The organism is Erysipelothrix sp. strain 2 (EsS2-6-Brazil) (genome assembly GCF_016617625.1).
Taxonomy (GTDB): Bacteria; Bacillota_I; Bacilli_A; order Erysipelotrichales; family Erysipelotrichaceae; genus Erysipelothrix; species Erysipelothrix piscisicarius.
Window position 1 is genome coordinate 57,672 of sequence record NZ_SBAR01000005.1, and the last position, 56,870, is coordinate 114,541.

52 protein-coding genes, 1 pseudogene and 3 riboswitches (1 of these 56 only partly in view) are annotated in these 56,870 nt (G+C 36.5%); of the genes and pseudogenes, 28 read left to right on the forward strand and 25 right to left on the reverse strand.

What is annotated here, in order from left to right; translation table 11 throughout:
* A protein-coding gene (locus EPJ89_RS04595; protein ID WP_200549100.1) for a hypothetical protein crosses the window boundary here: on the forward strand, positions 1–1,243 show its 3' portion. Its footprint begins 902 nt before the window's first position; 1,243 of the gene's 2,145 nt are visible here — the last part of the coding sequence; its start codon lies beyond the left edge, outside the window; it ends in the stop codon at positions 1,241–1,243.
* A 24-nt stretch (positions 1,244–1,267) separates the two neighbouring features.
* Here the strand turns inward: EPJ89_RS04595 and brnQ are convergent, their stop codons facing one another.
* The 3 genes from brnQ to EPJ89_RS04610 all read right to left on the reverse strand — a co-directional run bounded on the left by brnQ (position 1,268) and on the right by EPJ89_RS04610 (position 4,708).
* Positions 1,268–2,560 carry a branched-chain amino acid transport system II carrier protein gene (gene brnQ, locus EPJ89_RS04600; protein ID WP_161636466.1) on the reverse strand — a complete coding sequence of 431 codons (1,293 nt, stop codon included), beginning with the start codon at positions 2,558–2,560 and terminating at the stop codon, positions 1,268–1,270.
* A gap of 63 nt (positions 2,561–2,623) precedes the next feature.
* Positions 2,624–3,136 (reverse strand): hypothetical protein, encoded by a 513-nt coding sequence (locus tag EPJ89_RS04605; RefSeq protein WP_200549102.1) that lies wholly within the window; start codon positions 3,134–3,136, stop codon positions 2,624–2,626.
* 324 nt (positions 3,137–3,460) lie between these two features.
* Complete coding sequence (locus EPJ89_RS04610) at positions 3,461–4,708, reverse strand: competence/damage-inducible protein A (protein ID WP_200549104.1); 1,248 nt, start codon at positions 4,706–4,708, stop codon at positions 3,461–3,463.
* A 173-nt stretch (positions 4,709–4,881) separates the two neighbouring features.
* Here EPJ89_RS04610 and EPJ89_RS04615 point away from each other — a divergent pair, with 173 nt between their 5' ends.
* The 3 genes from EPJ89_RS04615 (at position 4,882) to EPJ89_RS04625 (ending at position 8,347) form a co-directional block, all read left to right on the forward strand.
* A complete protein-coding gene (locus EPJ89_RS04615) occupies positions 4,882–5,427 on the forward strand; it encodes a carbonic anhydrase (RefSeq protein ID WP_125164515.1) in 546 nt (181 codons plus the stop codon).
* 158 nt (positions 5,428–5,585) lie between these two features.
* A complete protein-coding gene (locus tag EPJ89_RS04620) occupies positions 5,586–7,169 on the forward strand; it encodes an ATP-binding cassette domain-containing protein (RefSeq protein WP_200549106.1) in 1,584 nt (527 codons plus the stop codon).
* Between the two features lie 17 nt (positions 7,170–7,186).
* Positions 7,187–8,347 (forward strand): VanZ family protein, encoded by a 1,161-nt coding sequence (locus EPJ89_RS04625; protein WP_237558257.1) that lies wholly within the window; start codon positions 7,187–7,189, stop codon positions 8,345–8,347.
* A gap of 68 nt (positions 8,348–8,415) precedes the next feature.
* Here EPJ89_RS04625 and EPJ89_RS04630 read toward each other — a convergent pair whose 3' ends face one another.
* Positions 8,416–8,646 (reverse strand): hypothetical protein, encoded by a 231-nt coding sequence (locus EPJ89_RS04630; protein WP_125164513.1) that lies wholly within the window; start codon positions 8,644–8,646, stop codon positions 8,416–8,418.
* A 171-nt stretch (positions 8,647–8,817) separates the two neighbouring features.
* On the opposite strand from EPJ89_RS04630, the gene EPJ89_RS04635 reads away from it, so the two are divergent.
* The 22 genes from EPJ89_RS04635 (at position 8,818) to EPJ89_RS04740 (ending at position 33,605) form a co-directional block, all read left to right on the forward strand.
* Complete coding sequence (locus tag EPJ89_RS04635) at positions 8,818–10,119, forward strand: PTS sugar transporter subunit IIC (RefSeq protein ID WP_125164512.1); 1,302 nt, start codon at positions 8,818–8,820, stop codon at positions 10,117–10,119.
* A gap of 3 nt (positions 10,120–10,122) precedes the next feature.
* A complete protein-coding gene (locus tag EPJ89_RS04640; RefSeq protein WP_200549107.1) occupies positions 10,123–11,160 on the forward strand; it encodes a MupG family TIM beta-alpha barrel fold protein in 1,038 nt (345 codons plus the stop codon).
* A 67-nt stretch (positions 11,161–11,227) separates the two neighbouring features.
* Positions 11,228–12,400, forward strand: a complete 1,173-nt coding sequence (locus tag EPJ89_RS04645) for a PTS transporter subunit EIIC (protein ID WP_161636462.1) — start codon at positions 11,228–11,230, stop codon at positions 12,398–12,400.
* 21 nt (positions 12,401–12,421) lie between these two features.
* Entirely contained in the window at positions 12,422–13,150 is a 729-nt protein-coding gene (locus tag EPJ89_RS04650; protein WP_244660805.1) for a MurR/RpiR family transcriptional regulator, read from the forward strand.
* A gap of 198 nt (positions 13,151–13,348) precedes the next feature.
* Positions 13,349–14,251, forward strand: coding sequence for an N-acetylmuramic acid 6-phosphate etherase (gene murQ / locus EPJ89_RS04655; RefSeq protein WP_161636460.1), 903 nt, complete (start codon positions 13,349–13,351; stop codon positions 14,249–14,251).
* Positions 14,252–14,261: 10 nt separating this feature from the next.
* The gene (gene anmK / locus EPJ89_RS04660) at positions 14,262–15,428 is read left to right on the forward strand and encodes an anhydro-N-acetylmuramic acid kinase AnmK (RefSeq protein WP_161636459.1); all 1,167 of its coding nucleotides are present in this window, start codon (positions 14,262–14,264) and stop codon (positions 15,426–15,428) included.
* Positions 15,429–15,702: 274 nt separating this feature from the next.
* Entirely contained in the window at positions 15,703–17,031 is a 1,329-nt protein-coding gene (locus EPJ89_RS04665) for an exopolysaccharide biosynthesis polyprenyl glycosylphosphotransferase (protein ID WP_125164506.1), read from the forward strand.
* Positions 17,032–17,099: 68 nt separating this feature from the next.
* Entirely contained in the window at positions 17,100–18,872 is a 1,773-nt protein-coding gene (locus EPJ89_RS04670; RefSeq protein ID WP_161636458.1) for an EpsG family protein, read from the forward strand.
* Between the two features lie 9 nt (positions 18,873–18,881).
* Entirely contained in the window at positions 18,882–20,087 is a 1,206-nt protein-coding gene (locus EPJ89_RS04675) for a glycosyltransferase family 4 protein (protein ID WP_125164504.1), read from the forward strand.
* 5 nt (positions 20,088–20,092) lie between these two features.
* Positions 20,093–21,106: a polysaccharide biosynthesis protein gene (locus EPJ89_RS04680; protein WP_161636457.1), complete on the forward strand. Its 1,014-nt coding sequence runs from the start codon at positions 20,093–20,095 to the stop codon at positions 21,104–21,106.
* The gene (locus EPJ89_RS04685) at positions 21,107–22,216 is read left to right on the forward strand and encodes a capsular polysaccharide biosynthesis protein CapF (RefSeq protein ID WP_161636456.1); all 1,110 of its coding nucleotides are present in this window, start codon (positions 21,107–21,109) and stop codon (positions 22,214–22,216) included.
* Entirely contained in the window at positions 22,217–23,341 is a 1,125-nt protein-coding gene (gene wecB, locus EPJ89_RS04690; protein WP_200549108.1) for a non-hydrolyzing UDP-N-acetylglucosamine 2-epimerase, read from the forward strand.
* Entirely contained in the window at positions 23,341–24,513 is a 1,173-nt protein-coding gene (locus EPJ89_RS04695; RefSeq protein ID WP_161636454.1) for a glycosyltransferase, read from the forward strand. Before wecB ends, EPJ89_RS04695 begins: the two co-directional genes overlap by 1 nt.
* 58 nt (positions 24,514–24,571) lie before the next feature.
* Entirely contained in the window at positions 24,572–26,317 is a 1,746-nt protein-coding gene (locus tag EPJ89_RS04700; RefSeq protein WP_200549109.1) for an NTP transferase domain-containing protein, read from the forward strand.
* Complete coding sequence (locus EPJ89_RS04705; protein WP_200549110.1) at positions 26,318–27,154, forward strand: LicD family protein; 837 nt, start codon at positions 26,318–26,320, stop codon at positions 27,152–27,154.
* On the forward strand, positions 27,144–28,082 hold the full coding sequence (locus EPJ89_RS04710) for a DMT family transporter (RefSeq protein ID WP_200549111.1): 939 nt from the start codon (positions 27,144–27,146) through the stop codon (positions 28,080–28,082). The genes EPJ89_RS04705 and EPJ89_RS04710 overlap by 11 nt, the downstream gene beginning before the upstream one ends.
* A gap of 112 nt (positions 28,083–28,194) precedes the next feature.
* The gene (locus tag EPJ89_RS04715) at positions 28,195–29,952 is read left to right on the forward strand and encodes a phosphotransferase (RefSeq protein ID WP_200549112.1); all 1,758 of its coding nucleotides are present in this window, start codon (positions 28,195–28,197) and stop codon (positions 29,950–29,952) included.
* Positions 29,939–31,126, forward strand: coding sequence for an ethanolamine utilization protein EutH (locus EPJ89_RS04720; protein ID WP_200549113.1), 1,188 nt, complete (start codon positions 29,939–29,941; stop codon positions 31,124–31,126). The genes EPJ89_RS04715 and EPJ89_RS04720 overlap by 14 nt, the downstream gene beginning before the upstream one ends.
* Before the next feature lie 136 nt (positions 31,127–31,262).
* Positions 31,263–31,532 carry an ACT domain-containing protein gene (locus EPJ89_RS04725; protein ID WP_161636448.1) on the forward strand — a complete coding sequence of 90 codons (270 nt, stop codon included), beginning with the start codon at positions 31,263–31,265 and terminating at the stop codon, positions 31,530–31,532.
* Positions 31,533–31,540: 8 nt separating this feature from the next.
* Positions 31,541–32,899, forward strand: a complete 1,359-nt coding sequence (locus tag EPJ89_RS04730; protein WP_161636447.1) for a PFL family protein — start codon at positions 31,541–31,543, stop codon at positions 32,897–32,899.
* Between the two features lie 12 nt (positions 32,900–32,911).
* Complete coding sequence (locus EPJ89_RS04735; protein ID WP_200542420.1) at positions 32,912–33,277, forward strand: PaaI family thioesterase; 366 nt, start codon at positions 32,912–32,914, stop codon at positions 33,275–33,277.
* Between the two features lie 10 nt (positions 33,278–33,287).
* Positions 33,288–33,605, forward strand: coding sequence for a DsrE family protein (locus EPJ89_RS04740; RefSeq protein ID WP_161636445.1), 318 nt, complete (start codon positions 33,288–33,290; stop codon positions 33,603–33,605).
* A 74-nt stretch (positions 33,606–33,679) separates the two neighbouring features.
* On the opposite strand, the gene EPJ89_RS04745 is transcribed toward EPJ89_RS04740, so the two are convergent.
* From EPJ89_RS04745 to truB, 20 genes are all read right to left on the reverse strand, one after another.
* Positions 33,680–35,371 carry an adenine deaminase C-terminal domain-containing protein gene (locus tag EPJ89_RS04745; RefSeq protein ID WP_200549115.1) on the reverse strand — a complete coding sequence of 564 codons (1,692 nt, stop codon included), beginning with the start codon at positions 35,369–35,371 and terminating at the stop codon, positions 33,680–33,682.
* Positions 35,371–36,399, reverse strand: coding sequence for an ABC transporter substrate-binding protein (locus EPJ89_RS04750; RefSeq protein ID WP_161636443.1), 1,029 nt, complete (start codon positions 36,397–36,399; stop codon positions 35,371–35,373). The genes EPJ89_RS04745 and EPJ89_RS04750 overlap by 1 nt, the downstream gene beginning before the upstream one ends.
* Positions 36,400–36,408: 9 nt before the next feature.
* Positions 36,409–37,413, reverse strand: coding sequence for an ABC transporter ATP-binding protein (locus EPJ89_RS04755; RefSeq protein WP_161636442.1), 1,005 nt, complete (start codon positions 37,411–37,413; stop codon positions 36,409–36,411).
* Positions 37,413–38,195: an ABC transporter permease gene (locus EPJ89_RS04760; RefSeq protein WP_200549117.1), complete on the reverse strand. Its 783-nt coding sequence runs from the start codon at positions 38,193–38,195 to the stop codon at positions 37,413–37,415. Before EPJ89_RS04760 ends, EPJ89_RS04755 begins: the two co-directional genes overlap by 1 nt.
* Entirely contained in the window at positions 38,188–39,021 is an 834-nt protein-coding gene (locus EPJ89_RS04765; protein WP_200549119.1) for an ABC transporter permease, read from the reverse strand. The genes EPJ89_RS04760 and EPJ89_RS04765 overlap by 8 nt, the downstream gene beginning before the upstream one ends.
* Before the next feature lie 50 nt (positions 39,022–39,071).
* Positions 39,072–39,169, reverse strand: a riboswitch (purine riboswitch).
* Between the two features lie 25 nt (positions 39,170–39,194).
* A riboswitch (purine riboswitch) is annotated at positions 39,195–39,297 on the reverse strand.
* A gap of 67 nt (positions 39,298–39,364) precedes the next feature.
* Entirely contained in the window at positions 39,365–40,276 is a 912-nt protein-coding gene (locus EPJ89_RS04770) for a tetratricopeptide repeat protein (RefSeq protein ID WP_200549121.1), read from the reverse strand.
* 42 nt (positions 40,277–40,318) lie between these two features.
* On the reverse strand, positions 40,319–41,506 hold the full coding sequence (locus tag EPJ89_RS04775) for a phosphopentomutase (protein ID WP_161636438.1): 1,188 nt from the start codon (positions 41,504–41,506) through the stop codon (positions 40,319–40,321).
* On the reverse strand, positions 41,493–42,407 hold the full coding sequence (locus EPJ89_RS04780; RefSeq protein WP_161636437.1) for a tyrosine-type recombinase/integrase: 915 nt from the start codon (positions 42,405–42,407) through the stop codon (positions 41,493–41,495). The genes EPJ89_RS04775 and EPJ89_RS04780 overlap by 14 nt, the downstream gene beginning before the upstream one ends.
* Complete coding sequence (gene dinB, locus EPJ89_RS04785) at positions 42,388–43,569, reverse strand: DNA polymerase IV (protein ID WP_161636436.1); 1,182 nt, start codon at positions 43,567–43,569, stop codon at positions 42,388–42,390. Before dinB ends, EPJ89_RS04780 begins: the two co-directional genes overlap by 20 nt.
* The gene (gene recN, locus EPJ89_RS04790; RefSeq protein WP_200549123.1) at positions 43,557–45,212 is read right to left on the reverse strand and encodes a DNA repair protein RecN; all 1,656 of its coding nucleotides are present in this window, start codon (positions 45,210–45,212) and stop codon (positions 43,557–43,559) included. Before recN ends, dinB begins: the two co-directional genes overlap by 13 nt.
* Before the next feature lie 15 nt (positions 45,213–45,227).
* A complete protein-coding gene (locus tag EPJ89_RS04795; protein ID WP_200549124.1) occupies positions 45,228–47,006 on the reverse strand; it encodes a 1-deoxy-D-xylulose-5-phosphate synthase N-terminal domain-containing protein in 1,779 nt (592 codons plus the stop codon).
* 12 nt (positions 47,007–47,018) lie between these two features.
* Positions 47,019–47,858, reverse strand: coding sequence for a polyprenyl synthetase family protein (locus EPJ89_RS04800; RefSeq protein ID WP_200549125.1), 840 nt, complete (start codon positions 47,856–47,858; stop codon positions 47,019–47,021).
* Complete coding sequence (gene xseB, locus EPJ89_RS04805) at positions 47,851–48,060, reverse strand: exodeoxyribonuclease VII small subunit (RefSeq protein WP_123171450.1); 210 nt, start codon at positions 48,058–48,060, stop codon at positions 47,851–47,853. The genes EPJ89_RS04800 and xseB overlap by 8 nt, the downstream gene beginning before the upstream one ends.
* Positions 48,053–49,543, reverse strand: a complete 1,491-nt coding sequence (gene xseA, locus EPJ89_RS04810; protein WP_200549126.1) for an exodeoxyribonuclease VII large subunit — start codon at positions 49,541–49,543, stop codon at positions 48,053–48,055. Before xseA ends, xseB begins: the two co-directional genes overlap by 8 nt.
* Positions 49,540–49,938, reverse strand: coding sequence for a transcription antitermination protein NusB (locus EPJ89_RS04815; RefSeq protein ID WP_228410241.1), 399 nt, complete (start codon positions 49,936–49,938; stop codon positions 49,540–49,542). The genes xseA and EPJ89_RS04815 overlap by 4 nt, the downstream gene beginning before the upstream one ends.
* 44 nt (positions 49,939–49,982) lie before the next feature.
* Complete coding sequence (locus EPJ89_RS04820) at positions 49,983–50,312, reverse strand: Asp23/Gls24 family envelope stress response protein (RefSeq protein WP_003773701.1); 330 nt, start codon at positions 50,310–50,312, stop codon at positions 49,983–49,985.
* A gap of 90 nt (positions 50,313–50,402) precedes the next feature.
* Positions 50,403–50,921 carry a DUF4303 domain-containing protein gene (locus EPJ89_RS04825; protein ID WP_125164484.1) on the reverse strand — a complete coding sequence of 173 codons (519 nt, stop codon included), beginning with the start codon at positions 50,919–50,921 and terminating at the stop codon, positions 50,403–50,405.
* Positions 50,922–50,936: 15 nt separating this feature from the next.
* Positions 50,937–52,232, reverse strand: coding sequence for an RsmF rRNA methyltransferase first C-terminal domain-containing protein (locus tag EPJ89_RS04830; protein ID WP_200549127.1), 1,296 nt, complete (start codon positions 52,230–52,232; stop codon positions 50,937–50,939).
* Positions 52,216–53,154, reverse strand: a complete 939-nt coding sequence (locus EPJ89_RS04835) for a bifunctional riboflavin kinase/FAD synthetase (protein WP_161636429.1) — start codon at positions 53,152–53,154, stop codon at positions 52,216–52,218. The genes EPJ89_RS04830 and EPJ89_RS04835 overlap by 17 nt, the downstream gene beginning before the upstream one ends.
* Complete coding sequence (gene truB, locus EPJ89_RS04840; RefSeq protein WP_200549128.1) at positions 53,154–53,987, reverse strand: tRNA pseudouridine(55) synthase TruB; 834 nt, start codon at positions 53,985–53,987, stop codon at positions 53,154–53,156. Before truB ends, EPJ89_RS04835 begins: the two co-directional genes overlap by 1 nt.
* Positions 53,988–54,087: 100 nt before the next feature.
* Positions 54,088–54,254: riboswitch (Lysine riboswitch) on the forward strand.
* Positions 54,255–54,315: 61 nt separating this feature from the next.
* Between truB and EPJ89_RS08880 the strand changes: the two genes are divergently transcribed.
* Together EPJ89_RS08880 and EPJ89_RS04850 are read left to right on the forward strand one after the other, a co-directional pair.
* The gene (locus tag EPJ89_RS08880) at positions 54,316–55,929 is read left to right on the forward strand and encodes an ABC transporter permease subunit (RefSeq protein ID WP_200549129.1); all 1,614 of its coding nucleotides are present in this window, start codon (positions 54,316–54,318) and stop codon (positions 55,927–55,929) included.
* 2 nt (positions 55,930–55,931) lie between these two features.
* Complete coding sequence (locus EPJ89_RS04850; protein WP_125164479.1) at positions 55,932–56,666, forward strand: amino acid ABC transporter ATP-binding protein; 735 nt, start codon at positions 55,932–55,934, stop codon at positions 56,664–56,666.
* Between the two features lie 89 nt (positions 56,667–56,755).
* Here the strand turns inward: EPJ89_RS04850 and EPJ89_RS04855 are convergent.
* Positions 56,756–56,870, reverse strand: a pseudogene (locus EPJ89_RS04855) (IS30 family transposase); the annotation flags it as partial.

The window sequence follows — 56,870 nt, forward strand, 5'->3', positions numbered from 1 at the left end:
TGGATCGCATGAACTTTCATCTGGAGCAGGTGTTTTCTTCGATGGAATCTATCGCAGTTCAGTTGGTGCACAATCCCTTGCTGACAATACCTCGCTGTTTGGTGAAAAAGCTGCACAGTTAAGTCATGGGTACATGGCTTTAAGTGAAGGTGTGACACAGTATGCGTCAAAAGCAACACAGTTAAGTGATGGTTTTGTTAAGGCTTCTGAAGCATTGAAACCAGTTAAAGGTTCAGTTTCAAAACTCAATTCAGGTATGGCCCAAATTGATGCAGGAACACAACAACTTACCGAAGGCACTGATCAAGTTGTCACCGGTGTAACGGGAGTTCAAGGTGCTAATACAATGGGATTAAATCAAATTAATCAATCTACACAAACCATTGCATCATTGAAAGATCAAATGTCTGTACTTGAAAAGGCAATTGCACTCATTCCAGAAGAAAAAGACCGTACAGAAATTCAACAAGAATACGAAGCACTCGTTAAAACGGTTCATGCCCTTGAACAATCGAATGCAGCTGTAAATTCAATTTATGGCCAAATCGACTCACAACTTCCAAAACTTGTAGAGGGTAGTGAAGCCGTGAAACAAGGACTTGAAACTGTGAATACAAATCAAAAAGCTGTTTTAACGGGTCTTGGCCAACTGGACAACGGTTTGGAACAATTTGAGAATGTTTCGATGTTACTGAATGAAAACGCAAAAAAACTTAACGAAGGCGCTATGGTTCTTGATGCTAAATCAAAAGAGGCGTTTGAAGGAAGTAAGCTTTTATTGGAAGGATCATCAAAACTTGCTTCAGGTGCTACGGAATTATCCAATGGAATGAACCAACTTAATGATGGATCAAGTTCTGTCAAAGAAGGTCTCGATGCACTTGCAAGTGGAACCACTCAGGCATATGTAGCCGGCTCTCAACTTGAATCAGGATCCTCAAAACTGGCTGAAGGTTCAATGGAATTAAACAACAAGGTTTCTGAAGGCCTCGCTGAAGCTAAGTCACATGATGAAATAAGTCTTGATGATTTAACTCGCGTGCTGGATGTGAAAGATGGGCTTATTGAAATTGCTGAAAGCAACACAACAATAAGTGGTCTTGGCTCCGATATGGAAGGAAGTTCGAAAATGATTATGAGAACTGAAGCCATAAAAAAAGAGAAAGAAACAAAAGTAATTGAAGAAACAGTCAAAGAACATAAAGGATTCTTTGCATGGATCAAAGAAAAGATCGGCAAATAAAAAAAACGACTTCGGTCGTTTTTTTTACGCCTCAATTTGAGTGAGGTTTGCATAAAGCGTCGTGACAATTGCAATGATAATTCCAGGAATTACCCATGATAATTTAAGTTGATGTAAAGGAAGTTCACTTACAATTTTAAAGAATGTATTCTGAGCATGGTTAATGCTTGACATAACGCTTATACTTCCGACAACAAGGGTTGTAATTTTAAAGGTTATATCCGGGATGTTCCCAATCAATGTAAGGAGTATCAATGTAATCGCAATTGGATAGATTGCACTCAGTATTGGTGAACTGATGGCTAATATTTGATTGAGTCCGAAGTTTCCAATTACTAAACTTATACTCGAAAGCAAAACGACAAATTTTTCATAATTGAGAATTTTGAGTAGCTCTGAGAAATATTTACTGCATGAGGTAATGAGACCGACACAGGTTGTTAAGCATGCAAGGGTAAAGATAATCCCAAGTACAATGGGTCCATAAGTGCCATAGGCGGCATATGACACCGCAATGAGTACTTCCGCACCGTTTGTGGCATTGGGTAAACTTGGTGCGATATGAGAGCCTAAAAGCGCTAAAAGGATGTATACAAGAAATAATAAAACTGCGGCAATTGCTCCAACACGATATGTAGTTTTGCGAATAACTTTTTTGTCTGTAACCCCGAAATCACGAATAATCATCGAAAGGACAAGCCCAACGGTAAGCGATCCAATCGCATCCATCGTCATATATCCGTCGACAAAGGCCGCGGTTGCAGGATGGAGACGATAAGGATCTTGCGGTGGGAGGATAATTTGCGTATGATTTGAAAAAATTAAAATCGAAGTAAGCACTAAAAGACTCAAAAGAATCGGTGTTAGAACTTTTCCCATGCGATCCACCAATTTACTTGGTTTCATTGACAACCAACCGGCTAGACCAAAGAATACAAGCGTATAAACAAACATACCAATTCCTAAATGCGACTCAGCCAACATCGGTTTTATTGCGATTTCAAAAGGCATTGTACCCGCACGCGGGATCGCTAAGCCGGGGCCTATTGATATATAGATGACAACTGTAAAAGCTGTAGCGAAGTAAGGATGAACCTTTGATCCGATTGGATAAAATCCTTCTGCTTTCGCAACTGCACAGATTCCTAAAAAGGTTAAAAATACTGCGGACAAAGAAAAGAAAAAAATCGATATCGGAAGGTTGTATCCCGATTGGTAACCGATCATGGATGGGAAAATAAGGTTTCCCGCTCCAAAAAACATGGAAAAAACAGTAATACCGAGAGAGAGAATCTCAAGGCGTGATAATTTATTCATAACAGACCCCAATTTCTAGAATTTTAGTTTATAGCGTGAAGATGGATTTTAAGTGAAATTAACTTAATTACCGAGAATATGGTCGAAGTTTTTTTCAAATAAAGTTATTTGGTAGTCTATCGTATTATAGGTAATTAAAGGACTGGTATTATTCGTCTTATTCTTAATAATGTCACTCAATTCAATCAAGTGATTGTGATGATCCCGAATTAATTGTGCCATACGGTCAGTGCTTTTGAGTTCATCATTGAGGTAGTTCTGTTGACAGACCATATCTCCATGACTTCGCGATTTAAATCGAATGGATTTATTTAAAGAGGCAATCCGTACATCTTTATGGTCTGTTAAACGAAACGATCTTAAAAATGTGCGATGATAATTATCTTTATAAAAGGTTCCATCTTGATTGAGAATAACGTAAGATCCAGTATGCGTTAAAATGAGTTGAGATTCCAATTCATTACCGCATTTATAAAAACGTGTGTGTTTCATAAATGGATTTAAAGATGAATACATAAACAAACCAATACACACCGATATTAATAGAAAGTAGGTTATGAGATTCTTTTTATTCATAATATTGATCCCCCGCTCATGCACTATAATAAGGATTATACACTGTTTTATTGATTAATGGATATCTTTCGCTTTGATTTGAATTTTTCTGTTGAATGAAGGTGTTGTTTATGAATTTTGAATTGTGGTCTCGGAACCTTAAATCGATTTAAGTTTTAGTTAAGGTGATATTAAGAATTAGATCTTATTATTATCTTTGTCGAACGGTCTGGGGGGAAATGTATGCCCGATACATTGGACCGAAAAATATATTCGCACTTCTCCTTGAATATATTTCGACATGAAAACGATGTAGCCTTTTGTCGTTTAGCTACATCGTTTTTTTTATTTGTTTTTAACTTCGTCTAAAATCAATTTCAAAGCATGGTTCGTTGCCATTTCTTGAATATGAATGCGCTCATTCGCATGATTTCGTCCTAATTGTAATCTTTTAACAGATACACGTTCCGCAGTGGCTATAGCCACATAAACCAAACCAACAGGTTTTTCATCAGAACCGCCTGTTGGTCCAGCGATGCCGGTTATCCCAACTCCAAGATCCGATTCAGCCAATAATCGAACGTTTGTGGCCATTTGCGCTGCCACTTCAGGTGAAACAGCACCCACGGTTTCAAAATACGCTTGAGGTATGTTTAAAATTTTATGTTTTTGTTCATTTGAGTATGTTGTCACACCTAAATTAAATACTTGGGAGCTCCCGGATACACGCGTTATTCGAGAACTGATTAACCCACCGGTACAACTTTCTGCAGTTGCAACCGTCATATTTTTACTTGCAAGTAAGGGAACGATCACCGATTCCAAAGCGGGAATATCAGTACTGTAATAAAAATCGTAGAATAAGTCTTTTATTTCTTCAAGAACTGGTTTAATGAGTGCATCTGCTTCTTGGTAGGTTTTGCCACTGGCTGTAACACGCAACATCACACTACCATCCGCTACATAGGGGGCGATGGTAGGGTTTTGATAATCGATCATTTTATCTTTTAAAATCGATTCAACTTTTGATTCCCCAATTCCAAATAAATAGAGTTTATGAGATACAAGTACTAAGTTAGTCTTTTGGCTTAGATAATCGTTCACAGATGTTTCAAACATCATCGTCATTTCACGGGGTGGACCGGGCAACATTATCACGGTATGATTTTTAGTTTCAATGCAAACTCCAGGAGCTGTACCGCATAAATTTTCAAAAACATGGGCACCTTGTGGCATCATTGCTTGCTTGATATTATTTTCGGTCATTGATCTGCCAGTGGTTTTAAAATATGCTTCAAGTTTGTTCATTGAAGGTTGATGAAGGGTAAGGGGGCGTTCTAAGACCTCTGCAATCACTTCTTTGGTTAAGTCATCATAAGTCGGACCCAATCCTCCAGTGAAAATAATGAGTTCGCTTCGTTTCAACGCCTCTTTAAACGTCTCTTCCAGACGGTTTGGATTATCACCAACAACACTTTGGTGATAACAAAAGATTCCATTGCTTGCAAGTTGTTGCGCGATGTATGTCGCATTTGTATTCACAACATCCCCTAACAACAATTCCGTTCCTACACAAATAATTTCTGCTTTCATAATTCAGCTCCATTCTTTTAATATCATAGCACTCTTACCTTAAATACACGAGAAGAATTCTTAATGACATTTTGTGAAGGTTTCATGACAGTCGTTTGTTTCGATGTGGATTCACTTTATAATAAAACACAGAAAATCGTTTAATTTAAAAGATTGCAAGAGGAGAATCGTTTATGAAGCATCAATGGGAAAATTCACTTCATTTATTAAAGGATGGTAATGTTCGGTTTACCCACCAAACCGTTAAAAATTCACATCATTCACAACATGACATGCAAGACTTAGGGGAGGGACAAAATCCTTATGCAATTATCCTAAGTTGTTCGGATTCACGGGTATCCCCTGATATTATTTTTGATTGTAAGTTGGGAGATTTGTTTTTAATTCAAAATGCTGGGAATGTTACGGATGCTTCGGTGTTAGGAAGCATTGAGTATGCGGTTGAAAATCTTAAAACACCTTTGGTTGTTGTTTTAGGGCACAGTCAATGTGGCGCAATTAATGCTGCTTATCATCAACTGTCCTTAAAAGGGAATTTGAAAACGATTGTTGATCAGATTCAGGCGCATGTAGTGCAAGAAGGGATTGACATTTCTTCAGCAAATCACGCACGAAAAACAGCTCTTAAAATTGCGGAAAATTCATCGATTCAACGCCATGATGTAAAAGTTATCAGTGCATTTTATGACATCACTACCGGCAATGTGTCATGGCTATAATGGCTTTAATATCATTTGAGTACTAAATTCACAAAAATTTGCTATACTAGTATGCAGATAAGTAACGTAAAAACCAAGACAAATCTGTCTTGTTTTTATTGTTTATTTATAAATTTACTCTATAATAGGAGTTTGAATGAATTTAAAGGAGAATATCAGTGATTAGTACAAATAATTTATCGTTAATGTTTGATGGCAAGGCATTATTCGAAGAGGTATCAATAACATTTACTGAAGGGAATTGTTATGGTGTAATCGGAGCCAATGGTGCAGGGAAATCAACCTTCCTTAAACTCTTATCGGGAGAACTTGAACCCACAAGCGGTCACATCTCCATTCCAAGTGGCAAACGTCTTTCATTTCTAAAGCAAGATCACTTTGAATTTGATGATTATACGGTTTTAGAGACAGTTATCATGGGGAATGAAAAACTTTATGAAATTATGAAAGAAAAAGAGGTTATTTACGCAAAGGAAGATTTCTCGGAAGCGGATGGTATTCGCGCAGGAGAATTGGAAGAACAATTTGCGGATATGGATGGTTGGAATGCGGAAGCAGAGGTCTTTACACTTTTAAATGGTTTAGGTGTTGATCGTCAATACCATGAAGCCAAGATGGAACAACTCCCAGGTTCGGACAAAGTTAAGGTCTTATTAGCTCAAGCAATTTTTGGTAATCCCGATATTCTTTTACTTGATGAGCCTACCAACCACCTTGACCTTGAAGCAATTCAATGGCTTGAAGAATTTTTAATTAATTTTGAAAGCACCGTTATTCTTGTATCACATGACCGTCACTTTTTAAATAAAACGTGTACACATATTGCTGATATTGATTTTGGTAAAATTCAATTATTTGTTGGGAATTATGACTTCTGGTATGAATCCAGTCAATTAATGCTTCGTCAAATGAAAGACGCAAATAAGAAAAAAGAAGAAAAAATTAAAGAACTTCAAGATTTTATTGACCGCTTCAGTGCCAATGCTTCGAAATCAAAACAAGCAACATCACGTAAACAAGCACTCTCAAAAATTAAACTCGATGAAATGGTACCTTCAAAACGTCGCTATCCATTTATTGAATTTAAACCAAAACGTAATCTTGGTAGTTCCGTATTGGAAGTAAGTGATCTAAGTGCGAGCCTTGAAGGAAAACAACTTTTCACAAATTTAAGTTTCACCATTGGAAATGGTGAAAAGGTAGCCTTTGTGGGTGATCAAGAAATCACAAAATCACGCTTTTTTGATATTATTACGGAACGTGTTCAACCGGATGCAGGATCAGTTCATTGGGGTTCAAGCGTTGATTATGGTTATTTTAATAAAAACTTTGATGAAGATTTTGAAAATGACGCACGAATTGTTGATTGGTTGATGGAATTTTCTGACGAAAAAGACGAGACCTATGTTCGCGGCTTTTTAGGTCGAATGATTTTTGCGGGGGATGACGCATTAAAAAAACTTAATGTTTTATCCGGTGGTGAAAAAGTACGTTGTATGATGTCTAAAATGATGATCATGGGTAAAAATGTGTTGATTCTTGATGAACCAACAAACCACCTTGATATGGAGTCAATCACCGCACTTAATAATGCACTTATTAAATTTCCAGGAACAATTCTTCTTGCCTCACATGATCATCAAATTATTGAAACAACGGCAACACGCATTATGGAATTTAAAGAAGATGGTACTCTCGTTGATTATCTTGGAACCTACGAAGAATATTTAGAACGCAAATAAATTTGAAAGGTTAAATGATGATGCAAACCTATCTCTATCCAATACGAACTGCTTTAATCAGTTTTCCATTCATTGCATTCGCAATTCTAGTTCCATATTTAATGTATGACTATCATAAACATGGGTCGGTATCGAAGTGGCGTGCGTTTGTAGTTTACAGTTTTATATTCTATTTGCTCTGTGCATTTTACCTTGTGATTTTACCGTTACCTGAGCGTGAACATGTTCATACACATTGGCGTGAGATGATTCAACTCATTCCATTTACGTTTGTTTCAGACTTTATCCGTGAAACATCCATGCGTTTCTCAGATCCAAGATCACTTGTTGTCGGATTGCGCGAAGGGGTGTTCACACAACCTGTATTTAATATTGTGATGACACTACCCTTTGGGATTTACCTTCGTTATTACTTTAAGTGTGACTTGAAAAAAACATTGATTTTAAGTTTTAGCTTGTCGCTGTTTTTTGAACTTACACAAATTACTGGTCTCTATGGGATTTATCCAGGACCTTATCGATTGTTTGATGTTGATGATTTGATTTTAAACAGTATGGGTGGATTAATAGGTTATGCAATTGCACCCGCAATGACCTATTTCTTTCCTACACGCGAGGCTTTAGATCTCGAATCTGCGGAAAAATCTGTAACGGTAACGTATGTGAGACGTCTTATTGCATATCTAATAGATAGCGTCATCATGACGCTTGCGATTTCAATCTTTACACTTGGAATGCGTGCGGTAATGCCGGGGGTTCCTCAATATCCAGCATTTGAGTCCGTGACTCATTTTATGGGATTTATGTTTTTCTTTTTTGTATGGCCTCTTTCACATCAAGGGTCAACCTTAGGAATGTCTATCGTGCAAATTCGAATTGAAGTAGATGAATCACAATCCAGAGTTAAAGGTATTTTGATGCGTTGCCTTCTTGTATATGTTTTTATGATACGATTTGGCGATCTAAGTGGTTTACTCGTTAAAGGGCTCTCGACATCAAATCCATACATCGATACGCTCACTTCAGTGCTCTATCTTTTAATTATTATGGGTTATTGGATTTTTATGATGATACATGTTCTATCAACGATGTTTCATAGGAATTATCGAATGTTTTATGAACGCATTTCTAAGACACAAATGGTCAGTACATACCCCGATCACAACATAGACGGGTAATATTAAAACATGATATCTTGTATAAAAAAACGTTCACTGCATCCGTGAACGTTTTCTTTTCTTTTTATTTAAATGTATTCATCTGCTTTAACAGTGAACATAATTGCACCCGCCATTGGATCCTTTTTAATTTCAGCTTTAATGCGTTTGCAAGCTTCATCTTTGTCTTCCATATCCGTTTCAAAGTAGAGCTTGATTCCATCTTTCTTAATAAATGTACATTTAGGATCTGTCATTCCTTCAACAATTTTTTGAATTTGCTTTTGCATAATAGGACTATTAATAATAATTGTATTCATAATTTATACCTCTTTCTACAAAATCATATTAGCAAAATATGGAACCGATTACAATAAAAAACGAATATATTGAAATAATATTCCAATATTTACAAAGAAAGGTTGAAATATATTTTGAAATCGGTTACTATTCATATGTAAGCACTAACAAGTGCAAGAAAGGGAGTTAATATGGAGAAGTTAACACAATTTATAGAAGAGAAGATTGCCCCACCATTAATTAAATTTTCTCAATTGAAATACGTTCAAGTAATGCAACGTACTGGACTTGGAATCATGTCTTTATTAGTTATTGGTTCTGTATTTTTACTTGTTGCATCATTCCCAGTTAAAGCATGGACTGATTTTTTAGGAGATAATCGCTGGGTTATAGCGGCAGCTTCTGGAGTTGGTACTGGATTTATTGCTTTATATACTGTTATCACGACATCTTATGGTTTAGTAGAGTACTACAACAAACAACGCGGAGAAAATCATGATATTGTTCAACCAATGATTCTTGCGGTTGCATCATTCTTACTTTTAAATCCTGCACAAACTGTTACAACAATGGTTGATGGTGTTGAAGGTAAGTTTACAGGGGTTCCATCAACGTATATGGGAGCTCTTGGAGTATTTGCGGCACTGATTGTGGCAATTATTACTGTTGAAATCTATCGTTTCGTTGTTAATAAAAAACTTGTTATTAAAATGCCTGAAGGGGTTCCACCAATGGTATCTCAATCATTTATCGCTCTAATTCCAAGTTTCTTTGTCATTTTATTCTGGTGGTTACTCGGTCATGTTTTCCAATTAAACATTCCAGAATTAATTGCTGGTGTGTTCAAACCATTAGTAGCTGTTGGTGATTCACCAATCGTTGTGATGATCGCAACACTTTTAAACCGAATCTTATGGGCTGTTGGTATTCATGGTTCAAACATTGTAAACTCAGTTGGTGGAACATTCTGGGGTCAAATGTCACAATTAAACCTTGCTGCATTTGAAGCTACCGGAAGTCTTGCAAATTTACCACATACTTATACATCCGTATTTATGGATAACTATATTTGGACAGGATTGTTCCCATTATCACTTTGCTTAATTATGTCTAAATCGCCACGTTTAAGCGGTCTGGGTAAACTTGCATTAGCAGCATCGTTATTCAATATCGGGGAACCACTTATCTTTGGATTACCAATTATGTTGAATCCACTGATGATGATTCCATTTATCTTAAGCTACTTAGTACTTGCACTTGCTGCAATTATTCTAACAACGCTTGGTGTGATTCCTGTACCGGCATTAATGATTTCTTGGATTACACCTGCACCAATTAAAACTTATTTAGCGACAGCTGGAAGTATTCCTGCAACCGTATTCGTCCTTGTTGGATGGGTATTTATGTTCCTCTGCTTCTATCCATTTGTTAAAGCAATGGAGAAAAATGACCTTGCTGAAATGGCTGCTGTAGAAGAAGCGAAAGAAAATTAAATTATGTTAGGTATTTCGAGTTATTTTAAAGATTTAGATTATGGGTATTTGGAAGCTGCTGCTGCCATTGGAGTGAAGTATTTATTTACTTCACTCCATATCCCAGAAGAAGATTTGTCGAAACTGGATCAAGAAATGCCAAAATTCTTAGCAGAAGTAAAACGATTGGGTCTTGAATTGGTACCTGATATCTCACCCGCAACGTTTGAGAAATTAGGCATTAAGCCCAATGACTATCAAGCATTAAAAGAACTTGGATTTACGTCATTGCGTTTGGATTACGGATTTGATGATTTTGAAATCGTTAAAGCACTTCAAAAAGATTTTGACTTAATGTTAAATGCAAGTGTTGTAAATGAACCGTATATTCTCGATGCTTTGGAAGCGGGTGTCGATTTTAATAACATTTCTGTTTTACATAACTTTTATCCTAAAACAGAGACGGGACTTTCATTAGACTATTTTAAAAAAATTAATGAAGTGTTTATTCGACATAAAATTAAAATTATGGCATTTGTTCCAGGGGATGCGCTAAAACGATTCCCACTTTACGAAGGCTTACCAACGGTTGAGAAACACCGTCAATGTAATCCATATCTTGCAGCTGTAGAGCTCATGCATGATTGTGGTATCACAGATATTTTAATTGGTGATAGTAAAGCACACCTTGAAACATTATTTTATATTGAATCGTATATGAAAGACTCAATTATGCATATACCTGCATTTTTTAGTAAGCATGCACCTTCAATGTATGATAAAACGTTTGAAGTTCGTAAGGATTTATCGGAACATGTTATTCGTATGTTAACACCACGGATTCCGGGAATTCCTGTAATGGATAATGGCGCACGGGTTCGTGGAGCCATTACCATCGAAAACGAATTATCTGGACGTTACAGTGGTGAAATGCAAATTTGTAAGAAAGCATTTCCAATGGATGCTCGAACAAATGTAATCGGATTTATACATCCAGACTATGTTGATCTTGTATGTTCCATTGATCGTTATACTAAAATTAAATTTGTACGCATTGACTAAGAAGGATTCAATCCTTCTTTTTTAAAATATTATTGGTATTATGAGTAATTAGAAGAGGAAGTTGATTATGTTTTTAGAAAAGTTCGTTACATTGGTACAGGGAAGTCGTTCCTTAAATGCAGTTAAAAATGCAATTAATAAAATGGCTTATATCAATATAATTTTAGGTGTTTGTATATTTATCTTTTATCAGTTTGATCAGATTGGGGGGATTACTGATTCAATTCGTACCCAGGCGGTCTTGTTCTACCAATTGTATTGCATTATGCTCGCTGTTTCATTGGCTTATCTTATTGCGAGTGAAACCCTCAATGCAGACATTGATGTAAGTTTTCGAATGAGTGCTGTATTTCTATCTCTGTTACCTGGGATTGTTTTGGTTCCAAAGGGCTACGTAACAGCTTTTCCAATCGTTACGATGATTGTTGTGGTAGTGATATCATATTTTATTAATCGACTGGATCAATTTAAGGTTAAAGGGAAACATGTTCCCCAAGCAGTTACCGATTACTATAATCGATTATGGCCAACGTTCGTCCTCATGCTATGTCTTTTTATTTTTATATTTGTTTTTAACCATTTCTTTCTAGGCCTAGCTAATGTTATTATAAGTATAACCAATGTTTTGAGTGGATTTATTGTAATGCTTTCACTCATCATGATTATTTGTATGTTTTGGATTTTAGGGATTCATGGTGTCGGTGTTATTGGAACATTAATGCGACCTTTTTGGTTCCATATGATGCTTGTGAATGGCTTTATGATTGTTTCAGGGGATTTACCGGTGTATATCGGAACTGAAGCGTTCTTAGGATGGTGTGTTTGGATCGGTGGTTCGGGTTGTACTTTAGGTTTAACCGTTAACCTAATCTTTGCGAAAAGTCGTCATCTTAAGCAACTTGGAAGCGACAGCGTTGTTTCAAATATATTCAATATTAACGAAAATATTATTTTTGGAACACCGATCGTTGAAAATCAATACTTCAGAATACCGTTTTTCGTGGCACCCATAATCACCGGTTCTGTTGCGTATTGGTCAATGAAGTTGGGTTTTGTAACAATCCCAAGTATTGTTGCGCCATGGGTGATACCAATGCCATTAGGTTTGTTTATTTCAACCCTTGGTGATGTACGATCACTTGTCTTATCATTACTCTTAATTGTGATTACGACAGCAGTTTATTTCCCGTTTTTTAGAAAGTATGATCAATCGTTGGTTAAACAAGAACAGGATAATTAAAATATCATAGGAGGATTTTAGATGAGTTGTATTTATAGGATAAAAGAGAATATGCACACTTATACTGATACAGAAAAGCGCATCGCTGAGTATATACTCGAAAATAAAAATGAGGTCGTTAATTTTTCGTCTCAGCATTTTGCGAAAGAAATTAATTCGTCAGCGGCTGCCATCGTTCGTTTTTCCAAAAAAATAGGGTATAACGGATTTACTCACCTAAAAGTAGAGCTTGCTCGAGATCATAGTGAAGAAGAACAATCATTCGATAAACTCATTAAAGAAGAAGATACGATTGAAACAATGGTACGAAAATCACACTATAGCAATCACCGAACATTTGATAATACTTACAAACTCTTAAATTTAGAAGTGTTGGATGAAGCGATTGCGGCAATTAGCAATGCACGTCGTATCTATTTATTGGGTATTGGTGGTTCAGGGATTGTATGTCAAGACCTTTATCACAAATTTGTGCGGATTGATGCGGATGTTGTGTATTTTGATGATTTCCATTTAGAAATGTCGTCATTAACTCATATAACTGAAAATGATGTCACGATTGCATTATCGTATTCAGGTCAAACCCGTGAAATTATTATGGCTCAAAAACTTGCACAAGAAAAAGGTGCGACAACGATTGCAATTACTCAAGTCGGTCGTAATGAGCTTGCAAAGAATTCCGATTTCGTCATTAATATACCGAAAGAGGAGTCAGAAGTGCGTTTGGGATCAATAGCTTCACGTTTTTAGATGCTCGCAATTTCCGATTTACTTTACTTAGGCGTCGCCAAAAATAATATTGAAGAAACACGTCGTAAGATCGTAAATACACGGGATACGATCAAGTCAATCCGGAATATTTAAATTTATTTCAAGCATTAGTGAAATAAATTGAAATATCATTTCAAAGCAGGTATAATAGATATACAATGAAATGAGGACAGATATATGAAAATCGATTTATCAAAAATTGGAACTGAACTTCAAAATCCAAATACTAAAAATATCGATCGACTCGATACCGTTGAGATGGTAGCTTTGATTAACAATGAAGATCAACGTGTCATTGATGCAGTGGGTGAACAGACTCACGAAATTGCAGCTGCAATAGATGCAACCTATGAGGCTATTGCTCAAGGTGGACGCCTTGTCTATATGGGTGCAGGTACATCCGGTCGTCTTGGTGTTCTTGATGCATCAGAATGTCTTCCAACTTTTGGTGTTGGTGAGGAATCTGTGGTTGGTATTATTGCTGGTGGAGATACTGCATTAAGGCATCCAGTTGAAGCGGCTGAAGATGATGAAATGCGTGGTGTTGAAGATCTAAAAGCCCTTAATTTTTCTAAAAATGATATCTTATGTGCAATCGGTGCGTCAGGACGTACGCCCTATTGTATCGGCGGACTTAAATACGCTAAAGAACTTGGGGCACAAACCATTTCTGTTGCATGCGTTTCAGAAAGTAAACTCGCTGCATATGCAGATCATCCCATTGAAGTGGTAGTTGGTCAAGAAGTCATTACGGGTTCTACACGCATGAAATCTGGTTCTGCAACTAAAATGGTATTAAACATGATTTCAACCGGAGCGATGATTAAACTGGGCAAGGTCTACGGTAATCTTATGGTCGATGTAAAAGCAACCAATGCAAAACTTATTGAGCGTGCGCGTAGTATTATTATGAATGCGACCGGTTGTACTTATGACCGTGCAACAGACTTGTTAGATTTAAGCGACCAGAGTGTTAAAGTCGCAATTGTTATGGAACTTTGTAACCTTGAGGTTGAAGATGCTGTGCAACTTTTAAATCAAAATCAAGGTCATATTGCACGTGCTCTAGAAAATAAGTAGCGTGAAAAATATGGAAACTAAATATGCGGTTGGTCTGATGTCGGGGACATCACTTGATGGCATTGATGCAGCTTTAGTTAAAATTCAAGGTTCTGGTATTGATACTACATGCAAATTAATCCATTTTGTAACCCTTGAAATACCGGAACAATTACGTCAACGTATTTTAGATGCCAGTGTTCCTGAGACATCACGAATTGATGAAATTTGTTCACTTAATTTTGAATTGGGAGTGCTCTATAACGAAGCTACAACGAAGGTGTTAAGTGAGAGTAACTTTAAAGGTTCATTAGACTTTGTAGCGTCTCATGGCCAAACACTTTACCACCTTCCAATCCCACAGAATCATTTTTTGAAATCAACGCTACAAATTGGGGATCCATCAATGATTGCTTTTCATCATAAAGTGCCAGTTGTTTTTAATTTTAGAGTCATGGATATTGTGGCTGGAGGGGATGGAGCCCCACTGGTTCCATATCCTGAGTTTTTAATTTATCGTGAAAAAACACAGACCGTCTTGCTTCAAAATATTGGTGGAATTGGAAACGTTACCGTAATTCCAGCAAATGCACATCTCGATGATGTCTTTGCCTTTGATACAGGTCCGGGTAATATGATGATGAATGCGGCTACGGCTCATTATTATCAAGAACTCTACGATAAAAATGGCACCCATGCCCGCAAAGGTTTGTTAATCGACGAACTCTATCAATCACTGATAAATCATCCCTACCTTAAGATCGAACCGCCCAAATCCACAGGGCGTGAAATGTTTGGTGAACGAATGGTCTCTGAATTCTATAAAGAAGGTTATGATCCAGATGATGTAATTTACACCTTGACGAAATTTACTGCCTACTCGATTACAAATGCATATAAACAATATATTATGCCTAAACACACGATACATAAAGTAATTATTGGGGGTGGGGGCGCTTATAATCCAGTATTACTTGAAGAAATTCGTTTAATGTTACCAAAAGAGATTCAAGTTTGTACTCAAGAAGATTTAGGGTTTTCAAGCGATGCGAAAGAAGCCATTGCGTTTGCCATATTGGGGAATGAAACATTAGCAGGAAAACCAAGTAATGTTCCTTCGGCAACAGCCTCAAACGAACGCATGATCCTTGGGCAAATTTGTCCGAATCCCTGGCCAACTGAAACAGAATCAATTTGATTCTGTTTTTTTGAATTCTTTCTTAACAATTAATGAAGACAGCCCTACAATATTGAATCTAACACGTCAAAATGGTATAATTGACAAGGATAAATAGGTTATCTACTGTGTTTTATACAAAATCATTCCATTGAAACTTGATTCAACCCATTCAATGGAATTTATTGTGAAAACACTTTACCTATAACGTATTTGATTACTAAAAATATAAAAATGTTTCTATATGAAAACGAATTTGTGTTTTACGGGTAGTAGTTAATAATTAGGAGAAAATATGAGTAAAAATCTAAAGTCATTAGTAATTGTGGCTCTAAAGGGATTTATCTTTGTGTTTTTAGCAGCGGTATTCTTTTATCTCTTTGGAAAAGAAAATATTGCGCTACAAAATTGGTCAAGAACAGCGGTCATTACCGGATCAACCTTTATCTTGATTGGAATTTTAATGCTTAAGGTTTACGGACCTTTTGAAATTGGTATTAAGAAAAGCAAACCAATTATCTATAATTCTACGATTGCGATTATCTTGACAGATTTAGCAACGTTTTTTCAATTAATGGTTATGAATACAAATCCAAACAACAATCAATCTTTTAAAATTGAACAATTGGATTTACTTTTTTATACCATGATTATTCAAATTGTAGGCATTGTGGTCTTCGCTTATTTAGGTAACTACATCTATTTTAAAATGTATAAGCCATCACGAACGATTATAGTCTATGATAAAAACGATCAGGAAAGTTTACCGAAGGTTAATCACTATTTGGAACGTTTTAAGCTTCAGTATGATATTTTGGGGTGTATTACTGTTGATGATCCAAATTTAGAAGCGATGCTTTTCAATGTTGATTACGTTGTGATCTTAGAAACACCTGTAAGTGAGCGGAAACGTCTCGTTGATCTATGCTATAAACATCAATTGAATTTTATGTTTGCGCCATCAATTTCAGATATTGTGGAGCTTTCAGGATTTTCGATGGTTGTAGATGATAAGGCGATGGTTGAAGTTAACATACAAGGCTTATCCTTTGAACAACGGGTATTGAAACGTATTTTAGATATTTTTGTTGCGGTAATCGGAGCGATAGTCTCGTCACCAATCTGGATTATTGCGGCAATTGCAATCAAACTTAATGACGGGGGTACCATTCTTTTCAAACAAAAAAGAGCAACAATCGATGGCCGTATTTTTGATGTTTATAAATTCCGTACGATGAAAGAAAACGTTGAAAATTATTCAGCTACAGAACACGACGATCGGATTACGTCTGTTGGGAAAGTACTTCGAAAAATTCGAATGGATGAACTTCCACAACTTATTAATATATTAAAAGGGGAAATGAGCATTGTCGGACCGCGTCCTGAAATGCTTGAAAATGTCGATTCGTATCAAAAAGTTTTACCGGAATTTGCTTACCGTCTCAAGGTGAAAGCGGGCTTAACAGGTCTTGCTCAAATCGAAGGTAAGTACAATACATCTCCAAAAGATAAACTTCTTATGGATCTTATGTATATTGAAAACTATTCAATTTGGACTGATTTTAAATTAATTCTACGCACCGTCGTCGTGATATTTAAAAAAGACAGTACTGAAGGATTTTAAGCTCGAATAAGTCTTAGAGAATGTATCTTTAAGACTTATTATTTTATATTATTTTATTGGAGGTAATTATGTACTATTTCGCACTGATTTTTCCTTTTATTGTCAGTTTTTTACCTAGATTGACAAACAAGCAAAAATTTTATTTGGCAACAGTTCCGCTTTTCATTATTGTTATTTTTAGAGTAGGGGTAGGAACGGATTATTTTTCCTATGAATATCTCTATAATCTTCAAAATGTTTCAACATTTGGAAAAATGTTAGACCACCAAAGCAACATTGAACTCGGGTTCCGAATTTTTATTTTTATCTTTAAATCTATCGGACTTCCATTCCAATTTTTTATTGGATTCTTTGGTGCAGTTACACTTGGTTTTTTTGTAAAATGGATCGATGATACAACAGATGCGTCACTTGTGTCCTTAATACTCTTTATTGGGATGTTTTTCTTTGTTTGGAATTTGAGTGCAATACGACAAGGACTTGTTATGGCCGTCGCATCGTATTACTTTTTTAATCCACAGAAGCATTTGTCGAAGAAGCAATCGCTGTTATTAATCGCTGTGCTTGCATTATTCCATATATCCGTATTGTTCTATATTCCAGTAATTTATTTAGCGCGTAATGTTCAATGGAATAAGAAAAACCTTCTTATTCTTTTAGGTGTTTCGTTCCTCTTTGCATTTATTCCATGGCAACGTGTTTTAGCGCATCTTCCATTTATTCCCGGTTCGAAGAAAATAATGGGATACATTGATGCGAAAACACAGGTATTAAATTTCGCTGGGATCGTCCGCATTGGTTTTTCCGCAATAATTCTTTATCACTACGATAAAATCACAGATACCGTATTTAAAAAATATCTTGTAGATGCGACATTGCTGGGCTTCGGTGTCTATTTCTGCCTCAAATTTTCCGAATTAATTGCTGGTCGTACGACGATTTATACCTTTATCCTCTGCATTGTTGTGTTTAAATACATTCTCGATTACTATTTCTTGAAAGACTCCCGGATTTTGAATGGCTTCATTTATACAGGACTTGCATGCTTCACGGGGTTATTTCTTTACAAAGATATCAATGCTTATATGCATCAATCTAATTATCGAGGAACAAACAAACTCTTACGTTTTAATACCATTTTCAATCGTCCAAATTATGATGATTATGATAATCGCTTTGCTTATCTCACTATTCGACGTGATTGTAATGACGAACGTGATGAACTTTTAGATGCACAGGCTTCATTACCGATTTCATCGAATTATCGTGAGGATTTATCTTATTATGCAATGTGGGATCATGAGTCAGAGCTCTATGGAATCTTAGGGACTGATCGCACATGGATTGTTGAACCAAGCTTTAAACGAAAACCCACAGTCTATGGATCACTTGTTGCATATACACCTAATGATGACTTAAAACAAGCTTTTAAATCGACTGAATATCTCGATTTAACCGGCGCTGAGGTGACTGAAGAACGGATTCAGTCAGCATTAACAAATGACGCTTCCGAACGTCAAGAAATTACTACACAACCACTTGAAGTAAAATCTTATGATGTTGAGAATTTACCGGAAAGCATTCTTAATATGTTCCCTTATAGAGATGAAATTATCAGCGTTAAATATGTGGAATTTGATAAACCTTATACCTATAAAATTCTTGATTTGGAGTACATCGATTATCATTTCTTTCTTTATGTTAATGAGTCGTTTGAGCCAATTGTCCCCGTTTTAAGTAACGATTTTTATCGAATTGCACCCGATGGTGTGATCACTGTAGATACGTATTGTCGTCAACGCCTTTACAATAAAGATGGTTCTTTATTGTGGCAATATTAAGGAGGTCCTATGAAAGTACTTTATTTGAGTTCTACCAATTCAGGGATGCATCGTCACAGTATTTACTTTGATTTGCTTTCTGAGTTCCAAAAAAAAGGTCATGATGTTACCATTGCTTATGCCCGTGAAAAACGTTTAGACCAAGAAACCGAGTATTATGAACAATTTGGCATGCACTATCTTGGTATTAAAACAGGAAATTTAACGAAAAATAGTAACCTAATCGATAAAGGTATCGCAACGCTTAGAATTGATTCACAATTTAGAAGCGCACTTAAGAAGCATTTAGGTCATGAATCGTTTGACTTAATTCTCTATTCGACGCCACCCATTACATTACTCAAAACAGTTAACTATCTTAAATCAAAAAATCCCAATGCATTATGCTATCTCATGCTTAAGGATATATTTCCACAAAATGCAGTTGACCTTGGTTTTATGAAAGCGAACGGACTTATTCATCGTTTCTTCGCTCATAAAGAAAAGGCGCTCTATAGAATGTTTGATGTAATTGGTACCATGTCACCCGCAAACCTAAAATACATGGAAATTCACCATCCTTCTACAATTGGGCGGCTTGAAATTTTACCAAATGCTTTGGATATTAATGAAAACAATACGGCACATGACAGCATTTCTATCCGTGAAGCCTATGCGATTCGAGATGATCAAACAATTCTTTTGTATGGAGGTAATTTAGGAGCTCCGCAAGCAATCCCATTTGTCATTGAGTGTATTGATCGTATTAAAAATGATGAACGTATTGTTTTCTTAATTGCAGGATCGGGTGCTAAAGAAGATCTTATTACCTCATTTATTAAAGAAAAAAATATATCCAATACACTTTTCCTAGGGCAACTTGAAAGTAGGGTATATAATAGTCTTGTAAGTCAATGTGATGTTGGTTTAATTTTCTTAGATCATCGTTTTACAATTCCTAATTACCCACAACGCCTTTTAACCTATCTTGAGGCTTCAAAGCCCGTTGTTTGTGCAACAGACACTGCTACAGATATTGGAACCATTGCAATGTCAAATGAGTATGGATTCGGAATTGAAAGTACTGATGTTGATGCATGGTATCAAGCAATTGACACGCTTGTATCAAATCAAGATTTAAGAAAAAAAATGGGTGCAAACGGACATGATTATTTAATGAATCATTATACTGTTGCACATGCATACGAGATAATTATAAAACACATGGGAGCGTAAAAATTATGTTTGAAAATAAAGTATTACTCATTACAGGCGGTACCGGTTCATTTGGAAATGCCGTAGTACGTCGACTCTTAAAAGAAGAAATTAAGGAAATCCGCATTTTATCGCGCGATGAGAAAAAACAAGATGATATGCGTAAGTTTTTCAATGATGATCGCTTAAAGTTCTATATTGGAGATGTTCGGCAGAAAGAATCCTTGATTCATGCAGTTCGTGGTGTTGACTACATCTTCCATGCAGCTGCGCTTAAGCAAGTTCCTTCATGCGAGTTTTTCCCAATTGAAGCCGTTAAAACAAACGTTATTGGAACCGATAATGTATTAGAAACTGCTATTGACTGTGGCGTAGAACGTGTTGTATGTCTTTCAACAGATAAAGCAGCATATCCAATTAATGCTATGGGAATTTCAAAAGCGATGATGGAAAAAACATTTGTTGCGAAGGCTCGGATTGCGAAAGAAACCAATACCGTTATCTGTGGAACGCGATATGGAAATGTCATGGCTTCACGCGGATCTGTAATTCCATTATTCTTAGAACAAATTCGTATGGGTAAAGAATTAACCATCACAAATCCCCACATGACCCGTTTCTTGATGAGTCTTGACGAAGCGGTCGAATTGGTATTATTTGCCTTTGAACATGGCGAACCGGGCGATCTCTTTGTACAAAAATCACCTGCAAGTACAATCGAAGATTTAACCCAAGCGATTGTCGAACTCACAGGATATCAAAAAGGAACACGTATCATTGGTACACGTCATGGAGAAAAACTCTATGAAACCCTTCTAACAAAAGAAGAGTTTGAAAAAGCTGAAGACCTTACAGATTATTATCGTGTACCGATGGATCAACGCGATCTCAACTACGATAAATATTTCATGGAAGGTGAGGAAATTCATGAAGAACAAGAATATAACTCTCATAATACATATCGCCTAAATGTAGAAGAAATTAAGGCTAAGTTAGTCGATCTTTATGAAATTAAAGATGAGCTAAAGGGTATGATGTAGATGAAAATTCTGGTTACCGGTGCATCAGGTTTTGTTGGAAAAAATCTGATTGCGACATTAGATCATCTTGGACACAAAGTCCTTGCTTATGATCGCAATAATACCCTTTCTGAACTTGACGATTACTGTGCTCAAGCAGATGTTGTCGTTCACCTTGCAGGCATTAATCGTCCGACAGACCCCGAAGAATTTCAGAAGGGAAATGTAGGTTTTACAGAACACCTTTGTAATGCTCTTGAAAAAAATAAAAATAAAGCGCCCATTCTTGTTTCTTCAAGCATTCAAGCAGTATTGGATAATGAATATGGGCGAAGCAAACGTGAAGGGGAGTCCGTTTTGATAAACCATATGGAACAAACCGGAGCACCTGTTTGGATCTATCGTTTTTCAAATTTATTTGGAAAATGGTCGCGACCACATTACAATACGGTCATTGCAACATGGTGTCATGCGATATCACGAAATGAACCCATACAGATTAATGATCCCAATGTTTCATTAAATCTTATGTATATTGATGATGTTGTCTTAGAGCTTATACGTGCAATAAATGGAACGCCTACCATTGTGGAGGAAATCTATTGTACTGTCCCAACATCTTATGATGTGACTTTAGGTGAAATTGCTGACTTATTATATGCTTTTAAAGCGTCACGTGATTCCCTTTTTGTACCGAATCTTAAGGATGGATTCGAGAAAAAACTATACAGTACTTATTTAGCCTTTCTACCCAAAGATAAATTTAATTATTTCCTCGATATGAAATGTGATGATCGTGGATCCTTCACAGAATTTTTAAAATCTCCTGATCGTGGTCAGGTAAGTATTAATATATCGAAACCCGGAATTACAAAGGGGAATCATTGGCATCACAGTAAAAACGAAAAATTTCTTGTTGTTTCGGGTCAAGGGTGTATCCAATTTAGAGATATCTTTGAAACAGAAATTATAGAATATCATGTATCTGGGGATAAACTCGAAGTTATCGATATACCTACTGGATATACGCACAATATCATTAACACGGGTACTACGGATTTAATTACGGTGATGTGGGTGAATGAACCGTTCAATCCCGAAACACCCGATACACACTATTTGGAGGTTTAGATGAAAAAACTAAAAGTTATGACTGTCGTGGGAACACGCCCCGAAATAATTCGATTATCCGCTGTGATAAATCGTCTAGAATCAAGTGATGCAATTGACCACGTGCTGGTTCATACAGGTCAAAACTACGATTATGAATTAAATGAAGTCTTTTTTAACGATTTTAAGCTTCGAAAACCAGATTATTTTTTAGAAACCGCAACGGGAAAACCAGTGGGGACCATTGGTAATATTCTTATCAATATTGAACCTGTTTTAGAAGAAGTGAATCCCGATGCATTTTTAGTGCTTGGCGATACAAACAGTTGTCTTTGCGCAATTGCTGCAAAGCGAAAACAGATTCCAATATTTCACATGGAAGCTGGAAATCGTTGTTTTGATCAACGCGTTCCTGAAGAAACAAACCGTAAAATTGTTGATCATATTTCTGATATCAACCTTACATACAGCGATATTGCACGTGAGTATTTATTGCGTGAAGGTTTATCCGCAGATCGCGTCATTAAAACTGGAAGCCCAATGTTTGAGGTAATCCAATCGCGTCATGATGATATTGCTGCAAGTAACATTATAGAAACACTTAATCTCACGAAAGGTGAATATTTTGTCGTTTCCGCTCATCGTGATGAGAATATTAACTCAGAGAAGAATTTCTTAAATCTTGTTGATAGTCTCAATGCGATTGCTGAAAAATATCAGATGCCAATCATTGTGAGCACACATCCTCGAACAAAAAATATGATTGATGCGAAGGGTGTATCCTTCCATCCGCTTGTAAAAATCATGAAACCAATGGGATTTAACGATTATGTTAAACTTCAAATGGAATCGAAAGCGACACTCAGTGATAGTGGTACAATTAGTGAAGAGTCTTCAATTCTGAGATTTAAAGCGCTTAATCTACGTGAAGCACACGAACGTCCAGAAGCAATGGAAGAAGCATCGGTCATGATGGTAGGTCTTGAAAAAGAACGTATTCTACAAGGGTTAGCGGTATTAGAAACGCAAGAACCCAATACGTTGCGCCATGTTGCGGATTACAGTATGCCAAATGTATCCGAAAAGGTATTACGCATAATCATTTCATATGTTGACTACATCAATCGTACTGTTTGGAGCAAATAATGAAGGTTCTATTTATTAATTCGGTATGTGATTATGGCAGTACTGGTAAAATTGTACGCGATCTCGCAAATGGATTAAAAAAAGAAGGCCATGAGGTTTTAATCAGTTATGGACGTCATGATGCCAAGGACAAAACAGACACTTTTTATATTGGCGATAAACGCTCTACATATAACCATGTTCTTATGACTCGACTCTTTAACCGTCACGGTCTTCATTCAAACCGTGCGACTCAAAAACTGATTCAAAAAATTGAATCCTACCAACCCGATGTAATTCACTTGCATAACCTTCACGGCTATTACTTAAATGTTGAAATGTTATTTGAAGCGCTTAAATCCTATAAAGGGAAGATTTATTGGACATTCCATGATTGTTGGCCAATAAGTGGTAGTAGTGCATATTTTGACTTTCATGGATGTAAAATGTGGGATGAGGGATGTGTCGAATGCAATTCAACACGCGATTATCCAGAGGCATTGCTTTTCAAACGTCAAAAAAAGAATTTCTTATGGAAAAAGAATGCATTTAGCGGACTTGATAATTTAACCTTAATTACGCCTTCATATTGGCTTAAGAACTTACTCTCAAAAAGTTTTCTTTCGCAATATCCATGTGAAGTGATTCATAACGGTATTAATACAGACCTATTCAAACCGACTTATGATCAAGAATTAAGCCAAAAATACGAAGGAAAACGCGTATTACTGGGTGTAGCAAGCATTTGGGAACAACGGAAAGGTTTAAATGATTTCATTAAATTGAGTACGATGATTTCTGAGGATTACAAAATTGTCCTGATTGGTTTAACAGAGGAGCAAAAGAAGGCATTACCCGCTTCAATTGATGGTGTTTTAAGAACCGATAGTGCTGAGCAACTGGCCGCATATTACACGCTCTCTTATCGTTTTATAAACCCAACTTACGAGGATAATTATCCAACTACAAATATTGAAGCCTTATGTTGCCAAACACCGGTTATCGCTTACGATACGGGTGGGAATAAAGAGGTTGCTGATCATCCTTTTATGACTATTGTCAAACAAGGTGATTTGGATGCGATTGTGGAGACGCTGGAATCAAATCAAACCGTATCTTTTGATGCGTTTGACGACTTGATACATGATTCACATACTTTTGTCGCAAACACTCTTAAGTTATACCAAAGGTAATTGATAAACCTCTGTTCAAATGTTACAATGTGGTAGCAAATTTGAACGGAGGTTTTTAATGTTTTCGAAATTTTATATACTCAGAACGTTACTTGAGCAAGAAATTTCATCACAGCGTGAATTAAGTAAACACACAAATTTTTCCTTAGGGAAGGTTAATTCACTCTTAAATGATTGCATCAATCGAGGATATGTAAATAATTTCAAGATTACTCAAGAGGGACTTCGATTCCTTGAGGAATATGAAGTCGATAATGCCATTATCATGGCAGCAGGATTTGGTTCACGGTTTGTACCTTATACCTATGATACTCCCAAAGGTCTTATGGAAGTTCACGGTGAGCGTATGGTTGAACGCTTAATCAAGCAACTTCAAGAAGTTGGAATAAAAAAAATATATGTCGCCGTTGGCTATCTCAAAGAAAAATTTGAATATCTTGTTTTAAAGTATGGTGTTGAACTGATTCATAATCCCGATTATCATCGATTCAATAATATTTCAACCCTATATCATGCCCAAGATGTTATGAAAAACACCTTAATCATGCCTTCAGACATTTATATTACAGAAAATATGTTTCATAAGTATGAATATAAGTCATGGTACGCTACGACGTATTTCGAAGGGGAAACGGATGAATGGACGGTACACACAGCTCCTAACGGTCTCATTACAGATATGGAAATTGGCGGTAAGGATGTTGTAGGCCTCTATGGACCAACGTTCTTTGATGCCAAGACGTCAAAAGAAATCATCGAGGCTGTGAATCGTGATATTAAAATTGCAGGAAAAGAACAATATTACTGGGAGAACTGTTGGCTTGATCGAATTAACAAGATTCAAATCTTTTCAAATGAGGTCAAAAGGGATTCCATCTTTGAATTTGAAAGCATCGAGGAATTGCGTGTTTATGATCCATCGTACTTAACTGAAACTAAAAATGAAATGATTACAATTATTTGTAATGTTTTTGGTGTTTCTTCCCAAGACATCAGTGGTATTGAATCCATGAAAAAGGGGATGACCAATGATTCATTTATATTTAGAGTCAACAATAAGTCATACGTGTTTAGGGCCCCTGGAAAAGGAACTGAGCAACTCATTAACCGTCGCCAAGAAGCAGAAGTATATCAGACGATAAATCCTTTAAAAATATCAGATAAACTTTATTATATAAACCCATATAATGGGTATAAAATTTCACGGTACTATGAGCATTGTGAATCAATCAATCACGACGATATTCCCCAAGCATTTAAAATATTGCGAACGTTACATACAAGTGGTATATCCGTGGATCATACGTTCGATCTTGAAGAACGCATTGCTTATTATATGATGTTATGTAAAGATTCAAACGCAATTTTATTTGATGATATCAATGAAGTTTCAAAACTGATTGAAGAAGAAATAGAATATTTGAAACAACTAGATCGTCCGAAAGTTTTATGTCATATTGATCCTGTTGAGTCAAATTTCGTGAAACTGTATGATGGTTCCTTAAGGCTTTTAGACTGGGAATATGCCGGTATGAGTGATCCTATTTTAGATATTGCCATGCATGCAATCTACTCTGGTCATCAAGAAACACGAATTTTAGAATTAATAGAAATCTATCTTGAACGAAAACCTACAAAACAAGAAACGAAAATCTTATATATGTATGTGAGTTTGTCAGGATACTTATGGGCTCTTTGGGCTCAATTTAAACAAGCAAGGGGTGAATCGTTTGGAAATTATGCATTAGATCAATACCATTACGCACATAAATATGCACGATTAGCGTTAGCTATGGAGGACTAAATGAACAAACTACAGCAAGAAGAGTTGAATATTCTCATTGAATTTGATCGGATCTGTAAAAAACACAACATAATCTATTCGTTGTCATCTGGAACATTACTGGGGGCGATTCGTCACCAAGGCTTTATTCCATGGGATGATGATATAGATGTAAATATGTCCCGCAGTGAATTCAACCGATTTGAACAGGTTGTAGCTGAAGAATTGAATCAAGATTTTTTTTACCAATCATTTAAAACTGAAAAAGATCACTATCATGCTTTTAGCAAAATTCGAAGTAACAAAGTAGAACTTGTAGAGAAATCTACAGACTATCTCAATATTAATCATGGTGTCTGGATTGATATCTTTCCTTATGATAATATTCCAGATGATTTAGATCTTCGTAACGAGCAAAAGAAAAAAGTTAGTTTCTACAATAAATTGATCTCACTATTTGTATATACATTTGTAACTGATGAAGATTTAGGCAAAAAACGTTTAATTAAAAGCACATTCTATCACTTAAATCGAATCTTTTATCGTGTTAATTTCTTACTCCCAACGCTCTATAAAAAACGTCAAGTTTGGATTGAAAAATACAATAATGATAAAACGGAGTATGCAAATATGTTGGTATTCAATTTTAATGACGCAATCTATCAGGCAACTTTCATTCGTAATGCGATCTTAGACTCCGTGACTGCAGGTGTCTTTGAAAATCATCAATTTTTAATTCCAACGGAATATGATGAAATTCTTACATTAAACTACGGAGACTACATGCAGTTACCGCCAGAGTCAGAACGTGTTTCAAATCATGAGGTAGTATTAAAGGATCATCGAAATGCGTCATAAAGGAACAGTTACAGGTCTATCCTCAGGACTATTCTGGGGACTTGATACTGTAATGATTGGTGTTGTTCTCGCTTCGGCAATGTTTATCGCATTTGGGTCTAACGCACCCCTTATATCGACTTTTATCCATGATGGAGCGTCATTTATCTTTTTACTGATGCTGCTGATTTTTCAAAATCAATTGAAAAATTTCATTAAGGTTTTATGCTCAAAATCAGGGTTGGTGATTGCAATCGCGGCCCTTCTGGGTGGACCTCTAGGAATGGGGGCATATATTTTATCCATTAACCATCTTGGACCCGCAATCTCAGCAAGTATTTCAGCAATCTATCCGCTCTTTGGAGCACTCTTGAGTTTTATTATCCTAAAAGAAAAACCGAACAAGCGAACCATTTTGGGTTTATTTATCGCAATCACCGCTATTATCCTGATGGGTTTTACAGGGAGCATGGGAATTTCAAACTTAAAACTCGGTCTTGTCTTCATCAGTATTTGTGTTATTGGATGGGGGAGTGAAGCTGTAATAATTAGTACAGCACTCAAACAAGACGTCCCATCACATATTGCGCTAACAATTCGTCAGTTTGTATCTTTTATAACTTATGGACTAGTTATTATGCCGATAATCGGATATCATCAGCTTCAAAACATCAGCGTAATGAACCCAATATTTTTGATGGTTGTAATCAGTGGTATTATTGGTTCAATTTCCTATTCGTTCTACTATAAATCCATTTCATTAATCGGTCCAAGTAAAGCAATGGGTTTAAATATCAGTTATCCAGCATGGGCATTTTTCTTTCAATTTATGGTTGATCAGACCTTTAATTTTAAGCAATTCATACTTGTAATTTTTATCATGATGGGTTCGATTCTTTCCTCCGAAAATCCGGGTGAATTGGTAGAACTTTTTAAGCGCAAAAAATAGTATAAAAATAACCAAAACAGCATCGAATCATGCTGTTTTTTATTATGTTCATTTTCTTTATAATATTGTCTTTATTGAACATAGATGATAAAATTACTAAAAGGAGAATTTCATGAATATCTATCAATTTAAATTATTACGTGAGTGTTTATCAGGCATTGAACACTCACCAGAAATGTTCAATGAAGCAATGAAAATGACACAGGAATCCCTTGAAACGATGAACTACCTTGACCAAGATGGAAAGGTGACGGCAAAGGGATCCCAAGCAATGGAATCTTACCGTGTTGACAATGCCATCATTATGGCTGCGGGTATGTCATCACGCTTTGCACCACTCTCATATGAGCGTCCTAAAGGACTTTTAAAAGTTCACGGTGAAGTCCTGATTGAAAGACAAATTCGTCAATTACATGAACGAGGAATTACTGATATTACAATTGTACTGGGTTATATGAAAGAACAATTTTATTACTTAGAGGATAAGTATCAAGTTAAATTTGTAGTGAATGATGATTATTATCGTTACAATAACACATCCACATTAATGCTCGTATTGGATCAATTGAAAAATACATACATTTGTTCATCCGATAACTACTTCGTAGAAAATGTATTCAATCAATATGAATATAAAACAACATATCCCGTTCAAGTGCATGCATCCCATGAAACGGGGGAATATTATGCGGATTTTACCGATGAAGGGCTCATTACTAAAATTGGAATCGGATCCGGTTCTTATTACTGTATGGTCGGTCACGTTTTCTTTGATCGAACGTTCTCACACGATTTTAGTGAACTTCTTAAACAAGAGTATCCAAAAGAAGAAACAAAAGCAAAACTTTGGGAAAAAGTATATGTTGAACATATGAATCAATTCGAAATGTATGCGGAAGTATACTCCCCAGATATTATAAAAGAGTTTGATTCACTGGAAGAACTGCAAACTTTTGATGCTTCCTATTTAGATATAAAAGATAGTGAAATTTTCAATAATATTATATCTGTCCTTCACTGTAACGTTTCAGATATTACCGGGATTGTACCGATTAAAGATGGTCTCACCAATCTATCGCTCAAATTTGAATATGATGGAAAATCCTATATCTACCGTCATCCAGGTGTTGGAACCGATGAATACATCAATCGTAAATCAGAGTTTTTTGCACAGCATAAAGCAAAAGAATTAGGATTTGATGATTCATATATTTATATGGATCCCGAAAAGGGCTGGAAACTCTCATTTTTTATTGAACAAGCACGAAAACTTGATTATCATCAATGGGATGAAGTAAAACAAGCACTCGAAATGATTAAAGACATGCATGACCAACAACTTGAAGGTGAATTCGAATTTAATATATGGCAAAAATCATGTGACTTTATTGAAAAACTCTCAATCGAAGATCGCAACGCCTTCGATGATTTTGATGCATTATTCGAGATGGTTGAATCCGTTAAAGCATATGCTGATAACGATAAGGTTCCATTGCGTCTATGTCATTGTGATTTCTACGACCCTAATATCCTATTTTCAGGTAATTCATTATACCTAATTGATTGGGAATATGCAGGCGTTGATGATCCAGGGGTTGATATTGGTACCTTTATTGCATGCTCCGACTACACTTATGAGGAAGCAATGAAAGTCCTCAATCTTTATAACAAAGCACCGATGGATCCTTTAATGCAACGTCATTTTATCGCATATATTGCGATTGCATCATACTATTGGTTTGTTTGGGCCATTTTCCAAGAATCGAATGGCGCAGCGGTAGGTGAATATCTTACAATCTGGTATAATAACTCAAAATCTTATGGAAACAAAGCCTTAGCGCTCTATGAGGGAACCTATGAAAATCATTAGTGATATTGTAATCTACATCATCATGGCCTGTGCTGTCATTGGATGTTTCTATTCAATTAAAGATAGTGAATCCGAATTGGGTCAACAATTTACTGCAGGAATTGAAGCAATTGGAGGTCTTTTTATACCGATTGCTGGAATTATGGCAGCATTGCCCATCCTCAATATCTTTATTTCTAAATTTATTGCACCACTGTTTACCGTTTTTGGTGCTGATGCTGCAATGGCAGCAACATCTTTACTCGCTGTCGATATGGGTGGGTATCAACTTGCAGCGGCTTTAGCACAAACCCACGAAGCCTGGATTATTTCAATGACCGTTGGTTATATGGCAGGTGCAACCATTGTATTTAGTATTCCCATTGCCACAAAAATCATTGATGTTAAATACCACCGTCAACTCTCAATTGGTACAATGATTGGGTTTATTACCATACCAATAGGTGTATTCATCACCAATGTTCTTATCATGATATTTAATCCAATGGTTCGCACTATCGTATCATCAGATCCCAATGCACCCCAAATCCTTTTAAACATGACACTGATGATTCTGGTTAAAAATTTGCTTCCACTGATCATCATTTGCCTCTTGATGGCAATAGGTCTTTGGAAAAAATCAGAACTTATGATTAAAGGATTTCAGTATTTTTCAAAATTTATTGAGATTTTTACAAAAGTCATTCTTACAATCAGTATTCTCGAACATTTCACACATATCTTTACCAATTTATTGGGTGGTTATATTCTTGATCCCATTATTGCGGACAGTATCGATATTGAGCGTGCCCTCGAAGTTGCAGGGTATATTGGTTTAATGTTAAGTGGAGCATTACCAATGGTCTATTTAATTGAAACGAAACTTAAAAAACCCATTGAAAATCTTTCTGACAAATTAGGTATCTCTCGAAAAATTGCGACCGGTATCCTTGCGAGTTCTGCAAATGTCATCGCAGCATTTGCAATGATTGATGATACTATGAGTGATCGTGAAATGATTGCCATTACAGCATTTTCAGTTTGTGGTGCATTTGTTATTGGTGACCATCTCGCATTCACCGCTAATTTCCAACCACAGTTAATCCTTCCGTTAATGATTGGAAAACTTACTGCAGGACTTCTTGCAGTTTGGATTGCACTCAAAGTAACATCTAAAATAAATAACACACTTTAAACCTCAACCTTTCAATTAAGCTTTCTTCTACGAGAAAGCTTTTTTTTACTTAAATAAAACGCTTTATACACGAATTAGTCGTTTGGACGTCCACAATACATTTTGGATGTGATATTATTATTCCGAGAGGTGAATTATGAAAGCAATTATTACAGTAGTAGGTAAAGATAACGTTGGGATTATCTCAGGTGTATGCAATTATTTAGCACAAGAAAATATTAATGTTTTGGATATTAATCAAACCATTGTGGATGCATATTTTAATATGCTTATGATTGTGGATTTATCACAATGTTTAAACCCTTTTGATGAAGTCTCGCTTCAACTTCAAACAGTCGCAAACACACTTGGTGTTGTTATTACAATGCAACGCGAGGATATTTTTTCCTCGATGCATCGAATTTAGGAGGTTCCATGCTTAATCAATTTGAAATTCAAGAAACACAAGCAATGATTGCCAATCAAAATTTAGATGTTCGTACCATCACCATGGGCATCAGTCTTTTGGATTGCGCTGATTCTGATTTGGATCGTTTCAATGAAAAAATTTATAATAAAATTACATCGCGCGCTAAAGACTTAGTTCGTATTGGTGATGAGATTGCTCATGAATACGGAATTCCAGTTGTTAATAAACGGATTTCCATAACACCCATAGCGATTGCGGCTTCAGGATGTAATGCGACATCTTTTGTATCAACAGCGAAAATCCTTGATAAAGCGGCAAAAGAAGTCGGTGTTGATTTTATTGGTGGTTTTAGTGCACTTGTTCAAAAAGGGTGTACGCCCGCGGATGAAGTGTTAATTCAAAGCATTCCAGAGGCCTTGGCGGTAACAGATCGCGTCTGTGCGAGTGTCAATGTTGGTACAAGCAGAAGTGGTATCAATATGGACGTGGTTAAACAACTTGGTCAGACAATTCTTGATTGTGCGAAGCTTACCGGTGAGCGTGAGTCGATCGGATGTGCGAAACTTGTTGTATTCTGTAATTCAGTCGAGGACAATCCTTTTATGGCAGGAGCATATCACGGAGTCGGTGAAGCTGATACAGTTATTAATGTGGGCGTAAGCGGTCCTGGAGTCGTAAAATGTGCACTTGAATCTGCACATGGACAAGACTTTGAGACACTCTGTGAGACCATTAAAAAGACCGCCTTTAAAATAACACGAGTAGGCCAATTAATTGCTCAAGAGGCATCAAGACGACTCGGTTATCCTTTTGGTATTATCGATCTTTCGTTAGCCCCTACACCAGCTATTGGTGACAGTATTGGCGAAATTTTCCAAGAGATGGGTCTTGAAGAGCCTGGTGCGCCCGGAACCACGCTTGCATTAGCATTACTCAATGATAATGTGAAGAAGGGTGGCGTTATGGCTTCCTCGTACGTCGGCGGACTTAGTGGAGCGTTTATTCCCGTTAGTGAAGATCATGTTATGATATCAGCCGTTGAAAAGGGGGCACTCACACTTGAAAAACTTGAAGCAATGACTTGTGTTTGTTCTGTTGGTTTGGATATGGTCGCGATTCCAGGAGATACACCTGCAACGACAATTTCAGGTATTATTGGTGATGAGGCAGCCATTGGTATGATAAATAATAAAACGACTGCTGTACGTATTATTCCTGCTTATGGAAAAGGGGTAGGCGAAACGGTTGAATTTGGTGGATTATTGGGTTATGCTCCTATCATGAAGGTAAATCCTTTTAGCTGTGAATCCTTTATTAATCGAGGCGGACGTATTCCGGCACCCATTCATAGTTTTAAAAATTAGTAGGAGTTTATAATGAATCAAAAATTAGATTTTATGTCTGTGAATCAGATAGAATGTGTTGAAGTTAAGGAAGATTATGCGAAGTGCATCGTTCATGTCACCGAAGCTTCTATGAATTATTATGGTTATGTTCATGGTGGTCTTTATTTTGGTCTGGCAGATTCAACAGCAGGTTATACCGCGAGCAGTCGTGGTGAAAATTATGTGACATTGAATGCTAATATCAATTATATGTCTGGAATTCAATCTGGGACCATTACATGTATTGGTACGGTATTAAGTCGAACCCGTAAAACCTGTGTTGTTGATATCAAAATATATAACGATAGTGATGAATTGTGTGATACCGGTACGTTTACGATGTACCATATAAACTAAGGAGTATCCTATGAAGGTTATTTTTCATTTAAATCAAATTGATCGATTAAATCACTGTGTCGCAAATATTCGAAATTTAAACGTAAAACCCGTTGAAACAATAGAACTGTTAATCAATGGCGATGCCATTAAGATTTTAATAGCAGACGATCAAAGTTTAATTAAACAGTTATTAGACCAGCAGATTGATGTTGTTGCATGTCAAAATTCATTAAATGCACATCAGATTGATTCTGATCAATTACTGGACGACATACGCATCGTTTCTACTGGCGTTTATGAACTCATTGAAAAACAACACGAAGGTTATGCCTATATTAAACCTTAATTTCATAAAAAAAGACCAAATACACTAATATCGGTCTTTTTTTATTATTTATATACAACTTCGTATAATGTATATTATGTAATATTTGGATTAATAAATAATGGCTTGATTTCTTGAGTTCTCACATCGACATAACCTTTATCGGATATTTTTAAGCTTGGTGATACGATTAAGCCTAAAACCGAAAAGCTCATTAATTCATTTTGAGCCTCATAACCCAATGTTCTTAAGTCATGTCTTATCTGTGATACATCAAGTGCGAGAGATTCCATTGATTGTGTAGAGACAATGCCACCATACGATAAAGGAACGAAATGAATGTTCTTGTTGATGATGGAAACAATACCACCTTGCTTATCAATTAAGTGATTTACAGCATTGACCATATCTTGTACATCCGTTCCCATAACGAGTATGTTGTGATGATCATGGGTCCAAGAAGTAGCAACTGCCCCCTTCTCTGTAAAACCATTATCGGTAAAACCAATTGCAATTGGAGTTTGATGTCCATAGCGTTCAATTACCGCAATCATTGTGAGTCCCGCATCCTGCCACTGTAAGACCCCTTCCCTCACAGGAATGGATTGAATTTGTTCTTCGGTAAATGTATTGGTAACTTCACGGTGCATAATTCTTATTGTTGCTTCGTCACCTTTAATTTTTGAAATTGAAGATACAATATCTGCTTCAGTAATCGGATTTCGCTTGATAGTATTAAATATTGAGTCATCATCGAAAAGAAAGTGTTCATACTCAAGATTTTGGACGTTAATCCCTTTTTTATATACGGATTGGATCGCAAAAGCATCTAAATCATCAAGGATTATAAAGTCTGCCAGTTTTCCAGGAGATAAAACACCTCGATCATTCAGTTGCATCCGCTGTGATGGGACTAGCGTTGCTGCATAAATTGCATCTTCTGCGCGCATCCCATATTTGATGCACAATTGAATAAGATGGTTCATATGTCCTTTGTGAATTAAGTCATCGGGCATAACATCATCGGTTACTAAACAGAAGCTTCCGTGGAGCTTATACTCACAAAGCGTCGCGATTGTTTCCCTACTGAGTGATTTTTCCTGCATTTGAACTAAAACGCCCATACGTGTACGTTCAAGGATTGATTCTGGAGTTTGCAATGTATGATCTGAACCAATCCCTCGCTGAATAAAACGTGATAATTCAAGCCCTGTTATTCTTGGAATATGGCCTTCAATTGGTGATCCAGGTTTGCATTTTTTAAACGTTTCAATAATTCTACGAGTCATGGTATCTTCATCAGAAATGACATCTTTGAAATTCATAATCTCACCCAATGCAATCACTTTAGGGTGTTTACAGAGCGTTCTAATCGCTGATTCATCAATAATTCCACCTGTAGTCTCTAGAAATGGGTTTGTGGATGGAACGGAAGAAGGAATCGCATAAAAGATATCAAGGTTCGTATCGATGTCCATAAAATCAATCAACCCTTCGGTTCCAAACACATTACCAATTTCATGTGCATCCGCTACAAGAGTCGTTGTACCCATTGGAAGCACGGTGTTTGAGAACTCATTTGGATTTGTCATGGAACTTTCAATATGCATGTGAATATCGATAAGACCGGGAATAATCCATTTGCCTTCTACATTAATTTCATGATCCGGATTGATTTTTGCCTCCCCAATATGGTAAATCATTGAATCTTGAATGTAGAAGTCTCCTTTTTCAAATTGTCGTTGTGCCGTGTTGTAAAGGAAAGCACCTGTAAATTTTGTAATCATTATTGGTTCATCAAACGATTGTAACGGTCAATCCACTCGGGCATTAGAGGATTCATTACTTCGTAATTTAGTGTTTTCGCATTTTCAGCGATAGGTCCATAGGTTTTGTTTAATGCAACCTCGTCATTAAGCACAACATTTTTATTAACAGGCGCCTCATTCAGTGTTGCAGCAGTTTTCTCTTGTAGCACTTGACTTAAACGCCAATCAACAAATTTGTAGGCAAGCTCTTTATTTTTTGAGTTCTTATTAATTTCAATGGTATTAAAGTTTGCATAGGTACCAGATTCTGGGAATACAAGTTCAGCCGTTGGTACAGATTTCTTTATGACATCAAAACCAAAATCACCCACAACAGCAACATCGATTTCTCCAGTACTCATCATGACAGAGAGATCTGAGGATTTTTTATAAGTCTTTTTAATATTTGGTTTCAACGCTTCTAGCCCTTCAAATGCTCTCTCACCGTTATCACTGCTTAAATCGCCTCCACTGTAATCATTTGCCATTTGAATCATTGCAGGACCAAATGTAGAAGCAATTTCAGGGATTGCTACTTTTCCAACAAGATCTTCACGCCATAAGTCTTTCCATGATGCGATTGGCTCCTTAACAGTTTCAGTATTATAAACGATACCAATACTATTTATTGTATAAGGTACACCATAACCACGTCGTGTTACTTCTTGAGCTGCATCAATGAGGGCTGATCCATTTTCCAATTTATTAAGGTCTATTTTCTCAAATAAATCCGCTTGATAACCATCATCTGCTGCTTTTTGTGATAACTCAATAACATCAATGTTACTGTTGTCCCCACTACTGAATTTCGCAAAACGTTCTGAAGTACTACCGCTGTCTAAAACAATCTTTACATTATGCATTTCTTCAAACGGTTTAAAAACCTCATTTCTTAAGACTTCTTCACTGAGTCCCCATGAGGATACAACTAATTCTTGAGTCTCTTTTTTTTGAGAACATCCACTTACCATTAATAATACAAGCGCTAATGCAATTTTCTTTTTCATATTTTCCTCCTAAATAAAGACAATTGATTCTGGATCTATTCTAAACGATACGACTGAATGAATCTGAAGTTTTTCTTGTGTGCATAATTTAAATGCACCACATTCAGTCTCTAATTGATATTGATAACAACTCCCTAGGTATGCAACAGAACTAATGAGTCCTGACATTTCATTAATTCCCGAACCGAGCATGAGGTCTGAAGGTCTAATACCAAACGATTTTGACGACGCATAATCTTTTGAAGCAATGAGACCTTGTCCATTATTTAAAAACTTGAAATCTTCGATTGGTTTTATGTTTTCAAATCCAACAAATTCCGCCACATAATGTGTTTGAGGACTTGAATAAATCACTTCAGGTGTGTCCAGTTGTTCAATTTTACCGTTATTCATAATTGCAACACGATCACTTATCGCAAAACACTCATCTTGATCATGGGTCACAAATACAGTAGTAATCTTCAGTTCTTGTTGTATTCGTCGTATTTCCTCCCGCATTTGAATCCTAAGTTGAGCATCAAGATTACTCAAGGGCTCATCAAGCAGTAATAACTTCGGCTTAATAACAAGGGCTCGGGCGAGTGCAACACGCTGTTGCTGGCCTCCGGATAATTGACCTGGATAACGATCGAGCAGTTCTGTTAAACCGCAAATACGGGCCATTCCTTCAACCTCACTTGCAATCATGCCACGATTTACCTTTCGTTGTTTTAACCCAAAGGCAATATTTTCACGAATGCTTAAATGAGGAAATAACGCATAACTTTGAAACACCATTCCAAAATCTCGTTCATTTGTTTTAACCTCATTCATTCTTTTATCTTCTACATAAAATGTTCCCGTCCGAATTGCATTAAATCCTGCAATGGTACGTAACGTTGTAGATTTACCGCACCCTGATGGTCCAAGTAGAGATAAAAGTTCCCCTTCTCTTATCTCTAAATCTAAATCTTGAAGCACATTGTGTTTGCCATCATAAGAAACACTAATTTGATCTAATACCGCAAAATTCATTAAACATTCGCTCCTTTTTTACTCAATCCTTTGTCCATGACAAACATCAGTACCATTGTAAATGCCATAAGAATAACAGATAATGCACTCACTACTGGATCAAAATTATACTCAATATGATTCATGAGCGCCCCAGGTAATGTATTCATTCCCGGACCTTTTAGAAACATCGAAACGGGTAAATTATTAAACGAATTAATAAATCCCATGATGCTTGCCGATACTAATGCATCTTTGTTATTTGGAAGTACAACTTTCACAAAGCCTTCCAATTGACCACAGCCCAATACAACAGCTGCCTCATGAATGCTTAAGTCAAATTCATGAAGTGAGGCACAAATTATTCGAATCGTATAAGGAAATACAATCAACATATGACCAATAATTAAAGCGATATTCAAACTCAAATGAAGCTGAATCACTAAGTATTGAAAAAGTGCATAAGCGAGTACAATTGAAGGTATTAATGATGGTGCGAGAAAAATTGAGTTAATTCGCTCACTCCACTTCCCTTTATTCACCACGAGTGCATACGATGCTGGAATTGCAATCACCATACATAAAATCGTAGCCAATACAGATATTTTCAAACTTAATACAAAACTTTCCATAAATACTTGAGATTGAAACACTTTAGAGAACCAAGTTAACGTAAATCCTTGAATTGGAAATTGAATAATCGGAGCTTCTCCAAAAGCTGTCACCGTGATGATTATCAAAGGAATTCCAATAAAACTTATCGCAAGATAAGCAATGCAATCGAGAAAACGACTTTTATTCATGAGACATCCCCCTTTGATCAACTTTATGACTTAAGTAGGTCATTAATTTCATAATGCCTGCAGAAAGAAGAATCATGATAAATGCGAAGACACTTGCCGATTGCCAATTCATGAGATCATTGGACTGCTGATACAAAAGCGTAGAAAGCATCATATTCTTGTTTCCACCAAGTAATGATGGTGTAACATAGGCACTTATTGTTCCGGTGAAAACAAGTACCGAACCCAAGACAATTCCTGGGAATGTGAGTGGCAATACAATTTCTTTAAATATTGCACCACTTTTCGCACCTAAAGTCTGTGCGGCTTCGACTAATTTCCCATCAACCTTCGATAAAACGGAGACCAACGTATTAACCATAACGGGAAGAAATAAATAAACAGATCCAATGATAATTGAAAACTCTGTATACATAAATCCTATCGGTTCTTGGATCAAATTACAATTTAAGAGTGTTTGATTCAAAAAACCGTTCTTACCGAGAATCGTAATCCAGGCAAACCCACGAATTACTGCGTTTGTAAATAAGGGAAATAACACGAGTGCCATGGTTAATTTCCGACGCAATTCAGATCCGGTTACGATAAAATAGGCTGTTGGAAATCCCAATACAAGGCATATCAATGTCGTAACCAAACCAATACGGATGGTCCGTATCAAAATACTTTGATAAAACGGATCCGTAAGGACAGATGTATAGTTTGTAAATGTAATACCATTATTGATGAATGTGGGCATAATGGTAATCACAAGTGGAATTATCATAAAAACAACGACGAGTAATAATCCCGGAAAAAGATACACCGAATTTTTAAAACGTTTCATGAACGCCTCCTAACAAAATAAAAGCTTTCTATCAACATAATGATAGAAAGCTAAAAAACACTTTCTATCATAGTCTGATATTTACGGTATCAGGTAGAAACGTGTCCCCTTATTAGACACATATATGATAAAAAAGATTCTATTTTAATATAAAAAAAGTTTTTACCAATAGGAAAAAGAACTTTTCCTATCGTAGTCCGATCTTTTCATTGGTATCGGCTAGAAACTATCACTCCATATTAGTGATGATATACGATTCGTAAAAACATGGATATTATAGCATGTCACTTTATTTAATCAAGTGAATTTTGAAAAATAAAAAAAACAAGATTATGATATCTTGTTATTGTATTTGTCTGCTGAGTTGATTCAGTTTCAATAAATAGGACTCTAAATCATGATTTTGATAAGCATGAAGCATCTGTTCAATCCCCTTTGGATTTAGATGGACCAAAGCAACAATCGTGTTATGCTCATCATAACCAACAATCGCTTCGCCCTCCTCGGTATTCTCCCATTTCCGTTCGACGCGTGCACAAAATGTAGCGAAAACATCTTGAGCCTTCATCGCAAAAAATTCACGGTCTTTGATATACGATTGTACAGTATCCCTAGGTACATAGTATGCATCCACAAGGACCAAATCATCCATATAAATGGGATACTCATGACCATTAATTAATTTGAATTCGATTGCTTGCGTGTACTCTAAAGCCTCTTCAGTCTCATTGATTAAGTCTTCATTTTCAGATAAAAGACGCAGCTCGAGTGCTTTCTTAAAATAAGACTCTGCGAGCGTAAATTCATTCATTTCAAGCAAACACTTACCCCGTTCATGATAGATTCGATCTAAAACATGTGGAATTTCATCCAAATGTTCATGGGTTTCAAGTGAATCAAAGAGTTCAATCGCAATTTCATAATATTTCAAACATTTTAAAATTATTGCCTTATCAATGAGATTCATGAGCTGAATTTCATTATGGGGCGTCCCATAAGCATAATCAATACACTTTTCCGTATAGTAAAGCGCATCTTTATACTGATGATTAAGGCGGTAAAGGTATGATAGGTTAGAGTTTAAGGTATATCGTTCGGTTACATTTAAATCCGCAACGAAAATACGTTCCCCTTCCCGAATAAGCGTTACAACCGAATCGGGATTATAGGCTTGTTCGCGTAAATTTTGAAGTGGATCGTAGAGTACATAACCTTTTATAACACGAACCGCATCACAAAATTCTATAAAATTCATAGATCCTCCTTTTAGAAAAGCACCAGAAATCTGGTGCTTAAATTATTTTAACTGTTCAAGAACCGACGTTCCATATTCAGTCGGCTTTGCATCAAAGTTATCCACGATTGTTGCACCTAAATCAGAGAACGTATTATTTTTTTTCAAGAGACCTTTTCCTTCTAAAGATGGTGAGTAATAAAGTACAGGTACTTCTTCACGAGTATGGTCTGAACCTGTGTGCGTTGGATCATTTCCGTGATCAGCCGTTATAATGAGTAAATCACGATCACCAATATATTGAAGGAGCGTTCCAAGTTGAACATCAAATGCTTCTAAAGCCTTTCCATAACCAATTGGATCGCGACGATGACCATACATTGCATCAAAATCTACAAGATTCACAAACATAAATCCGTTGAACTTATGATCTCGAGTAATACGAATTGTTTCTTCCATTCCGTGCTCATTACTCTTGGTTCGATAAGCTTCGGTAATACCTTCTCCATCAAAAATATCTGCAATTTTTCCGACACTAATCACATCATTACCATTCTCTTTTAACGAGTCAAGTGCCGTTTTTCCAAATGGTTTTAAAGCATAGTCGTGACGGTTTGAAGTACGTTTAAATGCGCCTTTACCCTCACCAACAAATGGGCGAGCAATAACACGACCTACTTTCCATTCATCTTTCATGGTTAACTCACGGGCGATTTCACAGCATCGATAAAGTTCATCTAGACCAAACACCTCTTCGTGTGCTGCAATTTGAAGCACTGAATCCGCTGAAGTATAGACGATCATTTTCTTTGTCGCCATGTGCTCTTCACCCAACTCGTCCAATATTTCAGTTCCGCTTGCTGCCTTATTTCCAATAATGCCATAACCGGTACGCTTTTCAAGCTCATCTAAGAGTTCTTTAGGGAATCCTGTCTCGGTAAACGTGATAAAAGGATTTTCAATATAAAGACCCATCATTTCCCAATGTCCTGTCATCGTATCCTTACCATTAGAAGCTTCAATCATTTTTGTATAGTATGCTTGAGGTTCCTCAACTTGAGATACACCTTTAATATTATGTAAATTACCAAGACCAAGTTTTTCTAAATTTGGCATGTTAAGCCCATCCATTGCCTCTGCAATATGGCCTAACGTATCTGTGCCAACATCACCAAACTTCGCTGCATCATGTGCTGCACCGGCACCAACTGAGTCCATTACTACTGTAATAATTCGATCAAATTTCTTCATCTCTATTCCCTCCTTGATTCGAAAAACCACCTTTTAAATACTGATCATACTCTCGCTTCAATGTCTTCTTATTTACGTGAGTATAAATCTGGGTTGTTGAGATATCTTGATGACCGAGGAGTTCTTGAATAATACGCAAGTCTACGCCTGTGTCTAAGATAGCTGTTGCGAAACTATGTCGCAAAGTATGCGCTGAAATCGGAGTTGTAATTCCCATTTCTTTACATCTAGATTTTATCATAGAATCGATATATTGTCTTGAGATTCCCTTGCCTTTTGCGTTAATAAATATTCGATCTGATGATTGAATCAGCCACTGCGGCCTAATGTCATTCAGATAATCATTCAGACTATCAATTGCATCTTCTGATAAGGGAATCATCCGCTCCTTGTTCCCTTTCCCAAGAATTCGCAACCACTGTTGGTCAATATAAACGTGTGAAAACTCTAAATGAACACACTCCGATACACGTAGACCACATCGATAAAGGAGCATTAAAATCGCATAATCCAAATAATCTTTACCGGTAACACGATCAAAAGAAAAAAGCTTTCGGATTACATCCTCCGATACACTGAGTGGAATGCGTGAACCTTTATTTTTGACCGAAATAAAAGCTGTCGGATCATGGTGAAGCTGACCACTATTGAGTAGATATTGATGAAATTGCCGAATTACGACGATCTTATGCTGAAGTGTTGAAGCCGCATAGTCATCGTGAATACGATCAATATACTTTCGAATTATTTCCGCATCAACCTCTTGTAAAGATGTCAAACCGTCGCTTTCTAGATAATCAATATAGTGGTTTAAATCATTTTGATAGGACGTGACGGTTAAAGCAGCTTTAGGATCAATATATTGAAGATAATGTATAAAATCATTCGCTTGGCTTTTCATAAGCTGCCTCCTTTAAAACTGAACGAGTCGTTTTAAAAAGATTTTGATTGAGCTGTTTATTTAACCGATGAATAATGTCATTGACCGTAACTTCCTCCAAATCATCAAAAATATTCAGTTGCTCTATGATTTCATCTTTGGGCATTAAATTGGTCATGGTGACAGAAATAAATGATACACCGCCAAGACCATCAAATTCATCGTACAAGCTCATCAAACGCTCAAATAATAAATTTTGATCACTTGTGTATTCATCAAATGTAAATGAACGTGTGGCGGTTTTGAAATCATCAAGTCGAATTGAAAAAGATACGGTCTTCCCTACTACATTTTGAAGTTCCATACGCCGGATAACTTCAGCCAGTTCGTTTAAAATTGCATTTCGAATTTCATCGAGATCAGACATAGCATCTTTAAAAGTTTTTGATTGACCAATTGACTTCATCGTTACATCAGTATCAATCTTTGAATGATCATATCCATTTGCTTTTTGAACAAAATTGTGAGCATTAATTCCCAAAATATTTTTTAAATGGTCTGCATTCTGATTCGCAAGATCACCAATGGATTCAATACCTATTTTTTTTAATCGAGGAACTGTTTTATTCCCAATTCCATGCATGAGTTCAATGGGTAAAGGCCACAATTTTTGTGGCACTTCGCGAATTCTTAAAACCGTGATGCCTCGTGGCTTCTGCATATCACTCGCCATTTTAGCTAAGAATTTATTGGGTGCAACGCCGATTGAAATCGGAAGTTTTAATTCATCCCAAACTTTTTGTTGGATTTCAACTGCAAGATCGAGTGGTTTCTCATAGTTTTTAATTACTTCCGTCATATCAACATAACATTCATCGATACTAGCGGGTTGCATTAGGCTTGAATAACTGCGGATAAGATTCATAAACTTAACCGATAAATCTTGATAGAGTTCAAAATCTACTTCAATAACCACTAAATTGGGACATAACCGCTTGGCATGAGCCAGCGGCATAGCCGATTTCACTCCAAATGAACGTGCTTCATAAGAGGCAGTTGTAATCACGGATCCTCTGTGGTTACTGCATACGACTACCGGTTTTCCATACAAACTTGCATCCGCAATTAAATGAGCACTGGCATAAAACGCATTGATATCAATATGAAAGATTACTTGTGCCATCGTAAGTGTTGCCCTTCTTTAAGAAGTTCTTTGGCAGAATATAGAGCGGCTTCCGTGACATTTCCTGACATGATGAGTGCCATTTGATGAATCCGGTCATCTTCAGTAATTTCTTGAATATCCGTGACAATTTCATCATTGACTTCATTTTTAGAAATCAAGAAATGATGATCTGCACAAGCTGCAACTGCAGCGAGATGCGAAATCGTCAAAACTTGAGATGTTTGAGAAATTTTACTCATTTTAGAACCAATTTTGAGCGCAACTCGACCACTAACTCCCGTATCGATTTCATCGAAAATAAGTGTAGATACGCCATAAATTGAACTGAAAATCGTTTTTAAACCCAACATTAAGCGAGAAAGTTCTCCACCACTTGCTACACGCTCTAATGGAGAAGGTTGAATCCCTTTATTCATCGATACAAGAAAATGTGCAGTCTCCGCACCATCTAACGTTAAACTTGAGTTTTTAAGGTCAATTACAAATTGCGCATTTTCCAACAAGAGATCATCAAGTTGTGCAATCACTGCAGCTTCTAGATCCGCTTTAGCTTTAAAACGTGATTGTGATAAATATTGCGCTGCTTCACTCAATTGAAGCTGTACGGCTCTCAATTCATTCTCTAAATCAATCTTAAAATCATCAAAATGTTCTGCTTGCTCAATCTGTTGAATCAATGCTTCTTGTTTTTTTAATACACCATCGATTGAACCATATTTCCGAATTAATTGATCATATTGATAGACACGATCTTGTAGACGATTAAATTCATACTCATCAAAAACCAAACCACTGTTATATCGTACCAACTCATCTCGAAGATCTTCAGCTTCAAAATAAACATTTTTAAACCGCTCTTGAAGCGTTTCATCTCGAAGGACATCAATACGATCTAAAAACTCATAGAGTTTCCCTACAACACCCTCGTCACCATCCAAAATATCCTCTAATGCGTTCGTAAATGTTTTTGTTTTCTCAAAATTGGACAACATTTCTAAATCTTGTTTTGTTTGATGGTAATCATCAAGACTCGGATTGAGATCATTAATCTCATTAAGCTGAAAATTTGCGAATTCAATCTCATCGGGATTAATATTACTGTTTTCAAGATTGTTTAAGCGTGCTTCAGTGGCTTGATAGAGATGAAACAATTCTTGATACTGTGAACGAACTGTTTCATTTTGAGCAAACTCATCCAGTAGTTTCAAGTGATTCTTCGGGTTTAAAAGATATTGCGTTTCATGCTGTGAATGAATATCGAGAACACCATCCAAGCATGCCTTCACCGTCGACAAGTTAACGACACGATGATTAATTCTACAAATACTGCGTCCTTCCAAATTCATCTCTCTCGAAATGACTGCATATTCATCCGCATCATCATACAAATCAAAATCTTTAAGTTTATTGGTAAGATTCTGTGCTTTTTCAAGATTAAAAGCGACCTCGACACGAGCACTTTTCCCATTTTTGCCAACTACCGAAGCGCTACTTCGTTGTCCCGAAACGAAATTTAACGCATCGACCAATAGAGACTTACCCGCTCCCGTCTCACCTGTGAAAACATTAAAATGATCTGAAAAATCCACCGAAATATGGTGAATCAGTACAAAATTGTCAATCGTCAAATGAGTTAGCATGGTATTCCTCCTTTACTACTGAAAATAATCAAAAACATTATTAATATGTATTTTTTGAGATGATTTCGCATCTTTTGAAGTTTTATTTAAATGAATACATGAAACATGTAAATCGATGCACTCATTATTTGCACCACGCTGATAAAGGCTTTGAAGAACATTCTGATAAAGAATGCTTTTCGTACTTTCAACATCGTAGACTACAATTTTAAGGTTGCATCTAATTATTTCTTCTAATAGAGTAGGATCCACATACATAATTTCAGTACAATTAATTAATCCTATATCCAAGTCGTTGGATTGAATTCGTTGTTTAAGTGCATTAATAGAGGGTCCAAAAGAAAGAATTACCCCAGAGCTATCAAATGAAAAATCATGTTCAAGATGCCATCCCTTTACTGGTTTTAATTCGGTATTCGGGGCAACATACTCAAGACCTGACGGAATTCTGATCACACTAATTTGAGGTTCTTGGATTACCCGTTCTAAAATTGAAATCGTATCTACAATTGATTTTCCCATATACACTTTAAAATGTGTAAGATTTGCAAAGATTCCTATATCAAAAATTCCTTGACGATACGTATCACCTTCTGGATTAAGTCCAGAATCATTTACAATAATTGTAATGGGACATTGTTTGATTGAAAATTGATTACGTAGTTGCATCACAATACCTTCAAGCTGGGAGGCATGAATTGATATAAGGACATGTTTTCCTTCACGAACAAGTCCATGTGCTATCGAGATTAAGGCTTGTGTTGATCCGGACGTCGTCATAAAGTGATCTGGTCGTGTAAGCGCAAATGTTGGCAAATAATCCTTAAGTTTATAGGCATCCGAAAGCACATATAAATCGGGGTCATCTTGCGCAATATCTGTTAGTTGATAATCAATCGCTTCTAGATAAGTATGATAATTTTCCGCACGGTCATGATCAGTTTTAAAAGTTGGAAATTCAAGTTTCCGTTGTTTTTTATTTTTTAAACGCGTCTGCACATGGATAACATGCGGACCTTTATATTTTTTTGACAATTCAAATACTCGGATTAACTCCTTGAGATTTTGACCATCGATTGGCCCTTGATAATCCACCCCAAATTGCTTAAAAATAGTTGGTTCTAAGACAGTTTCTTTGACTGCATCCCTTATCTTTGTCAGTGTGGCAAGTATGGGTCTACTGATTGGATTTGAATCTAAAATCGATTTAACATCTTTTTTTAGACCCGTATACGTTTTGCTAATACGAATTGACTTAATTAACGCATCCATCGAGGTATAATGTCTTAAAAGCGACTGCTGTTCATCAATTAAAATGATGGTTAAATTTGGCTTAAAACGACTAATTTGAACCAATGATTCGTACGTAATACCGTAATTCAATGCGTAGTCATTCAGAACAATTACATTATGAACATCCGGATTTTCAATAGCATAAGCCAAGGCAACTCCCAACCCTTCACCTGGCTTTCCACCACTATAACGATCCATCGTATTTTGATCATCAAGGTACATCGAACCTGAATTTCGAAGCATCAACTCCTGTGATCTGCCTGTAAGTATTTTATGTACCATTACCTGCTTGCCACCATCAAAAATTACGTTATCACAAGTCAGATCAAATACATGATGGAGCGCAAGAGTGGTTTCAAGAACATTGATATTTTCAATAATAGTATCCACTTCATATCGCGTTTTAGACGCAAGAAAAACAGCGATTTCATCACTGAGTTTTTCTAATTCATCAACGGTTAAAGATTTAATATCATACGATTTGCTAAATTGTTCAAACAAGAGACGTGCCTCCTATAATTCGCGACTCATCATTTCATCAATAATCTGTTTCAGATTTCCATTTTCAATATTCATTTTTCTTAATAAATCTTTAATACTTGAAAAATACGATTCCGTTAAGGTGCGAGCTTGTTCAAGACCCAATAAACTCACAACAGTTGTTTTATCGCGTTCTGCATCGCTTTGATTGCTCTTCCCGATTTCCTCTGAAGATTTTGTAACTTCAAGAAGATCATCTTGGAATTGAAAAGCAACGCCCAAGGATAAGCCCAACTCATGAGCTAATTTTTGGTACGCATCCTGCCCTGCAATTACGGCTGCCATTTCAAATGCCGCTGCAAATAAGCAACCGGTTTTAAGATTGTAGCACGCAACGAGATCATCAATATGCTGGATTTGATCATCGATATCCAATTCTTGACCTAAAATCATCCCATTACTTCCAGCATTACGCGCTAGAATTTCAAAACACTTTCCGAGAACATCCGCATCTAAAGACGCCTGTGACAAAGCTGTAAAAGCCCCTGTCAAAAGTGCATCTCCTGCAAGAATTGCAACACCTTCACCAAACACTTTGTGATTGGTTGGTTTAAAACGTCGCATATCATCATCATCCATCGCAGGAAGATCATCGTGTACTAAAGAATAGGTATGAACCATTTCAAGTGCACATGCAGGATATAGACCAATTTGGTAATCACAACCAAAATCTTGAAGCATGGCCAATAAGAGTTGAGGTCTTAAACGCTTTCCTCCACTCATTAGTGAGTACGACATGGCTTCTTTAACAACAGAGGTCTCGGGGTAATACGCTAAAATTGTTAATAATTGTTTATCGATGTCTTTAATCATTTTGTTCCCCTTGATGTTTTTGAACTAAAGCTTTAACTTGGTTTTCATATCCGCTTAAACGTTCTTGACATTGCTTGGATAAATTCAAACCTTCTTCAAAGAGAACAATTGCTTGATCCAAGGGAAGACTGTCTTTTTCCAACTCATTTGCAATTTCCGCAAGACGCGCCATTGCAATTTCAAAATTAAAATCTTTATTCATCTTTAGACTCCTTACTGATGACCTGTGTCACCACAAATCCATCTTTAAATTCTAACTGAATGTGATCGTTAAGATTCAGTGCATCAACACTTAAAACATGCGTATCGTTCTTACGTGGAATCACATACCCTTGGTTAAGATTTCGTTGAATTACCTCCAAGGGTGAACGATACTTAAGTGACTTAAGTATATCGTTTAAACGCTCTTTTTTCAAGTTTAAGTCCCGCTCCACAAGTGACTGAAAGCGACCATTATATTGTTGAATCATGAGCTGATTTTGTTTAATGTTACGTTCAATATATTGCGAATAGAAGACATATCGATTTTCCATCATATTGAACTTTTGTAATGATTGATTCAATTTCTGTTGAATTGTAGTGGTACTTAAACTCATAAACTGGTTAATCGCATGGTTTGAATTATTTTGTTTTATCTGCAACGAATTTTCCATTCGATTCGTAAACAGTGTAAGCATCCGCTTTGATTCATCAAATAAAGTTTGTTGATGTGTAATTCGGACTGTCAACGTATCTAACTTTTGTTGTTTGCGTTCGACTAAAAGAATTGGATCTTTTAATGCACTGCCTTGAATCAAGGATGTAAAGTCACCCATCCGTCTAAGATACTTATTTCGAACTGCAAGATAATACTGGTTTTTATAATCACGAATCATGGTGTTCATCTCGACCCAATTCGGTGTTGCAGCAACGGCTGCAGCAGTGGGTGTCGCAGCACGATAATCTGCAACAAAATCTGATAATGTAACATCACTTTCATGACCAATACCTGAAATAATTGGAATTTCACTAGAGAAGATTGCTTCAACAACTTCGGGTGTATTAAATGCCCATAGGTCTTCAATCGATCCCCCACCCCGACCTAAAATGATGGTATCGATATTTTGAAGATGTGCTGTTTTGATTTGTTGAACCAAACTGTTAGAGGCATGCTCCCCTTGTACATAAGCCAAGAGATCAATTTGTTGTGCCAGTGGCCAACGCTCTTGAAGTGTACGGGATATATCGGCATAAGCGGCGCTGTTCTCCCCTACAATAACGCCGATACGTTGAGGATACTTAGGAATTGGCTTTCGATGCTTGGGATCAAAATAACCTCGATTTTCAAAATCTTTTTTTAATTTCTCAAACTGGATATACAAATCACCCAAACCATCTAAATTCATACGATCTGCATAAATTTGCACCGTACCGGTATCCGTGTACACTTCACAGCGACCAAAAATAACAACCTTATCACCGTCTTTTGGCTTAAATAAAACTTTACTTGCACTGCGACGGAACATAGCGCACGTAACTCTACTTTTATCATCCTTTAGGGAAAAATAAAAATGCCCACTATGATGTGCTTTAAAATTCGAAAGCTCACCGACTAATGCGACATTCTTAAAAGAAGGATGTTGATCAATAACACCTTTTAATTCATGAACAAATTCTGTAACCGTAATTACATCCTGAGTTATCATAGTGCATCAATGACTCCATTAATTAATTTATAAGACTCTTCATCTGAAAAATCTTTAGCGAGATTAACCGCTTCATTAACAATAACAACTTTATCTTGATAACCGAGTTCCAATTCAGCACAAGCCATTAAAAGAATTGCTTGTTCAATAAAACCGAGACGGTCAAAACGCCATTTCGTTAAATAATGATCGATTGCTCGCGAATAAATATCTTTTCGTGCTTCGACATTCATCACAACTTGAAGCATCTCATCTTGCAAATTAAAATCTTGAATAAACGTCCCTACTTCTGAAACAAAACGATTATCCTCAAGAACTTCTTGCATAGTTTGCTCTCTTAAGAGATGAATATAGATTGCTGACATTGCATTTTGTCGTTCGTTATATCGCGACATTACCATAAAAAAACCTCCACAGTAAAAGAAGCAGAATCCTGCTTCTAATTAAACTTAAATCCGACAACATTAATATTAATTGATGTATTACTGAAATCAACCATCAATTCAATGTTGCGTTGCAAATCATTTTGTAATGCACGACATACACGTTCAACATCTTTACCATATTTAACGCGTACTTTAAGGTCTACATTAACGTGACCATTTTCGTTTGAAACGATCAATGATTTTTTTCCTGATCCATCTTCAAAAAAGATAGCATCATTTTCATTCACTGTAATCTGAACAATATGATTAATAACATTGTTCGAAATTGCAATTTGACCAAGACCAGTCTTCTCATTTTGAATTAAGACATATTCATTTGACATATTTATCACCTACTAAACTAATTATAACAGAAAAAAAATCTAAACAAAAGAAAGAACTCAAAAGGTTTACGAATTATCACTGAACCCGTGTTAAATCGACATTTTCTCCTCTATGCGCTGGGTGCGTCCCAGTGATATAGCATAAGGTTCTTCTTCCGCTTTGCATAGAATTGTAAAACAATCACATTTCGAAATTGCGTCATAGACTGCAGTCGTTTTAAATTCAACTAAACATGATGTAATAATTTCAAGATAAGCTTCAAAATTTTGTCTGAAATAGTGATCGTAGAGCTCTTGGCTAATGGGACAAGATGATGCGAATGCTTGATAATGCCATTCATTGGTTGTGAATTTTAGTGTTTCAATGGCTTCACGTTCATTATAACGGTTGTTATTACTTTGAATGCGATATTGATGCAATTTTTTATTAAAATCAAAATCAGTATTTAACGAAATGCTTAACATACCGTTTTGCGGATTTACATCGATCGCCATTGCGTAAAATTCCATGGCTGCATTATCAATGATAAAATGTCTCATATTTTCTTCAAGAAATGAAGCCGTTTCTTTTTTAATATTAGTAATAGCTGTTCGCTTACTTACAACCATGTTCCCCACCTCCTCTTAATAAGACTCAAAGTTATTTCGTAATCCCTTGGGATAACGATTGTTCCCTTTCTTACCATCACCTTTAACAAAACCCAGAACATGTCCTTTATAGGTAACACAATGCATGCCTTTAAACGGTGTCCTTACAGGGTGCCCGTATAAGTAGCGGTATGCAGATTCTAGGTCCAGTTCAAGATGTTCAAATGCATCGGTAAAATTTAACGCTTGCGCAAGTGTATGGCTGTATTCAATTCGATTTTTCTTGATTTCCCCCATAAAAACACCATCTCGGGTTATATGAAGTGGTTCTTCAAGAAAACCTCGATGTCTCAGCCCATAGAGCTTGCCAGCACGTTCTTTAATATTACCGACAAGGGTTCGATCAAAGCAGTCAAAGGGTGTGGGCTTATGTTTCCCAAACTTTAATTGATGACGTTCTTTATTGGATTTAGATACTCGAATTCGAGCTATAAAATGTCCTTCACCATTTTTTGATGGAAAATAGCGCGAAACCATATTTCCCAAACCAAGATAACCATCGTTTTTTTCTGGAAGATCAACAACCTCTAACCGACATTCTGGATGTTCTTCCAGAAAAGAAAGAATCACATGTTCGTTTTCATGAAAATTCAAGGTGCATGTCGAATATACGATAACACCACCATCAATACATGCGGTAAAAGCATTCTCAAGTAAATGTTTTTGTAGCACGCTAAAACGTAACGCTTCGCTTTTTTTATATTCAAGCGCAAAATCAGGGGTACGGCGATAGAGGCCTTCACCACTACATGGCGCATCCAATAAAACCTTATCAAATGTATTCGCAAGTATGTGCACAAGATCATCCGTATCCATCTGGGTCACAACACCCCGCTCTGATCCCCAACGATCGTAATTGTGCTGAAGTTTGATATTGCGCTTTGAGTCAATTTCATTACTGATTAGAAATCCGGTCGTCAATGTACTGAGAATTTGCGTCGTTTTTCCTCCTGGTGCTGCACATAAATCTAAAACAATATCATGAGGTTCTACATGAAGCGCTGTAACCGGTGTCGTTGCGGTTGGATCTTGAATGTAATAACAACCGGCATGACTTAGTGGATGTGTTACCGTCTTCGCATAGTCATCCGGAATAAGGATTTGGTGATTGATTAAGGATTCGGTTCCACTAAACGGTAAGGTACACGGCTTTAAAGGGTTCAATCGTAAACCATGTACAGAATCCATCTGATACGCTTCAATTATTTTTTGAAACTGTGCCTCACCAAAAGATTCGATGAGCATCTCTTTATAATCAGCGGTCAATTTCATCTAAAATTAATCTCGCTTCTTTTACATCGCAATGCATTTGTGTCACAAGTGCATCAATTGATTCAAATTTTAATTCATCACGTAGTCGCTTCACAAAAGATTGTTTGATCACTTCACCATAAATATCCTCATCAAAATCAAGAATATAAGTCTCAAGGGATAGGTGTTCAGTCGTATTAAATGTTGGATTATGACCAATATTAATAACAGATTGATAGGTTTTCCCTTTAACTTCTACAAACCCAGCATAAACGCCTTGCTTCGGTATTACATATTCATCGACAACATCCATGTTCGCCGTTGGAAAGCCAATCTCACGGCCACGATGTTGACCGCCTACTACAAATCCACTAATCGCATACAAACGTCCTAATAAGTCATTAGCTTGTTCGACATCACCATTTAAAATTGCTTGCGTTATGGCTGTTGTACCAATTTTTTGCTCATTAACATGGTCCAATGGAACAACGTGGGTATCAAAGTAATAGTGACCCATCTCATTTAAGTCTTCAACGGTTCCCACACCACGATAACCAAATTTATAATCTGCACCACAAATTAAGGTCTTAACATTGAGTGGAACGAGAATTTTCTCAATAAATTCAAGGGGTGAAAGTTTTGATAAATCTTTTGTAAACTCTATCGTAATCAGATAATCAATACCTAATGATTCCGCAATACGTACCTTTTCCTTGATCGGTGTTAAATGTTTAACATGTGATTTATTATGAAGAACGGTCCATGGATCGGGATCGAAGGTAATCAGCGCAGTCTCATAATTGAATTGTTGTGCGATGTTTTTTGCTTCATTAATTAATATTTGATGCCCTCGATGCAATCCATCAAAATAACCAATACACGCTGCAAGTTGATGGTTATTACGGTGAAGTTGTAAATAGTCTCGTATTGTAATTTGCTTCATTACCAAAGTCCTCTTACTGATTTAAATGTTGTATCATGTTCACGCTCATAGACAGCATAATATGCTCCTGTATCGATAAGCACTTGATCTTCAACAATATCTAATTTAAGTCTCTTTCCATTTTTAACATAATCCTCCATGCGAGGATTAACAATCTTAGGCAGTGCAATTGTATCTTTAACCGATATCAACTCAACTTCGGGTGTTAATGCTTCTAATGTTATAGCATCTTCAAGTCTATACGGTCCGACTTGTTCACGTTCCAAAGCAGACATCGTTCCCAAAGTCCCTAATAAAACACCGATATCTTCACAAAGCGTACGTATATATGTACCACTGGACACAAAAGCTCTAAACTCAATTTCATCCCCTTCAATGGCAATAAGTTCTAATTTATAAATTGTTATATCTGTATAAAGTTGTTTCACTTCTTCATCGTTAAATACATACTCGTATGATTTTTTTCCATTTATTTTTTTTGCTGAAACTTTAGGAACACGTTGTGTTTGAGGTCCCGTTAACGTTTCAAAACATGCTAATACGTTTGTTTCAGAAACTTCAGGGATATCCGCATGTTCTTCGACATCTCCCCAAACATCTCCAGTCGATGTTCGTAATCCTAATTTACACTTACCGCGATACGTTTTATCGTTCAACCCTAAATAAGGAAGTGCTTTAGTTGCTTGATTCACGGCTAACACTAAAACACCGGTAGCCATTGGGTCCAACGTCCCGCTGTGGCCTACTTTAACTTTTAATAATTTTCGTACTTTCGCTACCACATCAAATGATGTCATTTCTTGTGGTTTATTAATACATAAGATACCGTCCATAAGAACCTCATTTCTACCTATAAATTATATAGGTTTTTCACAATTAGTCAAAAGCAAACTTGACTTAATTTCACTGAGTGATATGATAAGTCTATTAAAAGACAATATTAGAGGTAGCGATGCAGATAAGTATGTATTGGAGCTTGCAGGCTTTGAAGATACAAAAAGGCAACCATCGCCGAACGGTAAAAACCGCAAATTTTTACTGTGGGGTTATAGGAAATACCTATAACACTCCTTCCTTAGTGAAGTGGAGCTAGACTATCCTTATTTCAATATGGACCTCTAGCGTGGGTCTTTTTTTGTTTATTTTAGGAGGAGACATGTTATGCAGAGCAAAAACATGAAAAAAGTATTACTTATATTTTTCGTTCTACTAACCATTACCGGTTGTACGAACTCGTCACAGCGACAGGATGATTTAGTCGTTGGAATGGAATGCAATTATGCCCCATTTAATTGGACACAGTCGATAGAAACTGAATTTACAGAACCTTTATCAGATGGACATAGCTATTGTGATGGTTATGATGTTCAAATGGCACGTCACATCGCGAACGAACTCAATCGCAATCTTGTAATCAAAGAACACGCAGTATTTAAAGGTCTATTGGAATCCGCAAAAGTTGGAGACATTGATCTCATTATTGCTGGGATGACCAATACAGAAGAACGTCGTCAAGAAGTTGACTTCACCGATGTTTATTATACAAGTGAGATGGTTTTAGTTACTAAAAAAGACAGTCCTTATGCAAATGCAACCGCATTAAGCGATTTTTCCGGAGCGCATGTTTCAGCACAAATTGGAACCATGCATGATCAGCTTGTAGATCAAATTCCATCAGTTAATCATGGTGTTCCCCTTGAGTCCTTTCCTTTCTTAACAACCGCCGTTAATAATAATGCCATTGATGCATTTGTATCTGAAAAACCCGTTGCACTTGCGATTACAAGCAGTAATCCAAACTTAGCGATTGTTGAGTTTGAAGGTAATAACGGATTTATCGTCGATGCAGAGGAAGTAACTGTTTCAATTGGGCTTGCTAAAGGTAATGACAAGCTTCTTGATGACGTTAACGCTGCATTAAGTAAACTATCACCTGAACAACGTGACGCCATGATGTCCGAAGCCATTAAGCGACAACCAAGTTCGAGTGAAGACCAAACTAAATTAATGCCATCTGGATTCTTTGCCGGTGTTGGATTCCTTATTCAAAACAACTGGAAATTATTTTTAAATGGATTGGGAATTACCCTCTTAATTGCCTTGACTGGGACAACATTCGGTTTGATTATTGGTCTTGTTATTGCAGGGCTTCGTCAAATTAAAATCAGCGAGCGCGATAAAGGGATTACCCGTCTTTTAAAACGCTTAATGAATGTTATTGTCACAGCCTATGTTCAATATTTACGTGGAACTCCAATGATGGTTCAAGGAATCTTAATCTATTATGGTTTACGTGGTTTAGAAGTTGCCATCTCCCCTCTTACAGCAGGGATCATCATTATTTCGATTAATACCTCTGCTTATATGTCTGAAATCATTCGTGCAGGAATTCAAGCGATTGATAAAGGGCAAAATGAAGCTGCACGTTCACTTGGCATGACTGAGGCACAAACATTACGCTATGTTATCTTACCGCAAGCCATTCGTAATGCAATCCCTGCAATTGGGAATGAATTTGTTGTAAATATTAAAGATTCTTCGGTATTAAATGTGATTACAGTATCAGAATTGTTCTTCCAAGGTAACCGTTTAACCGGTATCTATTACCGACAAATGGAGCCATTCTTTATTGTTTCGCTTATCTACCTTGTCCTAACAATATGCTCAACTCAAATCTTAAATATGATTGAAAAACGAATGGATGCACCAAAAGGGAGTTATCCTGCATCAGTAACCCATAAAGTTCAATTCGATAAAAAAGAAGGAGGTAATTAACAATGAGTTTCTTATCCATATCACATTTAAATAAATCATTTGGTGAATTGCAAGTTTTGAAAGACATCAATCTTGAAATAAAAAAAGGTGAAGTTGTTTCGTGTATTGGTTCAAGTGGTAGTGGTAAATCAACACTTTTACGTTGTATTAACCTTCTTGAAACGTTTGACAACGGAACAATCACGTTTAACAATGAAGATGTAACGGATCATGGAATGGATATTAATCAATACCGTTCACAAGTTGGTATGATCTTTCAGTCATTTAATCTTTTTAACAATAAATCTGTATTAGAAAATTGTACGCTTGCCCCGATTAAAGTATTAAAAGTGGATCCAAAAGAAGCAGAGGCAGAAGCCATTAAAAATCTTGAACGCGTTGGCATGGTTGAGTTTAAAGACCAAAGCGTTAAACAGCTTTCTGGAGGTCAAAAACAGCGTATTGCGATTGCGCGTGCATTATGTATGAAACCCGAATTTCTCCTCTTAGACGAGCCCACATCAGCCCTAGACCCTGAAATGGTCGGAGATGTACTTGAAGTGATTAAAAGCTTAGCCAAAGAAGGCTATACCATGTTTATTGTTACTCATGAAATGGATTTTGCTCGAGAAGTCAGTGACCGCATCTTATTCATGGATAGCGGAATTATTTTGGAAGAAGGATCCCCTGAGGAATTATTCTTGAATCCTAAGGAGGAGCGTACGAAACAGTTCTTAACGCGATTCATGAAAGTATGATTAAACCCCAAAAAAACGGCAAGTAAATGCCGTTTTTTTATACTCCCATAAAAAAAGCTTGGATTTATAGTCCAAGCCTTTTTCTTTTATCAAATCTCAACCGCACCACTTTTACTTTTATTAAAGTCTATCTCATAGGCCGTTTTGAAGTCAAATATTTTTCGCGGCATTGAGTTAATTTTGAAGCAAATATCATCAAGATAT

What these genes read in the sequence shown, in the direction of transcription:
- brnQ (WP_161636466.1), bottom strand. Translation starts at nt 2,560, where the DNA reads ATGAATAAATTATCACGCCTTGAGATTCTCTCTCTCGGTATTACTGTT.
- EPJ89_RS04605 (WP_200549102.1), bottom strand. Translation starts at nt 3,136, where the DNA reads ATGAATAAAAAGAATCTCATAACCTACTTTCTATTAATATCGGTGTGT.
- EPJ89_RS04610 (WP_200549104.1), bottom strand. Translation starts at nt 4,708, where the DNA reads ATGAAAGCAGAAATTATTTGTGTAGGAACGGAATTGTTGTTAGGGGAT.
- EPJ89_RS04615 (WP_125164515.1), top strand. Translation starts at nt 4,882, where the DNA reads ATGAAGCATCAATGGGAAAATTCACTTCATTTATTAAAGGATGGTAAT.
- EPJ89_RS04625 (WP_237558257.1), top strand. Translation starts at nt 7,187, where the DNA reads ATGATGCAAACCTATCTCTATCCAATACGAACTGCTTTAATCAGTTTT.
- EPJ89_RS04630 (WP_125164513.1), bottom strand. Translation starts at nt 8,646, where the DNA reads ATGAATACAATTATTATTAATAGTCCTATTATGCAAAAGCAAATTCAA.
- EPJ89_RS04635 (WP_125164512.1), top strand. Translation starts at nt 8,818, where the DNA reads ATGGAGAAGTTAACACAATTTATAGAAGAGAAGATTGCCCCACCATTA.
- EPJ89_RS04640 (WP_200549107.1), top strand. Translation starts at nt 10,123, where the DNA reads ATGTTAGGTATTTCGAGTTATTTTAAAGATTTAGATTATGGGTATTTG.
- EPJ89_RS04645 (WP_161636462.1), top strand. Translation starts at nt 11,228, where the DNA reads ATGTTTTTAGAAAAGTTCGTTACATTGGTACAGGGAAGTCGTTCCTTA.
- EPJ89_RS04650 (WP_244660805.1), top strand. Translation starts at nt 12,422, where the DNA reads ATGAGTTGTATTTATAGGATAAAAGAGAATATGCACACTTATACTGAT.
- murQ (WP_161636460.1), top strand. Translation starts at nt 13,349, where the DNA reads ATGAAAATCGATTTATCAAAAATTGGAACTGAACTTCAAAATCCAAAT.
- anmK (WP_161636459.1), top strand. Translation starts at nt 14,262, where the DNA reads ATGGAAACTAAATATGCGGTTGGTCTGATGTCGGGGACATCACTTGAT.
- EPJ89_RS04665 (WP_125164506.1), top strand. Translation starts at nt 15,703, where the DNA reads ATGAGTAAAAATCTAAAGTCATTAGTAATTGTGGCTCTAAAGGGATTT.
- EPJ89_RS04670 (WP_161636458.1), top strand. Translation starts at nt 17,100, where the DNA reads ATGTACTATTTCGCACTGATTTTTCCTTTTATTGTCAGTTTTTTACCT.
- EPJ89_RS04675 (WP_125164504.1), top strand. Translation starts at nt 18,882, where the DNA reads ATGAAAGTACTTTATTTGAGTTCTACCAATTCAGGGATGCATCGTCAC.
- EPJ89_RS04680 (WP_161636457.1), top strand. Translation starts at nt 20,093, where the DNA reads ATGTTTGAAAATAAAGTATTACTCATTACAGGCGGTACCGGTTCATTT.
- EPJ89_RS04685 (WP_161636456.1), top strand. Translation starts at nt 21,107, where the DNA reads ATGAAAATTCTGGTTACCGGTGCATCAGGTTTTGTTGGAAAAAATCTG.
- wecB (WP_200549108.1), top strand. Translation starts at nt 22,217, where the DNA reads ATGAAAAAACTAAAAGTTATGACTGTCGTGGGAACACGCCCCGAAATA.
- EPJ89_RS04695 (WP_161636454.1), top strand. Translation starts at nt 23,341, where the DNA reads ATGAAGGTTCTATTTATTAATTCGGTATGTGATTATGGCAGTACTGGT.
- EPJ89_RS04700 (WP_200549109.1), top strand. Translation starts at nt 24,572, where the DNA reads ATGTTTTCGAAATTTTATATACTCAGAACGTTACTTGAGCAAGAAATT.
- EPJ89_RS04705 (WP_200549110.1), top strand. Translation starts at nt 26,318, where the DNA reads ATGAACAAACTACAGCAAGAAGAGTTGAATATTCTCATTGAATTTGAT.
- EPJ89_RS04710 (WP_200549111.1), top strand. Translation starts at nt 27,144, where the DNA reads ATGCGTCATAAAGGAACAGTTACAGGTCTATCCTCAGGACTATTCTGG.
- EPJ89_RS04715 (WP_200549112.1), top strand. Translation starts at nt 28,195, where the DNA reads ATGAATATCTATCAATTTAAATTATTACGTGAGTGTTTATCAGGCATT.
- EPJ89_RS04720 (WP_200549113.1), top strand. Translation starts at nt 29,939, where the DNA reads ATGAAAATCATTAGTGATATTGTAATCTACATCATCATGGCCTGTGCT.
- EPJ89_RS04725 (WP_161636448.1), top strand. Translation starts at nt 31,263, where the DNA reads ATGAAAGCAATTATTACAGTAGTAGGTAAAGATAACGTTGGGATTATC.
- EPJ89_RS04730 (WP_161636447.1), top strand. Translation starts at nt 31,541, where the DNA reads ATGCTTAATCAATTTGAAATTCAAGAAACACAAGCAATGATTGCCAAT.
- EPJ89_RS04735 (WP_200542420.1), top strand. Translation starts at nt 32,912, where the DNA reads ATGAATCAAAAATTAGATTTTATGTCTGTGAATCAGATAGAATGTGTT.
- EPJ89_RS04740 (WP_161636445.1), top strand. Translation starts at nt 33,288, where the DNA reads ATGAAGGTTATTTTTCATTTAAATCAAATTGATCGATTAAATCACTGT.
- EPJ89_RS04745 (WP_200549115.1), bottom strand. Translation starts at nt 35,371, where the DNA reads ATGATTACAAAATTTACAGGTGCTTTCCTTTACAACACGGCACAACGA.
- EPJ89_RS04750 (WP_161636443.1), bottom strand. Translation starts at nt 36,399, where the DNA reads ATGAAAAAGAAAATTGCATTAGCGCTTGTATTATTAATGGTAAGTGGA.
- EPJ89_RS04755 (WP_161636442.1), bottom strand. Translation starts at nt 37,413, where the DNA reads ATGAATTTTGCGGTATTAGATCAAATTAGTGTTTCTTATGATGGCAAA.
- EPJ89_RS04760 (WP_200549117.1), bottom strand. Translation starts at nt 38,195, where the DNA reads ATGAATAAAAGTCGTTTTCTCGATTGCATTGCTTATCTTGCGATAAGT.
- EPJ89_RS04765 (WP_200549119.1), bottom strand. Translation starts at nt 39,021, where the DNA reads ATGAAACGTTTTAAAAATTCGGTGTATCTTTTTCCGGGATTATTACTC.
- EPJ89_RS04770 (WP_200549121.1), bottom strand. Translation starts at nt 40,276, where the DNA reads ATGAATTTTATAGAATTTTGTGATGCGGTTCGTGTTATAAAAGGTTAT.
- EPJ89_RS04775 (WP_161636438.1), bottom strand. Translation starts at nt 41,506, where the DNA reads ATGAAGAAATTTGATCGAATTATTACAGTAGTAATGGACTCAGTTGGT.
- EPJ89_RS04780 (WP_161636437.1), bottom strand. Translation starts at nt 42,407, where the DNA reads ATGAAAAGCCAAGCGAATGATTTTATACATTATCTTCAATATATTGAT.
- dinB (WP_161636436.1), bottom strand. Translation starts at nt 43,569, where the DNA reads ATGGCACAAGTAATCTTTCATATTGATATCAATGCGTTTTATGCCAGT.
- recN (WP_200549123.1), bottom strand. Translation starts at nt 45,212, where the DNA reads ATGCTAACTCATTTGACGATTGACAATTTTGTACTGATTCACCATATT.
- EPJ89_RS04800 (WP_200549125.1), bottom strand. Translation starts at nt 47,858, where the DNA reads ATGATTAAAGACATCGATAAACAATTATTAACAATTTTAGCGTATTAC.
- xseB (WP_123171450.1), bottom strand. Translation starts at nt 48,060, where the DNA reads ATGAATAAAGATTTTAATTTTGAAATTGCAATGGCGCGTCTTGCGGAA.
- xseA (WP_200549126.1), bottom strand. Translation starts at nt 49,543, where the DNA reads ATGATAACTCAGGATGTAATTACGGTTACAGAATTTGTTCATGAATTA.
- EPJ89_RS04815 (WP_228410241.1), bottom strand. Translation starts at nt 49,938, where the DNA reads ATGTCGCGATATAACGAACGACAAAATGCAATGTCAGCAATCTATATT.
- EPJ89_RS04820 (WP_003773701.1), bottom strand. Translation starts at nt 50,312, where the DNA reads ATGTCAAATGAATATGTCTTAATTCAAAATGAGAAGACTGGTCTTGGT.
- EPJ89_RS04825 (WP_125164484.1), bottom strand. Translation starts at nt 50,921, where the DNA reads ATGGTTGTAAGTAAGCGAACAGCTATTACTAATATTAAAAAAGAAACG.
- EPJ89_RS04830 (WP_200549127.1), bottom strand. Translation starts at nt 52,232, where the DNA reads ATGAAATTGACCGCTGATTATAAAGAGATGCTCATCGAATCTTTTGGT.
- EPJ89_RS04835 (WP_161636429.1), bottom strand. Translation starts at nt 53,154, where the DNA reads ATGAAGCAAATTACAATACGAGACTATTTACAACTTCACCGTAATAAC.
- truB (WP_200549128.1), bottom strand. Translation starts at nt 53,987, where the DNA reads ATGGACGGTATCTTATGTATTAATAAACCACAAGAAATGACATCATTT.
- EPJ89_RS08880 (WP_200549129.1), top strand. Translation starts at nt 54,316, where the DNA reads ATGCAGAGCAAAAACATGAAAAAAGTATTACTTATATTTTTCGTTCTA.
- EPJ89_RS04850 (WP_125164479.1), top strand. Translation starts at nt 55,932, where the DNA reads ATGAGTTTCTTATCCATATCACATTTAAATAAATCATTTGGTGAATTG.